This is a genomic window from Chelativorans sp. M5D2P16, from assembly GCF_034427935.1.
GTDB lineage: Bacteria > Pseudomonadota > Alphaproteobacteria > Rhizobiales > Rhizobiaceae > Chelativorans.
The window spans coordinates 1-55,610 of sequence record NZ_JAXQNM010000012.1 but is presented as its reverse complement, the minus strand read 5'-3'; the positions used below and the strand labels follow the sequence as shown (position 1 = coordinate 55,610).

Below are 55,610 nucleotides of genomic sequence, written 5' to 3'. Positions count from 1 at the left end.
AGGTCACCGGGCACATCAGCGCAGCCGACATGGAAAACATGTACGGCCTCCTTGAAGGTGCCTATGAACTGCATGAGCGCATCGACGTGATCGTCCTCATCCACGATTACGAAGGCCTCGACTGGGGTGCGGCGTGGAAGGAACAGACCATTCGCGGCAAGAACCGCGCCATCAAGCACATCCGCAGATACGCGGTCGTCGGCGGCCCGGGCTGGATCAAGCCGTTAATCACCCTGTCCAAGCCCTTCCTTTCCATGAAGATGCGCCATTTCGAACCTGAGGAAATCGAAGCGGCCTGGGAGTGGATCGGTGCCAGGCCGCTGCCGGGACCGGCGTAGGGCGATCCGTTAGCCAGATGCACTCCCCCCGGCATCCCGGCCAAGCGGCGAAGCCGCGCAGCGCCGGGACCCATTGAGCGGCGCGGCCGATCTCCGCAAAAGCAATTCCGGGCACTGACATGCAACCGGGACGACGAGGACCGGGCCGTGCTCGATGATAGTCCGGCCAATAGGCCCTGGATAAGCCGTCGGCTTTCCGGGGTGACGGCAAGGTTGTCGTCGATGCGGCAAGACACTTTGCGATTGCCCTGCCCAGGAGATGGCCTGCCGGTCGAAGACGCGTGAAGAAACACCGATCCGTTCGGTTGCCGAACGCAAAAGCGCAAGCGGTCCGTCGCCTACCGAACCACCGTCAGCCGCTCCGCCGCGCGCGTGATCGCGGTGTAGAGCCAACGCTGGCGCGTGTCGCGGAAGGCGAAGCTCTCGTCGAAGAGCACCACCTCGTCCCATTGCGAGCCCTGCGCCTTGTGCACGGTGAGCGCATAGCCGAAATCGAAATCGTCGAAACGCTTCTTCGTCTGCCAGGGAACCTCCGCCTCCGGGTCCTCGAAAGCCGCCTTCAGGAGCTTGATCTTGGCCACACCCCGGTCCGGATCGTCCTCTTCCGGCGAGACAAGCAGATTGATGCCGGGCTTGGTGGTCTCGCGCGCGGCCGTCATCACCTTCCATAGCGAGCCGTTCAGAAGCCCCTTGGCTGGGTCGTTCCTGAGACAGACCAGCTTGTCGCCGGCCTGCGGGAGGGGCCCGTCGAACCCCTTCAGCTCACGCAGGCGCTGATTGTAGCGCCGGCGCGTGCGGTTGATGCCGACCAGAACCTGGTCCGCCGCGAGCACCATGTCACGGTTCACGTCACCCTTGGAGATCACCCGCGCCGTGCCGTAGTCGCCACACATGTACTCCCGGCCCTCGCGCACATCGAGCGCCAGGCGGATGATCGGGTTGTCGCGCGCCTGGCGGTGGATCTCGGTCAGGAGGTAGTCCGGCTCCTGCTCGGTGAAGAAGCCGCCGCCGGAAATGGGCGGAAGCTGCCCCGGATCCCCCAGCACCAGGATCGGCGTGCCGAAGGACATGAGGTCGCGGCCCAGCTCCTCGTCCACCATGGAGCACTCGTCGATGACGATGAGCTTGGCCCTGGCCACCGGGCTCTGCCGGTTGAGCGAGAAGGTCGGCGACATGGTCGTGCGGCCGGTCGTCTCGTCCTCGATCTGCTCCTCGCCGCGCGGCCGGTAGATCAGCGAATGGATGGTGCGCGCGTTCGTCGCCCCTTTCGAGCGCAGCACCTGCGCCGCCTTGCCTGTGAAGGCGGCGAACTGCACCTCGCCGTCGACATGCTCGGCGAAATAGCGGGCAAGCGTCGTCTTGCCGGTTCCTGCATAGCCGAAAAGGCGGAAGAGCTGTGACTGCCCGTCCTTCAGCCAGCGGGAGACCGCCTTCAGCGCCTCGTCCTGTTGCGGCGAAAAATCCATGACCGCCAGAAACCAGATTCTGCCACCGATGAACAGGGCTTTGAAGCAGGCAGGTCTTTGCGGGAAACTAAGGCCCTCGGGCTAATGTCCAGAGGTCAAAGGGGGCGAATGGGATGGCGGGCGGAAGAGCCAGGAGCACGATGGCAGGCGCGTTCGCCGGGCTCATGCTGGCTGCAGGCGCCCAATATCTCGCGACACCGGCGAGAGCGGACGAACATCCTCGCCTCGGGGTCAATCAGCTCGGCTATCTTCCCGACGGACCGAAGCGCGCGACGTTCCTGACCGGGGCGGAGCGGCCGCTTCCCTGGCGCATCGTCGACGATCAGGGCAACGAGGTCGCATCCGGCCAGAGTGTGCCCGCGGGCATCGATCCCACGGCGCGGGCCAACACCCATGTGCTCGATTTCACGGATCTATCGGAGCCCGGCACCTACCGGATCGAAGCCGGCGGCAGCCGCAGCCATCCCTTCTCAATCGAAGCCGGGCTCTACCGGGACCTCGCACGCGATGCCGTCAACTACTTCTATCCCGTACGCTCGGGGATTGCGATCGATGGCGCGATCGCAGGTGCGGCCTATGCCCGCCCCGCCGGCCATGTCGCCGCGCCGGCGGACGGTCTGCCCAACAAGGGCGACCGCGCCGTGCCCTGCCTTTCGCCCGAGGAGGCCGACGCCGCCTACGGCGCGCCGTGGACCTGCGCCTATACGCTCGACGTCACGGGCGGCTGGTACGACGCGGGCGACCACGGCAAATACGTCGTCAATGGCGGCATCTCCGTCGCCCAGCTCATGGGTGCCTACGAGCGTACGCTCTACGTGGACGGCGCCTCCGCGGCCCTATTCGCCGACGACACGCTTGCCATCCCCGAAGGGGGAAACGGCGTGCCCGACATCCTGGACGAGGCGCGCTGGGAGCTGGAGTTCCTCTTGAAGATGCAGGTGCCGGAAGGCGAGCCGCTTGCCGGCATGGCGCATCACAAGCTCCACGACACCGCGTGGACCGGCCTGCCGATGCTCCCGCACGAGGATCCGATGCCGCGCAAGCTGCACCGCCCATCGACGGCCGCCACGCTCAATCTGGCGGCCGCCGCGGCACAGGGTGCGCGGCTGTTCAAGACGTTCGATCCCGCTTTTGCCGGACGCCTGCTTGCTGCAGCCGAGCGGGCCTGGCAGGCCGCCCGGGACCACCCGTCTCTCCATGCACCGGCATCGGACGACACCGGCGGCGGGGCCTATGGCGATGCGGACGTGAGCGACGAGTTCTACTGGGCGGCGGCCGAGCTTTTCATCACCACCGCGGACGCGCGCTACCGCGGCCACCTCGCCGCCTCCCCCTATTTCCAGGGTGAAGTCTTCCGCGACACGGGCTTCGACTGGGCGAACGTGGCCGCGCTCGGCCGCCTGTCGCTGGCGACCGTGCCCAACACGCTGCCGGTCGAGGATATAGCCGCCTTTCGCGGTTCCGTCATCGCGGCGGCGCGGCGCTACGTCACCCTTCAGGATGCGCGCGCCTTCGGCCAGATCTACGCGCCGCATGACGGCAAGTACGGCTGGGGCTCGAACCACTCGATGGCCCAGATCGGCATCATCGTCGCACGCGCCTATGACTTCTCCCGCGATCCGCGCTTCCGCCGCGCTGCGCTGGAAGCCGCCGACTACCTTCTGGGCCGCAATGCGCTCGCCAATTCCTTCATCACCGGCTACGGCAGCGCCTATTCTGAAAACCAGCATTCGCGCTGGTTCGCCCACCAGCTCGATGCAACCCTTCCGCACCCGCCCAAAGGTGCGCTCGCCGGCGGCCCCAACGTCTGGCTCCAGGACGCCGTGGCGGCCGGAAGACGCGCCGGCTGCGCACCGCAGCTTTGCTATGTCGACGACATCGAGAGCTGGTCGACCAACGAGATCACCATCAACTGGAACGCCGCCCTTGCCCAGTTCGCCGCCTTCCTGGCCGAGCAGTGATCACGCGCTCAGCATGGGCCAGAGGGTCGAGGCAAGCGCCAGTCCCATTGTGATGTTGAACCATTTCAGCCGCACCGGATCGGCCAGGAATCCGCGCATCGCCGTGCCGAAACCGGCCCATATGGACACGCTCGGGAAATTGACCAGCGTGAAGGCCAGCGCCACCAAGAGGATCGAGAACACGGGCGCTTGCGGATTGGTGTAGATCGCCATCGCCGTGACGGCCATCATCCACGCCTTGGGATTGACCCACTGGAAGGCCGCCGCCTCGACAGGGCGCATCGGCCGCGAACACCCCTTCCCGCGCGTGGCGAGCGAACGCGAGAAAGCGATCCGCCAGGCAATATAGAGAAGATAGGCGCCGCCGGCCGCTTTCAGCACGACATGCAGCTGCGGATAGGCGGTCAGCAGCGCGCCCAGCCCGAACCCCACCGCCAGAAGCAGCGAGGCAAAGCCGCCGGCGATGCCGAACATGTGCGGAACCGTGCGACGGAACCCGAAATTCACACCGGAGGCCAGCAGCATGAAATTGTTCGGCCCCGGTGTCACCGACGAAACGAAGGAGAATACCAGCAGGGCGAGGAAAACATCGAGTGACATGCAATTCCAACGCTTGGTGGGATTAGGAACGCGGCGAGGCGCCGCTCGGTTTCCCGCCGGCAAGCGTCGCGGGGAGCTCACATGCCCTGCGGCCCGCGGTTCATCGCCGCCACGCCCGTGCGGCAGACTTCGACCAGCCCGAGCGGCTTCATGATGGCGATGAACTGCTCGATCTTCGAGACACGCCCGGTGATCTCGAAGATGAAGTGCTCCGTATTGGCGTCGATCACCTGGGCACGGAAGGCGTCCGCAAGGCGCAGGGCTTCCACGCGATGGTCGCCCTTCCCGCTCACCTTCACCAGCGCCAGCTCGCGCTCCAACGGACGCTCCTGCCCGCGCTCATGGGCGACGATCGTCAGGTCCACCACCCGGTGCACCGGCACCACGCGCTCGAGCTGGTGCTTGATCTGCTCTATGGTGTGGGGGGTTCCGCGGGTGACGATGGTGATGCGCGAAACGTGCCGCTCGTGCTCGGTTTCCGATACGGTGAGGCTGTCGATGTTGTAACCACGGCCGGAGAACAGCCCGATGACGCGGGCGAGCACCCCCGGCTCGTTGTCGACGAGCACGGCGAGCGTGCGCTTTTCTTCCTGCTCGGTCTCGGCGGCGATGAAATACGCGGAGCCGGTGGGCTTCAACTGGGCGTTCATTCGCTTGTTCTCTATCCTTGCTACCGGAATGTAGTTCTACACAAGTGCCCGGCCCTCGGCATCGATGGCGTTCGCCACCGCCTCGTCCGTCGCCTCGTCGGGAAGCAGCATCTCGTTATGCGCCTTGCCGGACGGGATCATCGGGAAGCAGTTGGCGAGGTTGGCCACCCGGCAATCGAAGATCACCGGCGCGTCGGTCTCGATCATCTCGGTGATCGCATCGTCGAGATCGCCCGGCTTCTCGCAGCGTATGCCCTTGCAGCCATAGGCTTCCGCGAGCTTGACGAAATCCGGCAGCGCCTCCGTGTAGGAATGCGACAAACGGTTTCCGTGCAGCAGCTGCTGCCACTGGCGCACCATACCCATATACTGGTTGTTCAGGATGAAGATCTTGATCGGTGCGTTGTGCTGCACCGCCGCGCTCATCTCCTGCATCGTCATCAGCACCGAGGCGTCGCCGGCGATATCGATCACCAGTGCATCCGGATGGGCGACCTGCACGCCGAGCGCGGCCGGCAGGCCGTAGCCCATCGTGCCGAGCCCGCCGGACGTCATCCACCGGTTGGGCTGTTCGAAGCCGAAGTGCTGCGCCGCCCACATCTGATGCTGGCCGACCTCGGTGGTGATGTAGACGTCGTGATCCTTCGTCAGCGCGTAGAGGCGCTGGACGGCATATTGCGGCATGATGACATCGTCGTTCGGCTTGTAGGCGAGCGAATTGCGCGCCCGCCACTTCTCGATCTGCGTCCACCAGGGCGAAAGCGCCTTCTTGTCGGCCTTGGCGCTCGCCCGCCACAGGCGCACCAGATCCTCCAGGACGCGCCCCGCATCGCCGATGATGGGAACGTCGACATGCACGTTCTTGTTGATCGACGAGGGATCGATGTCGATATGGATCTTCTTCGACCCCGGCGAAAACGCATCGATGCGCCCGGTGATCCGGTCGTCGAAGCGCGCGCCGATGCACAGCATCACGTCGCAGTCGTGCATGGCCATGTTGGCCTCGTAGGTGCCGTGCATGCCTAGCATACCGAGCCAGTTCCTGCCCGATGCCGGATAGGCGCCGAGGCCCATCAGGGTCGAGGTGATGGGAAAGCCCGTGAGGTCCACCAGCTCGCGCAGGAACTGGCTGGCCTGCGGACCGGCGTTCACCACACCGCCGCCGCTATAGATGACCGGCCGCTCGGCCTGGGCCATCAGCGCGATCGCATGCTTGATCAGGTCCTGGTCGCCTTCTTCCCGCGGGTGGTAGCTGGTGCGCGGCGCCGTCTGCGGCGGCGTATATGTGCCCTTGGCGAACTGCACGTCCTTCGGGATGTCGACGACGACCGGCCCGGGCCGTCCCGTCTGGGCGACGTGAAAGGCCTCGTGCAGAACCGCCGCCAGCCGGTTGACGTCGCGCACCAGCCAGTTGTGCTTGGTGCAGGGGCGCGTAATGCCCACCGTGTCACATTCCTGGAACGCATCGGAACCGATCAGCGTGGTCGGCACCTGGCCGGAAATGCACACCAGCGGGATGGAATCCATGAGCGCATCCTGCAGCGCCGTCACCGCATTGGTCGCCCCCGGCCCGGAGGTGACCAGCATCACGCCCGCCTTGCCGGTCGAACGCGCATAGCCCTCGGCCGCGTGTCCCGCGCCCTGCTCGTGGCGCACCAGGATATGCTCGACATCCTCCTGCTGGAAAAGCTCGTCATAGATGGGAAGCACGGCCCCGCCCGGATAGCCGAAAATATGCTCGACGCCGTTGTCCCTCAGCGCCTGCACCACGATCTCCGCGCCCGTCATTTCCTGCATGCCCAACTCCTGCCCTTCCGGCGCCGGCGCTTGTGCGTTCATCGTTTGCTGTCCCGTCTTTTCACATTCGCTTTGATCGGCCAATAAAAAAGGCTCCCGGAGGAGCCCTGTCTTCGCACATGAGTGGCTGTCGCCCGACGGCTACGCCGCCTTGCCCATGTGCGTTCCTACTACGAGAATACCTGTCGTCATCATGGCGCGGACAATAAGGCGCAACGGTGGAAAAAGTCAACGCATAAAGCGGCCCCTCGGCGTGATTACGACCGCACGAGCCGAACGCCCGGCCACAGCGGTTCGCCGCACCTGACGGGCCGCAACGAGTCCGGGCCAAATAAACTCCGGCATTTTGCCCCGCGGGAGCCGGATGAACCGGCCGTTCGGCCCTTTCAGGAACGATGGTGAGGGTAAACCCTCCAAGCCTCCCACTCCTCACGTTTTCGCAAAGACAAGGAGTTCCAGCGGCCGCCGTGACGAATAAAATTGACATTCGATCTCCGGAAGCCTCAAGGTTTGTTACCATATGTAATCTTTTGGGAGAAACGACATGGGTATCACGGACAGGTGGAAGGACTACAGGCCCCAGAAATCAGTTCTGGCTTGGACCGCCGTCGGAGCCAGCATCCTGACAATGGTTGTTGGCTTCACATGGGGTGGTTGGGTTACCGGCGGCACGGCGCGTTCAATGGCAGAAGAAGCGGCACAGGCACGACACGCCGAGCTTGCCGCCACGATCTGCGTTGAAAACTTCTCTTCACTAAGTGAGGCGCGTCTAGAACAGCAGGAACTGGTCGCGTTGAGCAGTTATCGCCAGAGGCAGTTCGTGGAGAACGCCGAGTGGGCGATGCTGCCCGGCGGCCAGAAAATAAGCCGTGATGCGGCAAGCCTTTGCGCCGAGCAAGTCGCGGCGATCGACCCCGAGGAACTGCCTGCTCCGATAACGGCGGAAACCGAACTGAACGCCATCGAACCGGATTCGGAAATCCAGTAACGCCGCCCCGACGGCAAGGCCTAACCCGTCGCCTTTGGCGGCGGGTTTTGTTCGTCAGCCGGTCGGATAGCAGGACGAAATTCCAAACGCCCGCCCACCGGTAACGATGCTCGGGTTGATGCGCGCAGCCGCCAACAACGGGTGCCGCACGAATTCTACGGAATGAAAGTGGCTCCCCGGGCCGGATTCGAACCAGCGACCAACCGGTTAACAGCCGGTTGCTCTACCGCTGAGCTACCGGGGAATACCTGTGCTCTGGCAAGTGAGCGTGCCTATAGCAAAGTGCTTTCGCATTTGCAAAGCGGCTTCTGCGAATTTTTTCTCGGATTTCAGTATGGCGCCTCGCATCCGCCAATTCGTCACTCCATATGGGAAAGCGCGCCGCGTACCGCAAGGCGCGGCTTTAAGCAGCGCGGGACCATGGACACGGACGCCGGAAAAGGGACTATGCAAAAGCAAACCCCACGCCAAGACCACGACCGCGCGGCGCGGGACCGTCCGCACGTCAAGGTGGCCGGGCGCCGTATTCCCGTTCCCCGCTCGCGCATCGCACGCCTCGGGATCGGTGGCGCGCTGGCCGTTCTCGGCATCTTCGGCTTTCTGCCCGTACTCGGCTTCTGGATGGTGCCGGTGGGACTGCTCATCCTTTCATACGATGTCGCAGCCGTGCGGCGCTTTCGCCGCCGGATCGAAGTGTGGTGGCATCGCAGGAAAGAAGGCCGGCGCGGCGGCCATGCCTGAGGAAGCGGGCGGCAAGTCGCCGCCCCCTCCACCGGCGTTACGTCAGCCTTTCAGCCTCGCGGCAATTCCGGCCAGACGCTTGCCCTGGAACCGCGCCCCTTCCAGTTCCTGATCCGAGGGAAAGCGCGAGCCGTCGCTGTTGGTGGTGGTGGTCATGCCGTAGGGCGCGCCGCCGCGCACGGTGTCGTTACCCGTCTGGCCGTCATAGGCGTAGGAGAGCGGCACGATGAGCATGCCGTGGTGCTGCAGGGCGTGCTGCATAGAGGTCAGCGCCATTTCCGCCCCGCCGTGCTGCGTGGCGGTGGAGGCCATCACGGTGGCGGGTTTGTCGATCAGCTTGCCCTCGGCCCAAAGCGGCCCCGTCTGGTCGAGGAAATTCTTCATCTGCGCGGCCATCATGCCGTAGCGCGTCGACAGGCCGAAGACGAAGCCGTCATAATCGGCAAGCTCCAGTGGCTCGGCGATGGGCGCTTCCTGGTCGAGCTTATAGCCGGCCTGCTTCGCCACCTCCTCGGGCACCAGTTCCGGTACGCGCTTGACCGTCACATCGGCACCAGCCTCCTTGGCGCCCTCTGCCGCGGCCCTGGCCATCTGCTCCATGTGGCCCCAGCTCGAATAATAAAGAACCAGTATCTTCGTCATTGTGTCTTCCGCTCCTTGCCAATCATTGGGGCGATTGCTGCGCCATCCGAGATTTAGGGATCGTGCCGGAGGATGGAACATCCCTCTTTGCCGACACAGTGTTCACCCTTTCCCATCCATTGCCGCTGCGCGGCGATCCGGTTATCTGACGGGTCTCGCAACGGGGAAACACGCGATGAGCGAAATTGTTACGGCGGCGATGGTGGTGATCGGCGACGAGATCCTTTCAGGCCGCACCAAGGACAGGAATATCGGCCATCTCGCCGATATGCTGACGGCCGTCGGCATCGACCTCAAGGAAGTGCGTATCGTCGCCGACGACGAGGCGGCCATCGTCGAAGCCGTGAACACGCTGCGCGCGCGCAATACCTATGTTTTCACCACCGGCGGCATCGGCCCGACCCACGACGACATCACCGCCGACGCCGTTTCCGCCGCCTTCGGCGTGCCCTGCGATTATGAACCGAAGGCGCTGAAACTGCTCGAAGAGCACTTTGCCCGGCGCGGCATCGCCTTCACCGAGGCGCGCAAGCGCATGGCACGCATGCCGAAGGGCGCCGTCCACATCGCCAATCCCATCTCCGTCGCGCCGGGTTTCAACATTGGAAATGTCTATGTCATGGCCGGCGTGCCCGCCATCTTCCAGGCCATGCTCGACGCCGTGGTGCCGACGCTCAAGACGGGCGCCAAGCTGCTCTCGGTCGCCATCCCCTCGCCGCTTCCCGAAGGAACGATCGGCGGTCCGCTCGGAGAGATCCAGAAAGCACACGCCGAAGCGATCATCGGCTCCTATCCGAAATACCAGGACGGCAGCTTCTGGACCGAGATCGTCGTCCGGGCACGATCCGAAGATGTCCTGAAGGCGGCGAAGACGGCTATCGAGGCGATGCTCGACGACCTTTTGAAACGGAATTGAGCCTGTACCGTTGTACTACATCATTCCCGCGGCTCGCGGAAATGGTCGAGCTGTCTTATATTGCGCAGTTTCGAACGGAAAAACGGGATCCACCTTTCCCGGAGTTGCTCTGGCGGGCATAGACTCCCGCCCTTGCCGTTCAAGGAGGCTTCTATGACCTACCGCACATTGCTCGCGATCCTGCAGAGTGAGGCCGATGCGCCGCGCGTCCTCGATTTCGCCCTGCCCTTCGCCGCACGACACGAAAGCCACCTGATCGGCCTCCACGCCGAGGCGCTGCCCGTCGCAATGATCACGCCCATGGGCGCTCCGGCGATGAACTTGACCCACGAGGCGCAAGGCGAGGCCGACAGCCGCCAGGCAGAGCTGCGCGCGCTCTTCGACGAGCGCGCCCAGAGCGAAGGCGTCTCCGCCGAATGGCGCGGCTACGAAAACGTCTCCGGCGATTCCGCCGTCTCCGGCATCGAAAGCGCGCGCGCGGCCGATCTGGCCATCGCGCAGCAGAACGACCCGGATGCCGACGCCCGCATGGTCGCCGACGTCGAGGCGCTGATCTTTGAGAGCGGCCGGCCGGTCCTGCTTATCCCCTACACGTGGTCGGGCCGCAGTGCCCCCTTCAAGAAGGTGATCCTGGCCTGGAACGGCAGCCGCGAGGCGGCCCGCGCCGTCTTCGACGCGCTGCCGCTGATGAAGGAAGCCGGCGATGTCGAGGTGCTGACCGTCGATCCGAGCGACACGCTGCAGCAGGACGCCGGCATGGCCGGCGCGGCGATCGCCGCCACGCTCGCCCGTCACGGCATCGACGTCACCGTGCGCACCGAGCAGTCGGCAGGCCTTAGCCACGGCGACGTGATCGCCAACCGTCTCGCCGACACCGGCGCCGACCTTCTGGTCATGGGCGCCTACGGCCGCTCGCGCGCCTCGGAGTTCATCTTCGGCGGCGTCACGCGAAGCATGCTGCAGTCGATGACCGCCCCTGTCCTAATGTCGCGGTAGAACATGCTGGCATAGTGGTATAGAAACGCGGCCGTATTCTCATTCGCGGATTTCGATCATGGATCTCGATATCGAGGAGGCGGAAGGTGCCTGTCACTGCGGGACGGTGCGCTTTCGTGTCCGGCTGAAGGGCGGGCTGCGTACGGCCCGCCGCTGCACCTGCTCCTACTGCCGCATGCGCGGAGCCGTGGCTGTGACGGCCGAACGCGGCGGCATCGACATACTTGCCGGTGAGGACGCACTCAGCCTTTACCAGTTCAATACGATGACGGCGAAACACTACTTCTGCTCGCGCTGCGGGATCTACACGCATCACCAGCGCCGCTCCGATCCGAATGAATACGGCGTCAACGTCGCCTGTATCGAGGGGATAAGTCCGTTCGATTTCGACGAAGTGCTGGTCTCGGACGGCGTGAACCACCCCTCCGACAGGGCAAGACCTGCCGGTTCGGATACGGTCGGCGTGCTCCGTTTCATCCCCCACAAGTAAGGCCACGCCGGCGTTTACCGCTGCAGGAGCCACGGGCATCTGCACACGCCCCTTGCGCCTTCGACCCGTTTCCGGCTAATTCCCCGCGCATTCCCGGCACGGCTGACGTGCCCACGCGGAGTGTTGAGAGCATGGCCCTTCCAGACAAAGCCTTCCCCGTCTCGTGGGACCAGTTTCATCGTGATGCACGGGCACTGGCCTGGCGCCTGGCGGGAGCCAACGGACAATGGAACGCCATCGTCTGCATCACCCGCGGCGGCCTCGTGCCGGCGGCGGTGATCGCCCGGGAACTCGGCATCCGCCTGATCGAGACCGTCTGCGTGGCCTCCTATCACGACTATACCGAGCAGGGCGAGTTGCAGGTCCTGAAGGAGATAACACCTGGCCTGCTCGAGAACGACGGTGAAGGGGTCCTGATCGTCGACGACCTTACGGACACTGGCAAGACAGCAGCGATCGTGCGGGCGATGATGCCCAAGGCTCACTTCGCCACCGTCTACGCCAAGCCGAAGGGCCGGCCGCTGGTGGACACCTTCATCACGGAAGTCTCGCAGGACACCTGGATCTATTTCCCGTGGGACATGGGCTTTTCCTACCAGAAACCCATTGCCGAGAACGAGCGCGGCTGAGCAGTGCCGGCCGCGGCCCTGCCCCACTTATTTGCCTATTTTCCTGCGCAACCTATCTTCTCGGTACGAAGTTGAATGATGTGACGGTGATTCGTCGCATGGAACCTCGGACGGAGAAGGATGATCGCAAGCCACGTCACGCGCATGGGACTGATCGAGCGGCTACGCCGCCTCATCGGCGGCAACCCGCCCCGTGTGCAGGCGGCGGCCCTTCCCTGGCGGCTGAAAGGCGATCGCATAGAGGTCATGCTGGTTACCAGCCGTGGAACCGGCCGCTGGGTTCTGCCCAAGGGCTGGCCCGAAGGCAGGGAAAGCCTTTCTACGACCGCGGCTCGAGAAGCGGCAGAAGAAGCCGGCGTGGAAGGTGACATCAGCGAGGAGGCGCTGGGCCGCTATCTTTACGGCAAGGCGACGGCGACGGGCCTGCTCTGGCGCTGCGAGGTGGCCGTCTTTCCGCTCAAGGTGGAACGCGAGGCCAAGAAATGGCCGGAGAAGAAGAAGCGCACCCGCCTGTGGGTGACACGCGAGGCGGCCGCCGACATGGTGAAGGAGCCGGATTTGGCCGAACTCATCACCGCTTTCCACGGTAATCCACGGGAAATTGCCGCCTGAACGGCATGATCGACGCCGATCTTCGATCCGGCGCTTGTCTCTGCATGCTCCTTTTCCTACCCGATGGACTGTCACATTGCGCGCAGGCGACAGGCTGCACGCACGCGATCGGCGGGGGTTGCCATGAGCCGGATGAGTCGCTCCGGAAATGCGGACGTGGACGGAACAAATCCGTCATTCGCCCCTTGCCGGAAGACAGCCCGTTGGAAACGAAAGAGAATCTGAGCGAAGACCGGTAATGGCCGACACCACCACCAACCCCAGAAAACAGACCCTCGACAAGGATCTGGACAAGCTCGTCCATGTCGAGGAAGCGGCCAGTCTGCTGGCGCGCGGGCTGGTGGCGCCCGGCCTCGCACTTCTCTTCCTGGCACTGGCGACCGTCTTTGCCTCCGTTTATGTGATCGGCGAGCCCCGTGCCATCATCATCATCGCCGCGGCGGCCATCGGCGCCTATATGGCCCTCAATATCGGCGCCAACGACGTGGCCAACAACGTCGGGCCGGCGGTCGGCTCGAGGGCCATGACGCTGGGCGGCGCCCTCGTCATCGCCGCCGTGTTCGAAAGCGCCGGCGCCCTCATCGCCGGCGGCGACGTGGTCAATACTGTTTCCAAGGGCATCGTGGCGCCTGAAGCGGTGGCGAGCCCCAGCATCTTCATCGGCGTCATGATGGCCGCGCTCATCTCCTCCGCCCTCTGGATCAATCTCGCCACGTGGATCGGCGCCCCCGTCTCGACGACCCACTCGGTCGTCGGCGGCGTCATGGGCGCGGGCATCGCGGCGGCGGGATTTTCAGCCGTCGACTGGACCGTGATGGCGCAGATCGCCGCGAGTTGGGTCGTCTCGCCGGTGATGGGCGGCGTGGTCGCCGCCCTGTTCCTCGCCGTCATCAAGACCTTCATCATCTATCAGGACGACAAGATCACCGCGGCGCGCCGCTGGCTGCCGCTGCTGATCGCCGTGATGGCCGGGGCCTTCGCCGCCTATCTTGCGACCAAGGGGCTGAAGAAGATCGTTCACGTCAGCGCTTTGGGGGTGACGGCCCTGGGCCTGGGCACCTTCGTCCTCATCTGGGTGCTTTCGCATTTCCACGTGCGCCGCCAGTCCGAAGGGATGGAGAACCGCAACCAGTCGCTCCGTAAGCTCTTCAATCTGCCGCTCGTCATCTCCGCCGCGCTCCTGTCCTTCGCCCACGGCGCTAACGATGTCGCCAACGCCGTCGGGCCGCTTGCCGCCATCGTCTTCACCGCCCAGGCGGACACCGTCACGGCCGAGGTGGCAATTCCTATCTGGGTCATGATCATCGGTGCGTTGGGCATTTCGATCGGGCTCGTCCTGTACGGCCCGAAGCTGATCCGCATGGTCGGCGAGCAGATCACCAAGCTCAACCCCATGCGCGCGTTCTGCGTCGCGCTCGCCGCCGCCATTACGGTCATCATTGCCTCCTGGCTGGGCCTGCCCGTCAGTTCCACCCATACAGCTGTCGGCGCCGTCTTCGGTGTCGGCTTCTTCCGCGAGTGGTACACCGCGCGTTCGAAACGCCGCCGCGCCTACCTGGAACGCAAAGGCCTGCAGGTGAAGAACGGAGGGAGCGATGGAAACAACAACACCACCGGTCCGTCCGGCGGGGAAAGCGGCGATGTCGGCATGTCGCGCGAGGAGATCGCCCGGCGCAAGCTGGTGCGCCGGGCCCACGTGCGCACCATCGTCGCCGCCTGGGTGACGACCGTGCCCGCCGCCGGCATTCTCGCCGCCGGGGTCTTCCTCCTGTTCGATGCAGTGCTTTAGCGGCTGCGCCACGCGCACGGCTTCGTTCTTGCAGGAACAAACCGCGGCATAGTTCCGTTACCTCCGCGTTCGACGGATGCAACGTCCATCGGAATGCCTTCGCGCACCCGTGAACGGGTGTCGGGGCGCAGGGCATCCATTCAGGGAGGAAACCATGATCACGATTCCACGCCGTCACTTCCTTGTCGCTCTGGCAGGTACAGCCGGCGCCGCCACGTCGTTGCGCACCCTTGCACCGGGTATCGCGCGGGCACAGGAGCAGAACGCGCAGGAACTGCCTGAGGCCGTCAGCTGGAAGGATCCTGGGGCCACCATCGTGCATTCGGACCTCACGGTGGAGACCGAGCGCGACGCGATCGGCACCAGCGGCATTACCTCCAAGGATGTGCTTTATCTGCGCAACAACCTTCCCTCGCCCGACGAAGAGGCTATCGCCGATCGCGATGCCTGGGAGGTCGCGGTCGAAGGCGTTGCCGAGCCCCGCACCCTCACCGTCGGCGAACTGAAGCGCATGGGCGTGGAGACGGTCGCCACCGTGCTGCAGTGCTCTGGCAACGGGCGCGACTTCTTCGAGCACGAGACCAGCGGCTCGCAATGGCGCACCGGCGCGGCCGGCAACCTGTTGTGGAGCGGTGTGCCCGTGCGCAACGTGATCGAGGCGCTCGGCGGACTGGAGGACGGTCGTAACTTCATGACCAGCACCGGCGGCGAATCCCTGCCCGAGGGCGTCGATCCGAAGGAGGTCGTGGTGGAGCGCTCGGTCCCGGTGGAGTACGCCATGGAGCACGCCATCCTGGCTTGGGAGATGAACGGCGAGCCGGTGCCGCTGGCCCATGGCGGGCCGCTGCGCGTCATCGTCCCCGGCTATTACGGCATCAACAACGTGAAATACGTGCAGCGGGTTGCCTTCACCGAGGATGAGAGCGACGCGGCCATCATGCGCACCGGCTACCGTGTCCGCCCGGTCGGGGTCGACGGCGCTCCCGACCAGCCCTCCATGTGGGAGATGAAGGTGAAGTCATGGGTGACCCGGCCGCTGGCCGACGTGGAGAACGGCCGCGTGCTGATCGAGGGCGTGGCCTTCGGCGGCTATCACGCGCTGGACAAGGTCGAGGTATCGACCGACGACGGCGAAAGCTGGCAGGAGGCGCGTCTGCTCGGGCCGGACCTCGGCCGCTTCGCCTGGCGGCCCTTCGTCCTGGAGGCCGATCTGGAGCCCGGCACCTACACGGTCACCAGCCGCGCCACTGATTCGGAAGGCACCGTTCAGGAGGAAGTCACCGAGCCCAACCACCGCGGCTACGACTATAGCGGCTGGCGCCGCCTGGCGGTGGATGTGACGGTGGTCTGACCCGCGCCATGTCATGCCGTTCCGTCCTCATGCCCATCATCCTCGGCGCGTTCGCCGCCGCCCCGGCGGGCGCCTTCGCCGGGGATGATGCTCCGTCGGGAAAGGAACTCTTTTCCTCCGTGGAGCCGGCCTGCTCCGTCTGCCACGTGCTCCGGGACGCCGGCGCCGTGGGCCGCGTCGGCCCCAATCTCGATGAACTCCAGCCGACGCCCGAGCAGGTGCGCAAGGCCCTGCAAGACGGTCCCGGCGCCATGCCGGCCTATGGCGAACGGCTGAGCGAGGCGGAGATCGATGCGGTGGCCGAATATGTAGCGTCCGCAGCCGGAACATGACGGCCACCGGCCGGCGTTCTGCGCCTTTCCCCGCGCACAAGTGGGGATCTGCGCGTTCCCCGATATCCACACCGATGACACACAACATGTAGCGGTCACAAAACTTACAAGGAACGAGTGCTTGACGGGCGAAAGCGAGTCGCCTTTTAATGATCGCACGCGTTCCGTTGCGGGCGCGGTTGAAAAGTTCAGCAGTCTGTCAGTTTCCAATCGGGTAAGTGTATCTGTTCGTCCGCCTGTTGTCGCCGCAGCGGGATGGAGACGGTTTTGCGTTTGAGAAGGCGACGGGGGCGCTAGGTATCAGGGCTGGTTTTAGCAAGTTGTTAATACTATATTTAGTGTTTGCTGAGAAAACCAGCACCAGATAATGTGAACTTCTCCGTTTGGAGAACCATCACAGGAAGCGTCGGAATGGACTGGCCGGTTTCCCCGGCACGTGCGGCTAGGCGGCGACGCCGCGGCGGCTACGGGCACGGGGAATCAGGAACGATTACCGCCGCGATACGAGGTGCGGCGGGCTGCTGTGGATTGGCCGTCCAGACGGGGAAAATGCGGCGAGCATGTCACCGCGAAGGACGCTATATTTAGGGATCGAACAGAGGGACGAAGATGCGCATCGAACGCCGGTTCACCAAAGAAGGCCAGTCTCCGTACGCGGAGATCGCGTTCCGCAAGGCCTTGAGCGAGATCAAGAACCCGGACGGCTCGACCGTCTTCCGGCTCGACAACATCGACGTGCCGGCCCAGTTCTCGCAGGTCGCGAGCGACATTCTCGCCCAGAAATATTTCCGCAAGGCCGGCGTGCCGGCGCGCCTGAAAAAGGTCGAGGAGAATTCGGTCCCCTCCTTCCTGTGGCGCTCCGTAGCCGACGAAGCGGCACTGAAGGAGCTTCCCGAGGAGGAGCGCTACGGCTCCGAGACGGATGCCCGCCAGGTCTTCACCCGGCTTGCCGGCACCTGGACCTATTGGGGCTGGAAGGGCGGCTATTTCGATTCCGAGGAGGACGCCCGCGCCTTCATGGACGAGCTTTGCTACATGCTCGCCACCCAGCGCGTCGCCCCCAACTCCCCGCAATGGTTCAACACCGGGCTGCACTGGGCCTACGGCATCGACGGCCCCGGCCAAGGCCACTATTACGTTGATCCCTTCACCGGTAAATTGACGAAATCCAAGTCGGCCTACGAGCACCCGCAGCCGCATGCCTGCTTCATCCAGTCCGTCGGCGACGACCTCGTCAACGAGGGCGGCATCATGGATCTTTGGGTGCGCGAGGCGCGCCTCTTCAAATACGGCTCCGGCACCGGCTCAAACTTTTCTCACCTGCGCGGCGAGGGCGAGAGGCTGTCGGGCGGCGGCAAGTCCTCCGGTCTCATGTCCTTCCTCAAGATCGGCGATCGGGCGGCCGGCGCCATCAAGTCCGGCGGCACGACGCGGCGGGCGGCCAAGATGGTCGTCGTCGACATCGACCACCCCGACATTGAGGACTATATCGACTGGAAGGTGAAGGAGGAGCAGAAGGTCGCCTCCCTCGTCACCGGCTCCAAGATCGTCAAGAAGCACCTCGAAGCCATCATGAAGGCCTGCGTCAACTGCCAGGCCGACAATGACGACTGCTTCGATCCCAAAAAGAACCCGGCCTTGAAGCGCGAGGTCAAGGCGGCCAAGAAGAACGCCGTACCGGAAAACTACATCAAGCGCGTCATCCAGTTCGCGCGCCAGGGCTACACGGACATCGCCTTCAAGACCTACGACACGGACTGGGATTCGGAAGCCTATCTCACCGTCTCCGGCCAGAACTCCAACAACTCCGTCTCCCTCAAGGACGATTTCCTGCGCGCCGTCGAGAACGACGGCGACTGGACGCTGATAAACCGCATCGACGGCAAGCCGGCGAAGACGCTGAAGGCTAGCGATCTCTGGGAGAAGATCGGCTACGCCGCCTGGGCCTCGGCCGATCCGGGCCTGCACTTCAACACCACCATGAACGACTGGCACACCGCGCCGGCGGCCGGCCCCATCCGCGCCTCGAACCCGTGCTCGGAATACATGTTCCTGGACGACACGGCCTGCAACCTCGCCTCCATCAACCTGCTGCAATACCGCGGCAAGGACGGCAAGATCGACATCGCGGCCTACGAGCACACGGTCCGCCTCTGGACCATCGTGCTGGAAGTCTCCGTCATGATGGCCCAGTTCCCGTCCAGGGAGATCGCCCAGCTTTCCTACCAGTACCGCACGCTCGGCCTCGGCTACGCCAATATCGGCGGTCTCTTGATGACCTCCGGCATCCCCTACGATTCCGACGAGGGCCGCGCCATCTGCGGCGCGCTGACCGCCATCATGACGGGCATCGCCTACGCCACTTCCGCCGAGATGGCCGGCCAGCTCGGCCCCTTCCCGGACTATGAGCGCAATGCCGAACACATGCTGCGCGTCATCCGCAACCATCGCCGCGCGGCCCATGGGGAAGCGCAAGGCTACGAGGCGCTCGCCGTCAATCCCGTCCCCCTCAAGGCCGCCGAATGCCCGGACGCCGACCTCGTGGAACATGCCAAGGCCGCCTGGGACCGCGCGCTGGAACTCGGTGAGAAGCACGGCTACCGCAACGCCCAGGCCACCGTGATCGCGCCTACAGGCACGATCGGCCTCGTCATGGATTGCGACACGACCGGCATCGAGCCCGACTTCGCGCTGGTGAAGTTCAAGAAGCTCGCCGGCGGCGGCTATTTCAAGATCATCAATCGCGCGGTGCCCGAGGCGCTGCGCACCCTCGGCTATTCCGAAGCCCAGATCGCCGAGATCGAGGCCTATGCCGTCGGCCACGGCAATCTGAACCAGGCTCCGGCCATCAACCCCGGCACACTGAAGGCCAAGGGCTTCACCGACGAGAAGATCGCCGCGCTCAACGAGGCGCTCAAATCCGCCTTCGACATCAAGTTCGCGCTCAACCAATGGACGCTGGGTGCCGACTGGCTGAAGGAGACCTTCGGCTTTGCCCAGGAGCAGCTCGACGACTTCTCCTTCGAGCTCCTGCCGGCGCTCGGCTTCTCGAAAAAGGAGATCGAGGCCGCCAACATCCACATCTGCGGCGCCATGACGCTCGAGGGCGCGCCGCACCTGAAGGCTGAGCACCTGCCCGTCTTCGACTGCGCCAGCCCCTGCGGCAAGGTCGGCAAGCGCTATCTTTCGGTCGAATCCCACATCCGCATGATGGCGGCCGCCCAGCCATTCATCTCGGGCGCCATCTCCAAGACCATCAACATGCCCAACGACGCGACGGTGGACGACTGCAAACAAGCCTACATGCTGTCGTGGAAGCTGGCGCTGAAGGCCAACGCGCTCTACCGCGACGGCTCCAAGCTCTCCCAGCCCCTCAACGCCTCGCTGCTCTCCGACGATGACGAGGAGGCCGACGATCTCGTGGAGGAGCTGGTGGCAAGCCCCGCCGCCGCCCAGGCCACGCAGGTCACCGAAAAGATCGTCGAGCGCGTGGTCGAGCGCCTCTACCGCGATCGCGAGAAGCTGCCCAACCGCCGCAAGGGCTACACCCAGAAGGCCGTGGTCGGCGGCCACAAGGTTTACTTGCGCACCGGCGAGTTCGACGATGGCCGCCTCGGCGAGATCTTCATCGACATGCACAAGGAAGGCGCCGCCTTCCGCGCGATGATGAACAATTTCGCCATCGCCATCTCGCTCGGCCTGCAATATGGCGTGCCGCTCGAGGAATATGTGGAGGCCTTCACCTTCACCAAGTTCGAGCCGGCCGGCATGGTGCAGGGCAACGACGCCATCAAGAACGCCACCTCGATCCTCGACTATGTCTTCCGCGAGCTTGCGGTCTCCTATCTCGGCCGCTCCGACCTCGCCCATGTCGACACGTCCGACTTCGACAAGACCGCGCTCGGCCGCGGCATCAACGAAGGCAAGGCCCTTCCCTTCTCCAAGGGCCTGACCCGCGGCGCCACTCCCTTCAAGCTGGTCTCCGGCAAGTCGGAGCCGAAGGGCGAGGCCAAGGGCGGCGCAGACACCCCTGCCCGCTCCGCCCCCACCGCGAAATCAGGCTCCAACGTCCACACCATCTCCTCCTCCGGCGGCACGGTGACGGCGCTCAAGCCCGCCTATGCCGGCCTCCAGGAAGAAGCCACCGCCTTTCGCCGCGACTACGAGGAGCGCGCCAAGGAACTGGCCGAGGAGGCCCTCGAAGACGAAGGCATGAACGCCCTCTTCTCCGACACGGCGGCCGAGGAAGCGGCCGAGGCCAAAAAGGTCGAAAGCCACCGCCGGGCCCAAGCCATCGCGCAAGGGTATACGGGGAATATGTGCTCGGAGTGCCAGAACTTCACGATGGTGCGGAACGGGACCTGCGAGAAGTGCGATACTTGTGGGGCGACGAGCGGGTGTAGCTGAGGGCGAGACGGACGACCATCATCATTCGGCCCGGTACAAAACCGGGCCGAAACTATGCAGGGGAACAAACAGGAAACAAAATAAATGTGTCTTTATGCAACCCAGCAACTCAACGAGGGACCTGATGCCGATTCGTATCCAGAATCTTACCGCTGCCAACTGCGGTACTGTGATCCAAAATGAAAGCGACAGCCCGATTTCAGTCGATGGTCTCAAAGCTGTAGACTGCAATGTTATCTATAACGGAGGGCCCAATGGCGATTTCAAAAACGTAACAGCGCACCGCGTTCAAACGCCCTTTATAATAAAGGATGTTAGAAGGCACTATCGGCTCGGAGACCACATTACCGATGCTGAAGTTCTCGAAGGACTTCGTGTACTGAGTAGGATCGCTCAAATGCCGGAGGAGAGGCGGAATTCTATTTTTAGGGATACAAAATTAGGCAAAGCGATTGCTAAGTCATCACTCAACATCGGTGGAGCTCTGGCGAGTCTTACTTCGCTAGCAATTCAATTGTTCGGGTCGCAGTAGAACCGCTGACCTAGCCAATTTCGCCTCGTCATCCCAGGGCGGAGCAGCCGCGGAGCAGCGTCGCGCAGACCCTGGGATCCATGCCGTTCCCTCTCCGCTCACGCCCGATGCTTCCGGCACTGGACGCCCCATGCCGGAACGGCCGAACCCATCGTCGCCGTCACGGCATGACGATAGGGGGAGAGTTTGCGCCCCCCGGCAGCAGCAGGCAACAGCAATGGCAACGACGGTGGCGGGCGCATCCCCTCCTTCGTCATCCCAGGGCGGAGCCGAAGGCCGCAGACCCTGGAATCCATGCCATTCCCTCTCCGACCGCGCCCGGCGCTTCAAGCACCGGACCTCATGCCGGAAACGCCGAACCCATCGTCGCCGTCACGGCATGGATCCTCGGGTCGAGCCCGAGGATGACGATAGGGGGAGAGTTCGCGCCCCCGGTAGCAGCAGGCAACAGCAATGGCAACGACAACCGCGGGCCGCCATCCCTCCTTCGTCATCCCAGGGCGGAGCCGAAGGCGCAGCCCCTGGGATCCATGCCGTTCCCTCTCCGCTCACGCCCGATGCTTCCGGCACTGGACGCCCGATACCGGAAAGCCCGCACGCGTCGCTACTGTCACCGCATGGATCCTCGGGTCGAGCCCGAGGATGACGAAGCGGTGATGCTGATCGTCGGTTTCGAGGCCCCTGGGTCGCCAGCGAAGGCCACGGTACGTCGGTCGGATGCGGTTCTCACCACCCCCAGCCGCGCAGCAATTCCTGCCACTCGGGATTGGCCTTCTCGATCAGTTCGATTTTCCACTGCCGCGGCCAGCGTTTCAGCGATTTCTCACGCTGGATCGCATCACGCATATCGAAATGTTCCTCGTACCAGACAAGCCGCGTCACACCGTAGCGGCTGGCGAACCGTGATCCCTTACCGTCCTTGTGCTCGACAACGCGGCGGCCGAGATCGTTCGTCACACCGATGTAAATCGTGCCGCGCTTCTGGCTGGCGACCATGTAGACATAGCCGGTCATGAAGAGAGCCTACCTGAACGGCTCCCGGAGGCAACGCTATTGCCGAAGAAGCAATACGGCACCATGACAGCCGAGTGCCCGACTTCAATTCGAACCAGCAAAGCGTTACAATCCCGTCGTGGGAAAGCCGCTTGAGAGCACCACGCATTGACGAGAAATCCAGATAGAACCGACCGCGCCTCCCGCCTCATCAAGGTTCCGCCGCACGCCGTCCACCGCGCCTTCATGGACCCCGCCGCCCTGGCAAGATGGCTCCCGCCCACCGGCATGGCGGCAGAGATTTCCGCCTTCGAGCCGCGCGCGGGCGGAGCCTTCCGCATGGCGCTCACCTATGAGAACCCCGCCCCTTCCCTGCGCGGCAAGACCACGGAAAGCACCGATGTCGTCGAGGGCCGCTTCCTGGAACTCGTCGAAAACGAGCGCATCGTGCAGGCGGTCACTTTCCGGTCAGACGACCCGGCCTTTGCCGGCGAGATGCGGATGACGTGGAGCCTCGCCCCCGTCCCCGGCGGGACGGAGGTGACGGTTACGGCCGAGAACGTGCCTCCGGGTATCTCCCGGGAAGACCACGAGGCCGGGCTGAATGCCACGCTCGCCAACTTCGCCGCTTTCCTCGCATGACAGGACGCGCTACCCCGCCGCCACGCGGATGGAGGCGTTCAGACGCCAGTAGTAATAGATCACCGGGAGCGTCACGCCCGGAAGGATATACGGATAGCCGGACAAGTCCGTCTCGGGAAGGAAGAACGAAGCGACGACGTAGTATCCGATGATGGGAATGCAAATCAAAAATGTCTGGACGCCGACCGGAAAGCCGATACAGACCATCCTTTCGATGAACTCCCTATCGTCTCCGCGCCTGTTCGTGCTGTAGCAGACCAATACGCCAACCAGTTGCACGACAATGTAGAAGATGTCGAGAACCAGGTCCCATCGGCTGGCGCCCTCCTCTTCCGCCCCCGCGGTGAAGAACGATGAGAACAACACGGTCGTGACCGTCATGACAATTAAATAGTACAGCAGCCTCTCCCGCGAGGAGACGGCACCGTTCCTGAAACGCTGGGCGAGTTCCCGGTCTCTGACAAAATTCATGCGTGCTTCCAATCTTTTTCAATATTCAGCCGATCCCCGCGAAAGGCGCGGGTCCGACGACATGTTCAAAACAAAAAAATATACGCCCGCACCGCCGCTAATGCGGGTGAGCGGCGCGGAATGCGCCCGGTAATGCGCAATGGTGGCAAAAAAGCGAACCGGCCACGCCGGAAACCGATGGCGGCCTCAAATCCACGCGGCGAAGGCGCGCGCGCCGGGCGCGCCCCTCACCCAGCGACGTGCGCGAGCCAGCGCCGCCACTCCGCCTCGTCGCCGTAAAAGACGTTGAGGTCGATGCGCCCGTCCACGCCGCCGCTCAAGCCCGAGCCCGAATATTGCCAGAACACCCAGTCGCGGCCGGGATAGACCTTGGAGGGGTGCTCGGCGACCGCGCGCAGCCAGAACGGATGGTTCGGGAAAGCGCCTTTCAGCACGTGGTCATAGAAATCCGGCGTGGTGTAGATGATGGGACGCTGTCCATAATGCTGTTCGAGCCGCTCCACGAAAACCTCGATTTTCTCCAGGATCTCGGCACGCGACGGGCGCCACTTACAGCTCGACTGGTGGTTCCATTCAAGATCCAGCACCGGCGGCAGCGCATCCTTCTCCTTTGGGACGTTGCGGATGAACCACCTCGCCTGGTCGGACGCCTTCCGGCACCAGTAGAAGAAATGATACGCCCCGCGCATGATGCCCGCAGCACGGGCGCCTTCCCAGTTCTTCCTGAACATCGGGTCGAGATGGTCGATGCCGTCGGTCGCCTTGATGAAGGCGAAGTTGGCCCCGTGGGCGCGCAGACTCGGCCAGTCGATTTCGCCCTGCCAGCGCGAGACGTCGACACCGTGAACGGCGTGGTGCTTGGGCGTCACGCGCCCGAAGTCGATGGGGTGGGCATCGTCGAAGCGGGCAGGAACGACACGCGCGGACGGCGCGGCGTCCGGGCGCAACTGCGGCTTCGGCGGGTTGGCGAAGGCCACCTGCTCGAAGGCCGCCGCCTTCACGTGGTCCGGTTCGGCGATGGCGGTCATGCCGGCCGGGGTGTCGGTCGTCTCGCCACTTCCGCCCGGAACGGCGGCATCGGGCCTGACGATGGAGGCCGTCGTCTCCGCCGACGGTTTCGTGACCTTCAGCGCCGAATCGATGTCGGTGCTGCCCGAACAAGCGGCGAGCCCGAGGCAGGCGGCAAAGAATATGACCAACAAAGAACTGCGCATGCGACCTGCACCCCCCCGGTCCAAAGCGAGGTGGCACCTCGCATGTGGGCGAGCCTGCAGCGTTAGCGCAAAGTTGCCAATAAAGTTTGAATCGTCGCGTTAACCGGTTTTTCGGATGGACCGGCCGCCCCGTCACCCGCCGCCGTCAGGCTCGACGCCCTGCCGGCGAAGGGCGTCCAGGAGACTTGCAGGCTCGAGCGGCTTGCCAAGGATCGGATAGCCGGTCCATTCCACCGGTATGTCGCCGCGTGAACGCGCGGTGGAAAAGACGATGGGGATTTGCCTGGCGCGCAGTTCCTCGGCCAGCGGAAACACCACCTCGCGGCCGAGGTTCACGTCCAGAAAGGCAAGGCCGATCACGTGGTCGCGCAGAACATCCCTGCCCTGCTCCACGCTGTGGGCGACATGGATATCCCAGAAGCCCAGCTGCTGAAACTTGTCCTCGACATCCAGCGCGATAAGAAATTCGTCCTCGACGACGAGCACGCCGACCCGGCGCTGCAATCCTCCCATTTCGTTTCCCTGCCACGAGCGTGGTCCCACCTGTTCGCGTCCCTCGCTGGGCCAACCAGCATAAGGAGCGGAGGTTCCATAGGGTGCTGCATGATTGCGCTCTTCATTGCGGGCGGAACGCGGCCGTCGGCCGGCAACGCGGGGCCCGCTCCCAGTCGTGCGTTCCCCATAGTCGACCTCAGCGCGCCGGATGGGTTTCCGCTCGCAGTCTGGCGAAGCTCATCGCTACATGGGAGCGACGGATATGCCCGATGATCCTCAGGTCGCCCGCCTCGAGGGCCGCCACCGTATCGGCCATCTCGCGCTGGAAGATGCTGATCTCGTTTCGCAGCATGTCCTCGTACTGCGCGAGCCGCGAAGCGGTTTTCAGCCAGACGCGGGTCGTCTGGTAGTAGAGCCGCTCGGAAATCTCCTTGAGCGGCTCGTTGGCCGTCAGCGTCATCAGGAGATGGAAGAACTCCATGTTCAGCCTGGCGAATTCGCGTGCGTCGGGCTTGTCCGCCAGCTCCCGCCCGCGTTCGACGAGGCGGCGAAAGGCCGCCAGCCTTTCCGGATCCGGAGCGACTGGGGCCAGCTTGCCGATCAGTTCGGCCAGTTCGACACGCAGTTGATAGACCTGCTGCAAGTCGTCGATACTGAAATCCGTGACGATCGTGCCGACGCCGTGCACGGATCTGACAAGGCCCTCGTCCTCAAGCCGCGCCAGGACGCGGCGAACGGGCGTACGGCTGGTGCTGAACTCCGCGGCGAGATCCTCTTCGCGCAACCGTCGCCCCGGCGGATAGTCCAGGAGACAGATGCGGCGGCGCAATATCCGGTAGATGCGCTCGAAGCGGACACGCGCCTCGCTGCCGCCCGTCTTTGCCATCTTTGTTCACACCAGTTTCGCCGTGAGCCGCTCGAGCATACCGAGGCAGGCGGAGAGCTGCTCGACGGCAACGAACTCGTCGGGCTTATGCGCCTGCGCGATCGAACCGGGGCCGCAGATGACGGCGGAGACGCCTGCGCTCTGGAAGAGACCCGCCTCGGTGCCGAAGGCCACCACCTCCGCCTCGGTGAGGCCGGTCAGTTCGCAGACGATGCGCCGGGCCTCCGATCGGGTAGCCGGCTCCAGTCCCTCCACCTCGCCGACCACATGGGTGACGATGTCCGCCTCGCGCGAGACCGCCTGCATGGCCGGGCGCAGCACCGCGTCGATATAGGCCTGGATGTTGTCCTTCACGAATGCGGCATCGGCCTCCTGCACGGGGCGCATCTCCCATTCCACGGCGCAATGTCCGGGAATGACGTTGCGGGCCGCTCCCCCTTGCATGAGGCCGACCTGCAGCGTCGTCCAGGGCGGCCGGAAAGGGCTTTCCGCCGGTGCGCGAGCCTTGAGATCCTCCGCCAGCGCCATCAGGCGCGAAACGTAGCGCACGGCATATTCCACCGCATTGACGCCACGGTCGGGGTCGGAGCCGTGGCCCTCGAGGCCGCGGAATTCGGTCGTATACTCGTAGCAGCCCTTGTGCCCCTCGATGATGCGCATCAGGGTCGGCTCGCCGATGATGGCCGCCGCGGGGCGTATCTGCGCGCGCTTCAGATCCTCCATCAGCGCCCGCGCGCCGAAGCAGCCCACCTCCTCATCATAGGTGAAGGCGAAATGCAGGGGCCGCTTGAGCGTCCTTTCGGCGAAGACGGGCGCCATGGCGAGGCAGCAGGCGATGAAGCCCTTCATGTCGCATGTGCCGCGCCCGTAGAGCCGCCCGTCCGCCTCGCGCAGGCGAAAGGGGTCGCCCGTCCAGTCCTGCCCTTCCACGGGCACGACGTCGGTGTGTCCCGAAAGGACGATGCCGCCGTCGCCCTCCGGCCCGAGGGTGGCGAAAAGATTGGCCTTGGTGCCGCTTTCGTCATGGTGGATCGAAAGCCGCGCACCGGCCTCGCTCAGGATCTCGCCGGCATAGGCGATGAGCCCCAGATTGCTGTCGGCCGAAACGGTCGGGAACGCCACCAGATCGGCAAGAATATCTCTCGTTCGTGCGATATCGGCCATGCGTCGGTCCTGCATTCCAGCGCGGGGGCGCCGGCGGTGCGGGGTCGGACGAAACCCGCCGCACCGCCGAAGGCGCAGTCCGCGACATTGATCATGAAACGCCGGCGGCGTCTATTCCTTCACGATAAGCTCGCGCGGCCGCTTGCAAAGGGTCTCCGCCGGGCCTTCCTCCCTGATGAGGATGGTCTCCGTGATCTCCAGGCCCCAGTCGGCCATCCACAGACCCGGCATGAAATGGAACGTCATGCCCGGCTCTAGGATAGTCTCGTCCTCGCGGCGGAAAGAGATGGTGCGCTCGCCCCAGTCCGGCGGATAGGAGATACCGATGGAATAACCGCAGCGCCCGTCGCGGTTGATGCCGGCCTTTTCCAGCGCGCCGTAGAGCGCTTCGGCGACCTGGCCGGCGCGATTGCCGGCACGGGCGATGTCGAGGCCGGCCTCGATCCCCTCCACCAGTGCCTTTTCCGCCTCGAGCATGTATTGCGGGGGCGTGCCGAGGAAGACGGTGCGGCAGAAGGGCGTGTGGTAACGGCGGTAACAGCCGGCGATCTCGAAGAACGTCGCGTGCCCCTGCTCGAAGCGACGCCCGTCCCAGGTCAGGTGCGGGGCGGCGGCGTCCGAACCGGTGGGCAGAAGCGGCACGATCGCCGGATACTCGCCCCAGTCGTCGTCGACGCCGCGGATGGCGTCGGCATAGATCTCGGCCACCAGGTCGTTCTTCTTCATGCCCGGCTCGATGCGCTCGACGATGCCGTCGATCATCTTTTCGGAAATGCGCGCCGCGCGGCGCATGAAGACCAGTTCCTCGTCCGACTTGACGGCGCGCTGCCAGTTCACCAGCCCGGTGGCGTCGACGAATTTGGCGTCCGGGAGCTCTTCCTTGAGGACCAGATACGCCTTCGCGGAGAAATAATAGTTCTCCAGTTCCACGCCGATGCGCTGGTTGCCGTAGCCGTGGGCGCGGATAATCTCCGCAAGATGCTGCATGGGATGCAGCGAATTGGCCTGTACATAGTGATCGGGATAGCGCAGCACCCGCTCGTCATCCATGTAGCAGGTGCGTACGGCGCCATTGCCGTCCATCGACCGCCCCCACCAGATCGGGTCGCTCTCCTTGAAGACCAGGACACCCTGATGGACATAGAAGGACCAGCCGTCATAGCCGGTCAGCCAGGCCATGTTGGACGGATCCTCGACGAACAGGATATCGATTCCCTTGGCTTCCATCGCCTGACGCGTCTTGTCGAGGCGGGTGGCATATTCCTGAAGGGAGAAAGGCAGGACGGATGCGGGCATGAGACCTCCGGAACCACGCAAGGCTTCCCGGCATTCCGACGCGTCCCACGCGCCATGGTTGCCGGGCGATGCTAACCGTTTCTGTTTGAAATAATTGGGAACTCTGTTGAACCTTCCGCGTTGTCGAAGGCCCGTTGACAAGCGCTCGACACGCGTGATGATGTATACAACAGGCTGTGTCGGCCAGCAATTTCATTTTTCACGAAAACGCAGGGGAGACACCATGAGACGGACTGTTCTGAAGGGAATGGTGGCGCTGGGTGCCGTGGCGGCGTCACTGGGTACGTTCGCCACCGCCGCTTCCGCGCAGGACACGCTGGAGCGCGCGCGCGAGCAGGGCTATATCCGCGTCGGATTCGCCAACGAGGCGCCTTATGGCTTCGCCACGCCCGCCGGTGAATTGACCGGTGAATCACCGGAGGTCGCAAAGGAAATCCTTTCCCGCATGGGCATAGATGAAGTCGACGGCGTGCTCACCGAGTTCGGATCGCTGATCCCCGGCCTCCAGGCGGGCCGCTTCGACATCATCGCCGCCGGCATGTTCATCACGCCGGAGCGCTGCGAGCAGGTCGCCTTTTCCGAACCATCCTACGGTATCGGGCAGGCGCTCCTCGTCGCCGAGGGCAATCCCGAAAACATCACCGACTACGGCTCCATCGCGGAAAACGGCGACCTGACCCTCGCCGTCATGGCCGGTGCCGTGGAGGCCGGCTATGCAGAGACAGCGGGAATTCCGGAGGACCAGCTCGTGGTTCTGCCCGACCAGGCCAGCCTGGTGAGCGCCGTGCGGGCCGGTCGCGCCGATGCGGCCGCGCTGACCGCCCTGTCCATCCAGCGCATGGCGGAAAACAACGAGGGCGTGGAATCCACCGAGCCCTTCGCCGAGGTCGCCGGCGAATCCGTGATGGGCCACGGCGGCTTTGCCTTCCGCAAGGAGGACGAAGCGCTGCTGGAGGAGTTCAACAGCCACCTGACGGACTTCATCGGCACCGAGGAGCATATCGAGCTCGTGTCGCAGTTCGGCTTCGGTGAAGGCTATCTGCCCACGCAGACGACCGAGGAACTCTGCTCGGGCGACGGATAAGGCCGGCGAGAGAGAACGGCGGCACCGGCTTCGGCCGGGCCGCCTCGAATCGAGGCTCCCGCAGAAGCGGTGGGGAAAGGACCGCGCCGATCAAGCGGTTGTAATCGGGGGATGTGAGGGTTCGCGATGCAACTTCGCCAGCTCGCGGTTTGCGCAATCGTCTTCTTCACCGCGGGCCTGGCGGTCTCCAGCTTCGCAGGCTTCCGAGAATTCATCCCAGGCCTCCTCCAGGGCGCCTGGGTCACAATCCAGATCACCGTCGGCGGCTCGCTGCTCGCCGTCGTCATGGCGCTGATCGGCGCGATGGCCAAAATGTACGGTCTCGGCCCGATCCGCTGGCTGGCCGTCGCTTACATCGAGATCTTCCGCGGCACCTCGGCGCTGGTCCAGCTTTTCTGGCTTTTTTTCGTGCTGCCCCATTTCGGCGTCGTGCTCGATCCTATGACCGTGGCCATCGCCGCCCTGGGGCTCAATGTGGGCGCCTACGGCGCCGAAGTCGTGCGCGGCGCGGTGAATTCCGTACCGCGCGGCCAGTGGGAAGCGTCCGTCGCGCTCAACATGCCGCGGGCACTGGCATTGCGCCGGATCATTCTGCCGCAGGCTTTCGTGGCGATGATCCCGCCGTGGGGCAATCTCTTCATCGAGCTCCTGAAGGCGACGGCACTCGTCTCGCTCATCACGATTTCCGACCTCACCTTCAAAGCACAGCAGATGAACCAGATCACGTTCCGCACGGTCGAGATCTTCACAATCGTTCTGGTCATGTATCTGGCGATCTCCATCGTCATCACCGTCGGCACGCGCACGCTCGAGACCATCGCTGCACGCGGCATCGCGCGGGGGAGATGAGCGATGTTCTGGGATTGGAGCTACGTCTGGGAAATAATGCCGGCGCTGCTGCGCGCTTCGCTGGTCACCATACAGGCGACGGTACTGGGCTTCATCCTGGCCGCCGTTCTCGGCCTGGTGCTCGCCATCATGCGCATGTCCAAGACGAACTGGATTTCCATTCCCACGGCCGGATTCGTCGAGTTCATTCGCTCGACGCCGGTGCTGATCCAGATCTTCTTCATCTATTTCGTCTTTCCCGAATTCGGCGTCGTCCTGCCGGCCATGGTCGCCGGGGTGATCGCGCTCGGCCTGCACTACGGCTCCTACTGCTCGGAGGTTTACCGCGCCGGGCTCGAAAACATACCCAGCGGACAATGGGAGGCCTCCATCGCGCTCAATCTAAGCCCCTACATCACCTTCCGCGACATCATCATCCCGCAGGCGATTCCGCCCGTGGTGCCGGCGCTCGGCAACTATCTGGTGGCCCTTTTCAAGGAGACGCCGCTGCTTTCGGCCATCGCGGTGCTGGAACTCATGCAGACCGCCAAGATCCTGGGATCCGAAAGCTTCCGATATGTCGAGCCAATCACGATCGTCGGGGCGTTCTTCCTGGTCATGAGCCTGGTCGCGGCGGCATTGATCCGCCGGGTGGAGGCCTATCTCAACCGCACCCTGCGCAATCCCGGAGGCGCGCGATGACGACTCCCATGGTCAAGTTCGACAATGTGACCAAGCGCTACGGCTCCCTGACCGTGCTCGACTCGCTCAATCTGGAAATCGCCCCCAACGAGAAGGTGGCCATCATCGGCCCGTCCGGCTCCGGCAAGACGACGGTGCTGCGCATGCTGATGACGCTGGAGCGCATCAACGAGGGAGTCATCTATGTCGACGGCGAGCCGATGACGCATATGCAGAAGAACGGCAAGCTGGTGCCGGCCGATGAGCGCTACCTACGCCGTGTGCGCGGCAACGTCGGCATGGTCTTCCAGCACTTCAACCTTTTCCCGCACATGTCGGCGCTCAAGAACTGCATGGAAGCGCCGCTCCACGTGCTGGGCCTTTCCAGGAAGGCGGCGGCGGAACGGGCCACGGAACTCCTCGACATGGTGGGGCTCGGCGACAAGAGAGATCAGTATCCCAGCCAGCTTTCCGGCGGCCAGCAGCAGCGCGTGGCCATCGCCCGCGCGCTTGCCATGCGGCCCAAGGTGATGCTCTTCGACGAGGTGACCTCCGCACTCGATCCGGAACTCGTCGGCGAGGTGCTCAACGTCATCCGCAAGCTCGGCACCGAGCACAGCCTGACCATGCTCATGGTCACCCACCAGATGGGCTTCGCCAGAGAGTTCGCCGACCGCGTCTGCTTCTTCTACGGCGGCAGGATCGCCGAATCCGGCAAGCCCGACGAGATCTTCAACGACCCCAAGGAAGAGCGCACGCGCCAGTTCCTGAGCGCCGTTCTGGAGGCAAGCTAGTGGTAACGACGCTTTCGCTGGCCGACATCCTGGCGGCGCGCCGGCGGATTGCCGGCACCGCCACGCTGGACACGCCGCTCGTCCCCTCCCCTTTCCTCGCCCGGATCGCCGGCCACGACGTGCTGCTCAAGCTGGAGATCGCCCAGGCCACCGGCGCCTTCAAGCTGCGTGGCGCGGCCAACGCCGTTCTCGCCCTGCCCGAGGACGCGGCGGGCGTGACCTGCTGCTCCACCGGCAATCACGGCCGCGCCGTCGCCTACGCCGCCGCCGCCCGCGGCCTGCGCGCCGTCATCTGCATGTCGAGCCTCGTCCCGCAGGCGAAAGTAGACGGCATCCGGGCGCTCGGCGCCGAAGCCCGCATCGTCGGCCGCAGCCAGGACGAGGCGCACGTGGAAAGCAGCCGCCTGGCGCGCGAGGAGGGCCTCGCCGAAATCCCGCCCTTCGACGATCTGCGCGTCATCGCCGGCCAGGGCATGATCGGTCTCGAGCTTTTGGAGCAGCGGCCGGATCTGGAGACGGTCCTCATCCCGCTTTCAGGCGGCGGGCTGGCCGCCGGCATCGGTTTCGCGCTGAAACGCATCAAGCCATCCGTCCGCGTGATCGGCATCACCATGGACCGTGGCGCGGCCATGCACGCCGCGCTGGAGGCGGGCAAGCCGGTCCCGGTCACGGAGGTCGAAAGCCTCGCGGATTCGCTCGGCGGCGGCCTCGGCGACGACAACCGCCACTCCTTCGCGCTTTGCCGCGATTGCCTCGACGAAGTGGTCCTGGTCACCGAGGACGAGATTTACCGGGCGATGCAGGTCCACTATTTCGAGGACCGGATCGTCTGCGAGGGTGCAAGTGCCGTGGGCGCGGCCGCGCTGCTCTCGGACAAGCTGGACGGTCTGAACGGCCCGGTGGCGAGCATCATAACCGGACGCAACGTGGATATGGCCGTCTTCACCGATATCGCAAGCGGCCGCGACGTGCGGCTAGGCGAGTATTTGCTTAAAGGCACTCGATATGGCGCATGACATTTTCATCCTGACCGAACCTGAACTGCGCAACGCCGTCCGTCTCGATACGGAGGCGGTGAAAGTGGTCGCGCAGGCCTTTGCCGCACTCGGCACCGGCAAGGTGGTCATGCCGCCGATCCTGTCCATGGCGATCGCAGAAGCCAATGGCGAGGTGGACGTGAAAACCGCCTATATCCCCGGCTTCGACGGCTTCGCCATTAAGGTGAGCCCCGGCTTCTTCGACAATCCCAAGATCGGGCTGCCGAGCCTCAACGGGCTGATGATCCTGTTTTCCGCCAGGACCGGGCTCGTGGAGGCCCTGCTGCTCGACAACGGCTATCTGACCGACATCCGCACGGCGGCGGCCGGTGCGGTGGCGGCGAAGCATCTGGCGCCGCAGAACGTGGAGACGGCCGGCGTGATGGGCACCGGGCTTCAGGCGCGCCTGCAGATCGAGGCCGCACGCCTCGTCCGCCCCTTCAAGCGCGTCCTCGTCTGGGGCCGCGACCGGGAGAGGGCCGAGGCTTGCGCGAAGGACATCGCCGCAGCAACCGGCATCGAGGCGCAGGCGGAAGGCGACCCGGCCCGGCTGGTGGCCGAAAGCCAGCTCGTCGTGACCACCACGCCCGCCGAGGAGCCGATCCTGAAGGCCGACTGGCTGCATCCGGGCCTGCATGTCACAGCCATGGGGTCCGACCAGGAGGGAAAGAACGAAATCGACCCCCGCGCCCTCGTCGCAGCCGGTCTCTACGTTGCGGACCGTGCGAGCCAGTGCGAAAAGCTGGGCGAATTGCGTTCCGCCGTTGCTGCCGGCCTGTGGCGGGGCGGCACGCCGACGGAACTCGGCGAGATCGTCAACGGCAGGACCGGCCGGACGAGCCAGGACCAGGTGACCATCTGCGATCTCACTGGCACCGGTGCCCAGGACACTGCGATCGCCACCTTTGCGCTGAAGCAGGCGAAGGAGGCGGGCGCCGGGAGCATGATAAGGAGCTAGATTGCCCGGTCTGCGCGGCTTCGCTTCGTGCGCAAGCCCTTGTCAACGGTGTTCAGGCATGGATACGGAAGGGGGACGGGAAGGGTCTCGTCTGTATTCGCGCGCCCTCTTCCAGGCAGGAACCCTTGAATGCTGAAACTCGACGACCGCGACCTGAAAATCCTCGCCATCCTCCAGAAGGAAGGCCGGATCTCCAAGACGGCGCTGGCCGAGCGGGTGAACCTCACGCCCGCACCCTGCTGGGAGCGGCTCAAGCGGCTCGAGAACGCCGGCATCATCACCGGCTATCGCGCAGACGTCGCGCTCAACCGCATCGCGCCCCATGTCGTCGTTTTCATGGCCGCGGAACTGGAGGGGCACCGGGCGGAAAACTTCCAGCTCTTCGAGCGCTGGGTGAAGAACATCGACGAGATCGTCGGCTGCTGGGCCGTGGGCGGCGGCTTCGACTACATCCTGCAGGTTGTCGCGCCCGACATCGACGCCTATCAGCGCCTCGTCGACCAGCTTCTGGAGGCGCGACTGGGGCTCGTGCGCTACTTCACCTATATCGTGACCAAGCCCGTCAAGCAGCCGAAAAGCCTTCCTATCGAACTCCTTGCGGCAGGCGAAACCACTCCGCAGAAGAAATAACGCCAAGAACCTGTTCACTTTAGAAAGATCATTGGCGGGAGGCCGCGCTTACAGCGGTTTTTTTGGGTCCTTCGGCCCCATTTCATGGGCAGTATCAGCGCGATCCGATTAGGGAGTGAGCCCATGTCCGCCCTTGCCGCACTCGAAAAGACCGACCTCTCTCACCTGCGCGACCCGCGCCTCTTCCGCGAATATGCCTATGTGAACGGCCGCTGGATCGCCGCCGAAGGCGACCGCGCGCTCGACGTCACCAATCCGGCCGACGGCGCCCGCCTCGGCGCCGTACCCGCGCTCGCCGCCGCCCAGGCCGAGGCTGCCATCGAGGCCGCCCACCGTGCCTTCGCCGGATGGTCGGCGCGCCTGCCCCAGGAGCGCAGCGGACTTTTGAAACGCTGGCACGCCCTGATCGTCGATGCCCGCGAGGACCTTGCCCACCTGATGGTGCTGGAACAGGGCAAGCCGCTTTCGGAGGCCCGTGGCGAGATCGACTATGCGGCATCCTTCATCGAGTTCTACGCCGAAGAGGCAAAGCGGCTGAACGTGGAGAGCGTGACCTCTCACCTGCCCGGCGCCGAGATACGGATCTCCCGCGAGCCGGCCGGCGTGGCGGGGCTCGTCACGCCGTGGAACTTCCCCGCCGCGATGCTGACGCGCAAGGCCGCGGCGGCCCTTGCAGCCGGCTGCACGGTGGTCGCCCACCCCTCCTCCGAAACGCCCTTCTCGGCGCTGGCGCTCGCCGAACTGGCAGAGCGCGCGGGGCTTCCCGCCGGCGTCTTCAACGTGCTCACGGGCAAGGCGTCCGAAGTGGTCGGCGCGATGACGGCTTCGCCGAAGGTACGTGTGCTGTCCTTCACCGGCTCGACGGAGATCGGACGTCTGCTTTACGGCCAGTCCGCCGCAACGGTGAAGAAACTGGTCATGGAGCTCGGCGGCCACGCGCCCTTCATCGCCTTTGCCGATTGCGATCTCGACCGGGCAGTGGACAGCGCAATCACGGCGAAATTCGCCACCTCCGGCCAGGATTGTCTGGCGGCCAACCGCTTCTATATCGAGCGACCGATCTATGATGCCTTCCTCGCCGCCTTCACCAGGAAAGTACAGGCGATGACGGTCGGCACGGGACTTTCCGATCCCGATATCGGCCCGCTCGTCAACGAACGGGCAGTCGCCAAGCAGGAAGAACATGTGGCGGATGCGGTCGAAAGGGGCGCGCGCCTGCTCGCCGGCGGCAAGCGGACCGAGGCGGGTGCGAACTTCTTCCGGCCGACGGTGCTCGCGGATGTGCCGGAGGATGCGCTGGTCCTCCATGAGGAGACCTTCGGCCCCGTTGCGGCCTTCGTGCCCTTCGATGACGAAGACGACGTCCTGGCCCGCGCCAACGACACGGAGACCGGGCTCGTGGCCTATGTCCACACGCAGGACCCCGCCCGCATCGCCCGCTTCTCGCGCGGCCTCGAGTTCGGCATGGTCGCGGTCAACCGCACCAAGATCACCGGCGCACCCATCCCCTTCGGCGGGGTCAAGCAGGCCGGCCTCGGCCGCGAGGGCTCCCGCATGGGAATGGAGGAATTCACCAACGTGAAATATGTGTGCTGCGACACGCCTTGAGGATCGTCGATGTTCGCCAACCCCTTCACAGACGAGGAACTCGGCAACCGGCTTGAAACCGTGCGGGCCGCCATGGCCGAGCGCCGGCTCGACATGGTGCTCCTGTCGACGCCGGAAAACATCTTCTATCTGACCGGCCTCGACCACTGGGGGTATTTCGCGCCGCATCTGCTTGTCGTCCCGCCCGAGGGTGAGATGGTGCTGATCACCCGCCAGATGGAGCGCGTCTCCATCGAGCGGCAGGTGCGCAACGCGCTCTTTCAGGGACATGCCGACAACGAGACGGCCGCCGATCTGGCGGTGCGCTTCCTCAAGGATTCACTGGCAGCCAAGGACCGCTCGCGGGCCGTGCTCAAGGTCGTGGTCGCCGAGATCGAGGAACAGAGTGACGGCGCCATGCGCATCGGCGTGGAAACCTGGTCGTCCGGGCACTCCTACGGCTTTGGCTACGCGCTCCGCGAAAGCCTTTCCGATGTCCACTGGGTGGACATCACCGGCCTCGTCGATGAACTGCGACTCGTCAAATCGCCGGCCGAGCAGGCGTTGATGCGCAAGGCGGCCGCGATATCGGATGCTGCCGCCACGGCCGCCATAGATGCCATAAATGACGGTGTCGCCGAACGCGACGTCGTGGCGGAATGCCACGCGACGATGATCCGCGCCGGCGGCGAGGTGCCCGGTTTCGGCCCGTTCATCCGCCCCGGCCCGCGGCTGGGTGAGGAACACGCCACCTGGGGCAACGACACCTATCGTGCGGGCGAGCCGGTCTTCATCGAACTGTCCGGCTGCGTCAGCCGCTATCATGCGCCGCTCGGGCGCCTCGTCCATGTCGGTTCGATCCGCGAGGAGGACGCGCGAATGGCGGAAGTGGCGGGGCGGGCCTTCGACGCCGTTCTCGGCGCCCTGCGCCACGGCACGCGCGCGTGCGACGTCTATGCTGCCTGGCAGGCTGTCGTGGACGAGGCCGGCCTTGCCCATCACCGCCGCCACCATTGCGGCTATTGCGTGGGCATCGGCTTTCCGCCGTCCTGGACCGGCGGCAACCGGGTCACCGGCCTCAGGCACGATTCCGACCTCGAGATCCGCGAAGGCATGACCTTCCACATCCTTTCCTGGCTCATGGGAACCGGCAAGGGAGACTTCTTCGTCTCCAACGCCGTGCTTCTCGGCCCCGGCGGCGCGGAAGTGCTGACCAAAACCCCTCTCGGTCCGACAGTAAAAGAATAGGAGACGACCATGCTTTTGAAGAACGACCAGCTCGACCAGTGGGACCGGGAGAATTTCTTCCACCCCTCCACGCATCTCGCCCAGCATGCGCGCGGGGAAAGCCCGAGCCGGATCGTCACCGGCGGCAGCGGCGTCTATATCGAGGACCGTGACGGCAAGCGCCTGCTCGATGCCTTCGCCGGCCTTTATTGCGTCAATGTCGGCTACGGGCGCACCGAGATTTCCGAGGCCATCGCCGCCCAGGCGAAGGAACTCGCCTACTACCATGCCTATGTGGGCCACGGCACGGAAGCGTCCATCACACTCGCCAAGATGATCCTCGATCGGGCGCCGAAGGGCATGTCCAAGGTCTATTTCGGCCTCGGCGGCTCGGACGCCAACGAGACGAACGTCAAGCTCATCTGGTACTACAACAACGTTCTGGGCCGCCCGGAGAAGAAGAAGATCATCTCGCGCTGGCGCGGCTATCACGGCTCCGGCCTGATGACCGGTTCGCTGACGGGGCTCGAAGGCTTCCACAAGAAGTTCGACCTGCCGCTGGCGCCGGTCATCCATACCGAAGCCCCCTACTATTACCGCCGGCCGGACCCGGCCATGAGCGAGGAAGCTTTCACCGCCTTCCTGGCCGCGGAACTCGAAGCGCTCATCGAGCGCGAGGGCGCCGACACCATCGCCGCCTTCATCGGCGAGCCGGTGCTGGGGACGGGCGGCATCGTGCCGCCGCCGGCGGGCTACTGGGAGGCGATCCAGAAGATGCTCAAGAAGCACGACATCCTGCTCGTCGCCGACGAGGTGGTGACCGGCTTCGGCCGTCTTGGCTCCATGTTCGGCTCCGACCACTACGGCATCGAGCCGGATCTCATCACCATCGCCAAGGGCCTGACCTCGGCCTATGCGCCGCTTTCCGGCTCCATCGTCGGTGAGAAGATGTGGAAGGTGCTCGAGCGCGGGACGGACGAGAACGGGCCGATCGGCCATGGCTGGACCTACTCCGCCCATCCCATCGGCGCCGCCGCCGGTATCGCCAACCTGAAGCTGGTGGACAGCCTCGGCCTGATAGAGAATGCGGGCGAGACAGGCGCCTATCTGGTGGAAACGATGAAAGAGGCCGTCGGCGATCATCCCAATGTCGGCGAGGTGCGTGGCGAAGGCATGCTGTGCGCCGTCGAGTTCGTCGAGGACAAGGAAACCCGCCGCACCTTCGATCCGGCGGCGAAGGTCGGCCCCCAGGTCGCCGCCGCCCTCCTGTCGGAGAGCGTCATTGGCCGCGCCATGCCCCAGGGCGACATTCTCGGCTTCGCACCGCCTCTATGCCTCACGCGCGAGGAGGCCGACAAGGTCGTCGACGCGACGGCCAAAGCCGTGAAGGCGGTGTTCAAGGGCTGAGTTTCGATAGGCGGCGGCCGGCTGGCCGCCCCTCTTATTGGACCGTTCCGGCATGGATCCCGGGATCACGCCGGAACGTCACCGTGCTGCGGCGATCGAAAGGTCAATGGCCTCAAGCCGAAGGCCGGTGAATGGCGCCGGGATCGGGAAAGATCCCGGCGAGTTCCTCTCCGCCGATCGGTGCCTGCTCAAGTGCAATAACGCCTGTCGCCTCGCCCTCCGCGAAGGACAGGAGCGCATTGAACTTCTGCGCAAGCACGCGCATCGCCCGATTGTTCGGGTGGGTTGTCACGCGCAGATGCATATAGCCAAGCGCCCTGGCGTGGGCGATGAGCCGCTTGAACAGTTCGCTGCCCAGTCCGCGATGCTGCAACGGGCGCTCGACACTGAAGGCGATTTCCGCCGTGGGCGGGTCGAGTTCCGCTTGCTCGTGCAATTCCGCCGCTCCCAGCACCCGGCCGTCCTCCACATAGCCGATCACCGTCGCCCCGTCCCGGAAGCTGCGCGCGGCATATTGAGCGAGAAAAGCGTCATTCGCCGCGCCGTTGAAGCGGTCGCGACGGCTTTCCGCGTCCAGCCGCATGAGATGATCGCGGAAAAGACCGAGTTCGGATGGTCTCAGGCGGCGAACGATACCGCTCGGTATTTGATTCTGTTTCGTTTTTCGGGCCACAAGTCGCACTCCTCGCGGGTTCCTCCCCGAGCCGTTCGACTCCGCTTCCATATGTGGAGAAGGCGCTTGAACCGCAAGGCTCTTCGCCGCCGCGCAATGCAGCGATGCACGATCTGCAGGGCAGAAGGAACACGCCGCGTATAGATGACGAGCAAAATCATGTTTTTTGCAATCGTCTCTGGAATTATTCTAATCTATGGGCCATATTGGGCGCTAACGAGCGAAAGGGATCCTATGCGTCTGACCCGGCAAACCAACTACGCGATCCGCATTCTCATGTACTGCGCGGCCAACGACGGCCGCCTGAGCAGAATTCCGGATATTGCGCGGGCCTATTCGCTTTCCGATCTGTTCCTGTTCAAGATTCTTCAGCCGCTCGTCGAGAACGGCCTCGTGGAGACGGTGCGCGGCCGCAACGGCGGTGTGCGGCTGGCCAAACCGGCCAAGGATATCACCCTGTTCGACGTGGTCCGTGTGACGGAGGAAAACTTCGCCATGGCGGAATGCTTCGAGAACGAAGCCTCCGAATGCCCGCTTGTGGACAGCTGCGGCCTCAATGAGGCCCTGCGCAAGGCGTTGGGTGCCTTCTTCGAGGTGCTGGCATCCTACACGATCCACGATCTTGTGGAGAAGCGACCCCAAATGCGCGGACTGCTCGGCATCGAATTGCCCGAGGCACGTGCGGCCGCCAATTAAGGCGTGCGGGCATCCATCTGCGGACCCTGTCTTGCGATTCCTGAGGGCTTAGCCGAAAGCTAAGTCCGCCGCGTTCGCAAGAATGGAGCACACACACGCTTCAGGCTGGAATATCGTAGTCTGTGCCGAATGTCGAACTTCCCGGGCAAGCCAGGCACCCCTCGACGCCTCGAGGGGACGCCTCATTCACTTGTTCAGGATCAGCTTGCCCTGCCGGGTGATTTTCAGGCGGTAAAGGGAGCCAGCGTGTTCGATGGCGATTTCCCGCCGGCCGCGGAACAGATCGATGCTGGACAGGGTGCGGTCGGGAAGCGTCCCGCCGCCATGGTATTCCCGGTTGATGGTAAGCTGCACGGAATCTTCCCTGCGAACGGACATCTCGCTTCTCATGGTCTTCCCTCTCCTTGAGCGCGTTCGGCATGGCTGCCGGCCCGGCATTTATTGACTATCGCAATCAACTTTTGTAGAGACTGCGATACCTGATTGAAAAAGTCAAGATATCGCCTGGGAGGCCGAACGGGTCGTTTCGCCCCTCCCCGGATGCGTTTGCCAAAAGGACGTGAAACATGATTCCCTTCGAGAGACTCCACCGTTTGGCCGCGCCAAGGGGTGACGGGCTGCACCCCGAACTCGCGGCGTTGCTGCACCGTCGCGCAGCCATTGCCGCGGATCCGACGGTCGTCGAGATCGGCTATAGTGGCCAGTCGGGACCGAACCCTGCAACGCCGGACACTTCGGAGGCTCTCGGCAATGTCGTGCCGTTTCCGAAAACTCCGAAGACGGCACGCGAGAAAAACGCCAGCATCAACAACGCCAGCATCAGATGAGAGGATCAGGCATGTTCATCGCAATGAATCGCTTCAAGGTGGTCGCGGGCTCGGAAAAGGCCTTCGAGGAGGTGTGGAAGGGGCGCGAATCGCGCCTCGAGGACATGCCGGGTTTCGTCGAGTTCCGCCTGTTGCGCGGTCCGCACAATGCCGATGAAGGCTACACCCTCTATGCCTCCCATACCATTTGGCGCAGCCACGACGATTTCGTCGCCTGGACCAAATCCGACAATTTCCGCGAAGCCCACAAGAACGCGGGGCAGAACAAGGACCTCTACAAGGGTCCGCCGATCTTCGAGGGTTTCAGCAGCGTCGAAGGCGCCTGAGCGCCCAGACAAAGCTCCCAGTAAGCGGCCGCCTCAGGCGGCCGCCAACAGCGTCGCATTCCCGCCCGCTGCCGTCGTGTCGACGCACACGGCGCGCTCGTGCACATAAGCGGCCGGGTTGATGCGCTCCGTCACCAGCGGCACGATCGGCCCCTCGCGCGCCGCCAAGGCCCGGCGAAGGGCGCTCAGCCATGCCGCCTCCCCACGCGCCGCCACGAGATCGACGGCAACCGATGCCAGGTCTTCCGGCTCGACCTGCCCGTCCAGCGCAACCAGCGGCAGATCCCGGTCGAGAAGCGGCCGCAGCCATGCCGTGGCAGATTCGCCGACGGCCAGGACCGCGTTGCCCGCGGCAAGGGCCTGCACGACCTGCGCGGCCAGCGTTTCCTCGTCCACGCCCAGACACAGGACGCGTCCTCGCGCAACCAGTTGAAGCGCGTTCGCCTCGCCCGTCGGCCCGGGCAGATCGACCGGCCCCTGGTCGAGCGCGGCGGCCGCCGTCAGCGCATCGCCCCAGCGCCCGCGCAAAAGCCTGCGAAGCACGGCGACGCGGTCTTCCCGCCGCGCCCAATCGCCCGGCCGAAGCGCGTCCATGCTTGCCGTCAGCAAGGACTTCTCGATCACCGCGCCCGGGGCGGCGGCCTGCGTCTCCGCCGCCTCGCGCCGGAAACGACGCAGATAAAGCGGCCCACCGGCCTTGGGCCCCGTGCCCGATAGCCCTTCGCCGCCGAAGGGCTGGGAACCAACGACGGCGCCGATCTGGTTCCGGTTGACGTAGAGATTGCCGACATGGACGCTGTCCACAACCTCCTGCACACGTGCGTCAATGCGCGTGTGAAGCCCGAAGGTCAGCCCGTATCCCTTTGCGTTGACTCGGGAAATCACCTTGCCGAGTTCTTCCGCCTCGAAGGTCGCCACGTGCAGGACGGGCCCGAAGATCTCGCGCTCCATTTCCTCGATTCCAGAAACCTTGAAAGCGCTCGGCGCCACGAAGCGGCCGCCCTCGGGCCGCCCGATCCTGGCGATCAGCCGCCCTTCGTCCTCCATCCGCCGGCTATAATCGGAAATTCCCGACAGTGCCTCCTCGTCGATGACCGGCCCGACATCGGTGTCGATGCTCCACGGATCGCCGACGCAGAGCGCATCCATCGCCCCTTTGAGCATCGTGACGATGCGCTTCTCCACATCCTTTTGCACGTAGAGGATGCGCAAGGCCGAGCAGCGCTGGCCGGCGCTCTGGAAGGCGGAGGCCAGGATGTCGCGCACGGCCTGCTCGGGCAAGGCGGTCGAATCGACGATCATGGCGTTGAGCCCGCCGGTCTCGGCGATCAGCATCGCATCGGGTGCCGCCGTCTCGGCAAGCTGCCGCTCGATCAGACGCGCCACCTCGACCGAGCCGGTGAAGCAGACACCGCCGATTCGCGGATCGGCGGTAAGCGGGGCACCGACACCCGGCCCGTCGCCGGGCAGAAGCTGCAGCACATCCTCCGGCACCCCCGCTTCGTGCATCAAGGCGGCCGCGCGCGCGGCGATCAGGCAGGTCTGCTCCGCGGGCTTGGCGATGACGGCGTTGCCGGTCACCAGCGCGGCGGCGATCTGGCCGGTGAAGATAGCGAGCGGGAAGTTCCAGGGCGAGATGCAGACGATGACGCCCCGCGCCTCGGTGCCTGCTTCCGCGTGCGGCGCCCCGTTGGCGTAGTAGCGCAGGAAATCCACCGCCTCGCGCACCTCGGCGATGCCGTCGGGCAACGACTTTCCGGCCTCGCGCGCGGCAAGCGCGAAGAACTCGCCGGCATGCGCCTCGTAAAGGTCGGCGATGCGCCGCAGTATATCGGCCCTCTCCTCGACCGACTTCGCGGCCCATCCTGGCTGGGCGGCAAGCGCCAGGCCGACGGCCTCGTGCGCCTGCTCGGGCGAAGCGTCGGTGACCGTGCCGACCACCTCGTTGGTGCGTGCCGGATTGACGATCGTGCGCGCCTTCCCCGCGCCCGCCGCCCGCGTCATCGGCCGCGCCTCCCAGCGCCGCGGTGCGTTGAAGGCAAGCCGCGCCGCCTCGATCTCGGCCATGGTCCCCGGGTCGGTAATGTCCCAACCCTTCGAATTGCGCCGCCCCGGACCGAAAAGCATGGTCGGCGCCGGGATCGCGGGATTGCTTGCCGTCTCGTGCGTCTCGACCATGGTGAAGGGATCGCGCGCGATTTCCTCGGCACTCACGTCCTCATCGACGATCTGGTGCACGAAGGAGGAATTGGCGCCGTTCTCCAGCAGGCGGCGCACCAGATAGGCGAGCAGGTCCTCATGCGCCCCGACCGGGGCGTAGATCCGGCAGCGCGTGCCCTCCCGCCGGCGCACGATCTCATGCAGCGCTTCGCCCATCCCGTGCAGGCGCTGGAACTCGAAAGCGTCCTCCTTGTCCTCCGCCATGGACAGCACCGCCGCCACCGTGTGCGCGTTGTGCGTGGCGAATTGCGGGTAGATGCGGTCCGTCATCGACAGGAGCTTGCGCGCACAGGCGATATAGGAGACGTCCGTATTGGCCTTGCGCGTGAAGACGGGGTAGCCTTCCAAACCCATCACCTGGGCGCGCTTGATCTCTGTGTCCCAGTAGGCGCCCTTCACCAGCCGCACCATGATTCTGCGCTCGAGCCTGCCGGCCAGCGCATGGAGCCAGTCAAGCACGTAAGGCGCACGCTGGCCGTAGGCCTGCACGACGACGCCGAACCCGTCCCAACCCGCGAGCGAGGAATCGGAAAGCACACGCTCGATCACGTCGAGCGACAGGTCGAGCCGGTCTGCCTCCTCGGCATCCACGTTCAGCCCCATCTTCGCCTCGCGCGCCGCCTGCGCGAGCATCAAAAGGCGCTCCGCCATGACCGGCAGCACGCGCTCCCTCTGCACCGCCTCGTAGCGCGGGTGAAGCGCCGAAAGCTTCACCGAAATGCCCGGGTTGGCGCGGATATCCGCGCTGCGGGCCTCCCCCGCCAACGCGTTGATCGCCTGCCGATACGCCTCGAAATAGCGCGCGGCATCCGTTTCCGTCCGCGCCGCCTCGCCCAGCATGTCGTAGGAGTAGGTGTACCCCTTCTCGGTGTTGGAACGCCCGCGCCGGATCGCCTCGCCGATGGTGCGGCCGAGTACGAACTGCTCGCCCATCTCGCGCATGGCGGCCGCAACGGCGGTGCGAATGACAGGCTCGCCCAGTCGGCGCACCATGGCGCGCAAAGTGGCCTCCACCCCGCTACCCCGCTCGTCGAGCACGCGGCCCGTCAGCATGAGCGCCCAGGTGGACGCGTTGACGAAGATCGACGCGGACTCTCCCGAATGGGCCGACCAGTCGTGCGGGGTGATCTTGTCGCGGATGAGATCGTCGACCGTCTCGGCGTCCGGCACGCGCAACAGCGCCTCCGCCAGGCACATCAGCGCCACCCCCTCGCTGGTCGAAAGCCCGTATTCGGACAAAAAGGCTTCCATCAGATGCCGGTCCGAATGCGCCCGGACCGCGCGCACCAGTTCCACCGCCTGCGCCGAGATCGCCTCCCGGCGCGCTGCCGACAGGCGTGCCGTTTCAACCAGTTCGTCAAGCGCGGCCTGCTCCCCGGCGAGGTAGTGCGCGCGGATCGTCTCGCGCAGATGATCCAGATCGGATGCGGCCATCGTTCACCTCTCTGTCGGCACAAGGCACCTTCAATATCATATGGTGCTTTGCCTACCGGTCTAAAGTCAAAAGCTTGCCAGCCCTTCCGGACTAATTTATGCGCTCATGACAGGACATACAGGCTGCACAGATCATGAACGCAAATCTCTTAGACCGCATCGACCGTAACATACTCGACACGCTGTCCAAGGACGGCCGGCTCTCCATTGCCGCGCTGGCCAAACGCGTGGGTCTGTCCAAGACCCCGGTTCAGGCCCGCCTTCGCCGGCTGGAGAAGGACGGCTTCATCCGCGGCTATGCGGCGATCATCGACCGCGAGCGCATGGGGGAAGGCCATATCGCCTTTATCCAGGTGACGCTCTCCGACACCCGTTCGACGGCGCTCGAGGCCTTCAACCGCGCCGCGCTGGCGATGCCGGAAATCGACCAGTGCCACATGATCGCTGGAAGCTTCGACTATCTTCTGAAGGTGCGCACGCGGGATATCCGCTCCTATCGCCGGGTGCTGGGCGAGAAGCTCTCGGAGTTGCCGCACGTCTCCCACACCTCCACCTTTGTCGCCATGGAGACGGTGAAGGACCTGTGACGCCTTCGCATTTGCCTGCGCCCCGGAACATGCTATGCGCGAGCCCGTCTCGAACGGGAATATGCGTATGACGGAACTGGGCGTCGCCGCGGTCGGCGAATGCATGCTGGAACTCTCCGGCGGGGAAGGCGGCAACTGGCGCATGGGCCACGCCGGCGACACGTTCAACACGCTGTGGACCTTGCGGGCACTGACGCCGAAAACGATTCCCGCAGACTATGTCAGCGCCTTCGGCGACGACCCCTTCTCGGCCGATCAGAAAGCCTTCTTCGCCCAAAACGGCATCGGCACGGCCGCGAGCCCCGTCATCGCCGACCGGCGCCCGGGCCTTTACGCCATCACGCTCGACGGCGCCGAACGCTCCTTCACCTATTGGCGCACCGATTCGGCCGCGCGATGCCTCGCCGACGACCCGGCCTCCCTTGGAAAAAGCCTGCAGAATCGGCAGCTTGTCTATTTTTCCGGAATCACTTTGGCAATTCTGGAACCCCCTGCCCGCAAAGCGCTGATCGAAGTGCTCCGGCAGGCACGCGAGGCAGACAGCCGCATCGCCTTCGACCCGAATTACCGGCCGCGCCTGTGGGCCTCCTCTCAGGAGGCGCGTGCGGCAAACGACGCGGCACTCGCCGTTACGGACATCGCCCTGCCGACCTTCTCTGACGAACAGCAGCTTTACGGCGATGCCGATCCTCGCGAAACGACCGCCCGCCTCGCCCGGGCCGGGGTGCGCGAATGCGTCGTCAAGAACGGCTCCGAGCCGACGGTACTGGCTGCAGGCGGTGAAATGGCGACCATTTCCGCCTGCCGCGTGACCCATCCCGTCGACACCACCGGTGCCGGCGATTCCTTCAACGGCGCTTATTTAGCGGCGCGGCTTGCCGGCGACGCGCCGCAGGGCGCCGTCCGCCGTGCCCATCGCGTAGCGGCGGCAGTGATCCAGGTTCACGGCGCCCTGGCGCCATTCGCGGTGCTGCACAAGGCCTTCGAAAACGAAGCTGAGGAAAACTGAACGACCCAGCCCTGCTGTGAATCGCCACACTGGGAGGCGTATACCCCCTCTCGTGCGGGCACAGGCGCCTTTTCCCGCAACAGTCGATGCTGGTGACTGGTTGCAAGGCCGACGCAGCCTCTATCTCCCCCTTGGTAGGGGAGAAAGCAAAGTCTTGGGCTTGGCGCAGTTAAGTCCGTAGAATTTGCAAGAGAGGGGGCCTTCGCCGTCGCGTAACAGGCGCCAAGGCGCCGGTCACGCCCGCTTGCCGCGAAGATCGGGCGGCATCGCCTCCTCGGAAAGCTGGCGCACCGCCTCTTCGAGAGTGAGCGCGCTTTGCTCGCGCGAACCCAGCCGGCGGATGTTGACCGACCCTTCCTCCGCCTCGCGCTTGCCGCACACGAGGATCACCGGCACCTTGGCCAGACTGTGCTCGCGCACCTTGTAGTTGATCTTCTCGTTGCGCAGGTCGGTGTCGGCGATCAGGCCCGCGTCCCTGAGACGTTCAGCCACGTCTTGTGCGTAGGAATCGGCGTCGGAGGTGATGGTGGCCACCACCACCTGCACCGGCGCGAACCAGAGCGGGAAATGCCCGGCGAAGTTCTCGATGAGGATGCCGAGGAAGCGTTCCATCGAGCCGCAGATGGCGCGATGGATCATTACCGGCTGCTTCTTCTCCGAATCGGAGTCGATGTAGAAGGCGCCGAAGCGTTCGGGCATGTTGAAATCGAGCTGCGTGGTGCCGCACTGCCACTCGCGGCCGATGGCGTCCTTAAGAACATAGTCGAACTTCGGCCCGTAGAATGCGCCATCGCCGGGATTGACGGCCGTTTTGATCCGCCCGCCGGAGCGCTCTTCGATCTGCTCCAGAACCTTGTGCATGATCTCCTCGGCATGATCCCAGAGCGCCTCGTCACCCACCCGCTTCTCGGGCCGGGTGGAGAGAAACACCGTGACCTCCTCGAAGCCGTAATCCGCATAGGTCGAGAGGATCAGGTCGTTGATCTTCAGGCACTCCTCTGCAAGCTGCTCTTCGGTGCAGAAGATGTGCGCGTCGTCCTGGGTGAAGCCGCGCACGCGCATCAGCCCGTGCAGCGCGCCGGACGGCTCGTAGCGGTGCACCGCGCCGAATTCCGCCATCCGGATCGGCAGATCGCGATAGGACTTCAAGCCGTGCTTGAAAATCTGCACATGGCCCGGACAGTTCATGGGCTTGAGGGCAAAGGTGCGTTTGTCCTCGGCTTCCTCATCGGCGCACTCGACCTTGAACATGTTCTCCTTGTACCAGCCCCAGTGTCCGGAGGTCTGCCAGAGGGAATGGTCGAGCACCTGCGGTGCGTTGACCTCCTCGTAGTCGGCCGCCAGACGCCGGCGCATATAGGAGACGAGGTTCTGGAACATGCGCCAGCCCTTGGAGTGCCAGAAGACGACGCCCGGCCCCTCCTCCTGGAAATGGAACAGGTCCATTTCGCGCCCGAGGCGGCGATGGTCGCGCTTTTCCGCCTCCTCCAGCATCCTGAGATAGGCGTCGAGCTGCTCCTGGTTGGCCCAGGCCGTGCCGTAGATGCGCGTGAGCATGGCGTTGTCGGCATCGCCCCGCCAGTAGGCCCCGGCGACCTTCATGAGCTTGAAGGCCTTGCCGATCTGGCCGGTCGAGACCATGTGCGGCCCGCGGCAGAGATCGAACCATTCGCCCTGCGCATAGATCTTGACGTCCTCCCCGTCAGGGATGGCATCGATCAGTTGGACCTTGTAGTTCTCGCCCTTCTCCGCGAAAACCTTTTTCGCCTTCTCGCGCGACCACACGTCCTTGGTGAACCGCTCATTGCGATCGATGATCTCGCGCATCTTCTTTTCGATGGCCGGGAAATCGTCCGGCGTGAAGGGCTCGTTGCGCGCGAAATCGTAATAGAAGCCGTTCTCGATCACCGGGCCAATGGTCACCTGCGTGCCAGGCCACAATTCCTGCACGGCCTCGGCCAAGACGTGGGCGCAATCATGCCGGATCAGTTCCAGCGCGCGCGGATCGTCGCGGGTGACGATCTCGACGCGCCCGTCGCGGCCCACCGGGTCGGAAAGGTCGCGCACAGTGCCGTCGAGCGCGTAGGCCACGGCCTTCTTGGAAAGCGATTTGGAGATGGAGCCGGCGATCTCCGCGCCGGTCGTCGCGGCGTCGAATTCGCGGACGGAGCCATCGGGAAATGTCAGGGAGACCTTGCCCCCTTGCTGGGCTTGGAAATTCATGGTCGACATAATTTTCTCCGCTATCCAGTCCCGCTTACGAACGCGGGTGGTTGATCATCGGCGGCCAATCGCCGCCGGCGGACATTTAGTCGACCTCCCCGCCAGCGTAAACCCTCGTCCCCGTTCTTTCAGCCCAGACGCCAGTAGTGCCACGGCGCCCACCATCTGTGGCGTGGCTGCAAGCGTTCCGGCACCGGATCGACCCCATGGGTGCCGCCCGGCCCGCAGCGAACAAAACGGAACAGTCCCATCCAGCCGCCCGCCCACAGCCCGTGCCGGGCTATCGCCTCGTAGGCGTATTCCGAGCAGGTGGGAAAATGCCGGCAGGAACTGCCGACAAAGCCGGAAAGCGTCAACTGATAAAGGCGCACGAGCCCCGTGCCGAAGAGTCGGCCAGGCGTTTTCGGCCAGGGACCCTGCCAGTTGCGGGAATGGGCAATCATGTGTCGTCCAGCAGCTTGCGTATGCGGCTCGCCAGGGCCGGAACGTCATCGCAGGCCGTGCGCCATACCAACAGCCAGTTGATCGACCCGTAGCCGTGTGAGAGTCGATTGCGCATCCGATAGGCTTCGATAAGTTCCAGTTCCTGATGCGCCTCGGCAAACTGTGAGTGCTGACTGACAATGCGGCCTGCCGCTTCTCCAATCGCTTCGATGCACTTGGCGACCGCCCAACGCATCATCTCGTCATTGAGGAAGTCTTTTTTCGTGGCCGAACCGCTGAATCGTTCCACACGGTCGGCAAAGTCTAGGATGTCCTGGAGCAACTCCTGAACGCTACCGTTCTGCATCGACATCACAAGCGCCGTTCGTCGCGGGCCACACGCTTTGCCACCGCTGTACTGAAATCGCCGGGTGTACGAATGTCGACCTTCACGCCCAAAAGCGCCTCGAGCTTCAATTCCAGCGCGGCAAGATCGAACAATGAAAGTCTTGAGTCGTCATGGTCCACCAGAATATCCAGATCGCTGCCTTCCCCATCCTCGCCGCGGGCGACGGAACCGAAGACGCGCGGATTGCTCACCGGATAGTGCGAAATGACGGCGAGCACCTCGTCGCGGTGTCGTGCGAGCGCTTCGGATGGACGCATGGCCTCGCCTCCCACTTCAAGCGGCCCTGCCGGCCCGCTTTTTCTCGATCTGGTCGATGCAGTCGACCACCGCGTCGAAGGTGAGCAGCGTGGAAGCGTGGCGCGCCTTGTAGTCGCGCACCGGCTCCAGATATTTCAGATCGGCAAAGCGCCCCTCGGGTGGCGGCCCGTTCTCCTTGAGCATGCGGTACATTTTCTCCCGCACCGCCCGCAGTTCCTCCGCCTCCGCACCCACGACGTTGCGTGCCATGATCGAGGACGCGGCCTGTCCGAGCGCGCACGCCTTCACCTCGTGCGCGAAATCGGTCACCACGCCGTCGGTCATCTTCAGATCGACGTCCACCGTCGACCCGCAAAGCTTCGAATGGGCCCGCGCGCTCGCATCCGGCTCGGCCAGACGGCCGATTCGCTCGATGTTTCCGGCAAAGCCAAGAATTTTCGCGTTGTAGACGTCGTCGATCATGAATTTCCGCCTGACGGCGCGCATCAAGCATTGCTTGTCGCGCAGGTCTCTTTCATTCGCGCTTCCGACAAACTATATAATGATGGCATCCGGTCGAGGGCAAGAAGCGTATAATTATTGCCGCGGCCGGCATCAAAGCCGCCTTACGGGCGGGACTGTAGACAGTTCCTTCAACCCGCGAAAGGCTGTGAACCGTTTAACTCGTCCCTGCTGAGACAGGGACTACGGGAGACGCCTTATTATGGACGCGATTATCAAAAGCTTCCCTCCGCGCAGCGACAAGGGCACGTTGGTGGAGCCGAAGAGCTACCTCGACAAGCCGGTCACCGATCGGCCGAGCATCGAGGAAGCCGAAGCCGCCGTTCGCACGCTCCTGCGCTGGACGGGCGACGACCCGGATCGCGAGGGGTTGAGAGAGACGCCGCAGCGCGTCGTGAAAGCATTCCGCGAGATGTTTGCCGGCTACGACCAGTGCGCCGCCGAAGAACTCGGCCGCACCTTCGAGGAAGTGGCCGGCTATGACGATCTGGTGCTCATCAGGGATATCCCCTTCCACTCCCATTGCGAGCATCACATGGTGCCGATCATCGGCAAGGCGCATGTCGGCTATCTGCCGGCGGGCCGGGTGGTCGGTCTGTCCAAGATCGCCCGGGTGGTCGACATCTTCGCTCGCCGCCTGCAGACGCAGGAAGCCATGACGGCGCAGGTCGCCGGCGTTATCCAGGACGTGTTGCAGCCGCGCGGCGTGGCCGTCATCATCGAGGCTGAGCACATGTGCATGTCCATGCGCGGCATCCAGAAGCAGGGCTCGACCACGCTGACCACCACCTTCACCGGCCTCTTCAAGGAAAAGCCGGAAGAGCAGGTCCGCTTCATGACGCTGGCCCGCGACCCGCGCAACGGCTGACCCCATGTCGCAGATCGCGTTTGCTCCCCCCTCCTCCGACAAGAACGCGCTGGAGGAGGGCCGGGACTTCACGCCGCGTTTCGACGCCAATGGACTTATCACCGCGGTTGTCACCGATGCGGGAGACGGGCGCCTGCTGATGGTCGCCCACATGAATGCGCAGGCGCTCGCCAAGACATTGGAGACGGGAATCGCCCATTACTGGTCGCGTTCCCGCTCCACCCTGTGGATGAAGGGCGAGACCTCCGGCAACGTCCAGCATGTCGTCTCCCTCAGCACCGACTGCGACCAGGATGCGGTGCATCTCAGCGTTCGTGTCGCCGGCGACGGTGCAACCTGCCACACGGGCCGGCGTTCCTGCTTCTACAGGAATGTGGGTCTCGAAGACGGCCGTCCGGTACTCTTGGAGCAGGATTGAGCCTCATCCGATTGTCGGGCTGGCGCCGAATCGCTCTCGCATTCATAAATTGGATACGGTCCCGCATCAGAATTGAACGGGGCGAGGAGACAACCGATGCTCGATTGGGCGTCCATACGCGCAAGACAGGACGGCCGGGAGGACTCCCCGCCCGCACAAGCTGCCACCGGACAATCGACGAGTGCGCCCCCGGGCACCGGCATCGCCCTTGCGCTCGGCGGCGGCGCTGCCCGCGGATGGGCCCATATCGGCGTCCTGAGGGCGCTGGACGAGTCGGGCATTCCCATCGGCATGATCGCCGGCACCTCCATCGGCGCCCTCGTGGGCGGCTGCTATCTCGCCGGCAAGCTGGATGAGCTCGAGGATTTCGCCCGCTCGCTCACCCGCCGCCGCATTTTCGGCCTGCTCGACTTCAATTTCGGCGGCAGCGGCCTTTTCGGCGGCATGAGACTGACGAATCGCATGCGCGAGCACCTCGACGGCATCACCTTTGCCGAATTGTCGCGCCCTTTCGTGTGCGTGGCCGCCGAAATCCGCACCGGCCACGAGGTGTGGCTGTCCAGCGGATCGCTGATCACGGCCATGCGCGCCTCCTATGCGCTGCCAGGCGTATTCGAGCCGGTCGTCTGCAACGGGCGCGTCCTGGTGGACGGTGCGCTGGTGAACCCCGTGCCCGTCTCCATCTGCCGCGCCTACGAGCAGCCGCTCGTGGTGGCCGTGAACCTGCATTACGACCTCTTCGGCCGCGCCGCCGTCATAAAGCATTCCGCCGACCTGCCGGAGATGGAAGACAAGCAGGCTGACGGGCGCAAGACACCGCTCGTCGTGGACAAGGGCCCCCGTCAGCGCAACATGCGGCTGGGCATAACGGGCGTCATGGTGGAGGCCTTCAACATCATCCAGGACCGCATTTCCCGCGCCCGCATGGCGGGCGACCCGCCGGACATGTCGCTGCAGCCCAAGCTCGGCCATATCGGCCTGACGGAGTTCTATCGCGCCGACGAAGCCATCGCGCTCGGCTACGAGGTGGCAAGGGCGCAACTCAAAGAACTGGAACGGCTCCTCACCGTCGTCGCATAGAGCGCTTTCGGTAAAAGCACTTGCCGTCGCACAAATACAGTGAAGCGAGCACACTCCGCTCCAAGCCACCATGGCAGCGCCGGGACAGCCGGATAGCAGATATGCTTCATAACAAAATTGTTCATATATTCTAATGGCTTGTGTCACAATTGCGACATAGTTTTGCCGTGAAAGACGGCTGCGGGGGCATTCATATTTTGAGGATATTATGAAAATCTATAATCCGTACGACAGAAGCACACCCTATCCGGGCAATGTCGAGACTACCCCGATACACAGGGGCGTGCCTGGGAACTGGAACATCGAGAACTATATCAATTCCCTCCTGAATGGCGGCTACACCCGGGGCGTGCGCGGAACGTTCTACGACAAGGACGGCAATGAAATCTTCCCTTACGATTTCCTTGACGACGACCGCGCCGCGAATGAGCCCGCCAGCAACGGGGACGACCGCGCCGCGGACCAGCTAGCCGGCAACGGGGAAGACCGTGCCGCGGACCAGCCCGCCGGCAACGGGGAAGACCGTGCCGCGGACCAGCCCGCCGGCAACGGGGAAGACCGCGCCGCGGACCAGCCCGCCGGTAACGGGGAAGACCGCGCCGCGGACCAGCTCGCCGGCAACGGGGAAGACCGTGCCGCGGACCAGCCCGCCGGCAACGGGGAAGACCGTGCCGCAGACCAGCCCGCCGGCAACGGGGAAGACCGCGCCGCGGACCAGCCCGCCGGCAACGGGGACGACCGCGCCGCGGACCAGCCCGCCGGCAACGGGGACGACCGCGCCGCGGACCAGCCCGCCGGCAACGAGAACGGTGGCTACACCCACGGCGTGCCCGGGAACGGCAACATCGAGGACTATATCTCCTCTCTCAAGAACGGCGGCTATACTCGGGGCGTGGGGCCCCATGACAAGGACGGCAACGAGATCTCCCCCGAGGACTATATTTCCTCTCTCAAGAATGGTGGTTACACCCGGGGCGTGCCGTTCATTGACGAGGATGACAACAAAATCTTCCACGATGATCTTCGTGACGACCGCGCCGCAGACGGCGCCGCGGCTCCCCATGTCGACAGCACACCGATGCCGACACAGGAAATCGACAACGGCACTGCCCACCTGCCGATCGCATAACGGCGAATCGGTTAACGTTCAGAACGAAGGCTCCGGCGGAACACTGCCGGAGCCTTTTCTGGGAATGGCTTGCGGTCGTATCGGCCTGGCGACATTCCCGCGCGCCAATGGGATCGTTGCGTTCGGCCACGAGGCCAAAGGCGCAGCCGGGGGAATGAAAGCGCCACTGCGGCGCTGTTTGCCGCCGCTCCATCAGGCAGCTCCGCGCCCAACGTTTAAAGAAAACACTTATATAGAATAAGCACTTAAGCCTTGACATCGCGCTGTCTTCGCTGCCAAGCACACGAATAGAATGCCTATGAAGGCCACAAGCGTCTCCGGTCGTTCATTGGCATCTGCACCGCTTGAATATAGAATCTGGAGAGGAATGCCATTTGAAATAATGGTTCAATTTATGTCTAATTGTATTAGAGTATATTGTTTCGCATTGAAAAGCATTGTGAAAATATAAAAACAGGTCATGACAGGAGTGATCATAATCATGACATAATCCTGTCGTTTCAGACGCTTCGTTCATTTACGAATTTTTAAAGCATAGAGGTGTTTAAAATGGCAATTCTTTCTACGATTACCGATCAACTCGGAAATTCCACTCCGATCGAGAACGGCGGATCCCTCCCCGCGCAGGACGCTCAGGCGGTGCGCGTCGCCGCAGGCGAGGGCGACGTGACTCTCTGCCGCGAGGGCGACGATCTGCTCGTCGACTTCATCGGCGGGGAGCAACTCCGTCTCGAGGGCTTCTATGCCGAAGACGGCGAGACGCCCCTCTTCTATCTCCAGGGAATCGACGGCAATTACGCGCCGCACGACGTGCCCGAGGCGCAGAATGCCTGTGCCGTCGCTGGGGCCGGTGCAGCAGCGGCCGGCGCAGGCGCCGCCGGCAGCGGCGCGCTGCTGGCGGTCGCCGGACTTGCCGGCCTTGCCAGCATCGTCGGTTCCGTCGCGCTGAGCGACGACGACGACAAGGACAGCAACCACAGCCCGAGCTTCGACGACGGCAAGGACGGCGGCGAGATCTTCGAGCGCGCTGACGGTGCGGCCGACGAGAACAAGACCACCCACGAGGCCGGCGGCGACATTGCCTTCCACGACAAGGACAAGAACGACGTCCACAAGGTGACCGCCAAGCTCCTCTCAGTGAACGATCCGGTGGACGACAAGCTGCAAAGCCATGGCACGTTCACCGCCAAGATCGTCGGCGACAAGGTGGAGTGGGACTATAAGGTCGAGGATTCGGCGATCGACTACCTCGGCGAAGGCGAGAAGCGGACCGAGATCTTCGAGATCACCGTTGATGACGGGCATGGCGGCACGACCACCAAGCGCGTCCCCATCACCATCACCGGCAAGAACGACGCGCCGGAGGCCAAGGACATCTCCGCCGAGGCGGACGAGAACGAGACGATCGTCCTCAAGCCCGACTACTCGGATCCGGACCGGAACGACACCCACACCTTCAAGCTCGACACGACCGGCACCAAGGGCAAGGTGATCCTCAACAAGGACGGCACCTTCTCCTACGACCCGAACGGCGCCTTTGACTATCTTGGCGAGAACGAGGTCGCCTACGACACGTTCAAGTATACCGTGCGCGACGAGCACGGCGCCGAGGTGACGAAGACGGCGAAAGTCAAGATCACCGGCCAGAACGACGCGCCGGTGGCCAAGGACATCACCGCCGAGGCCAAGGAGGACGGCCCGGGCATCACCATCAAGCCCGACGTCTCCGACGCCGATAAGGGCGACACCCACACCTTCAAGCTCGACACCAGCGGCACCAAGGGCAAGGTGACCCTCGAGGGCGACACCTTCTCTTACGACCCGAACGGCGCCTTCGAGCATCTCGGCGAGAACGAGGTCGCCTACGACACGTTCAAGTACACCGTGCGCGACAACCA

The 55,610-nt window shown here is 64.3% G+C and carries 55 protein-coding genes and 1 tRNA gene (1 of these 56 running past the window's edge); 35 read left to right on the top strand and 21 right to left on the bottom strand.

Going from position 1 to position 55,610, the window contains the following annotated elements:
- Positions 1-338 carry the 3' portion of an STAS/SEC14 domain-containing protein gene (locus SIN08_RS06025; RefSeq protein ID WP_322450681.1) on the top strand. It extends 70 nt beyond the left edge of the window, so 338 of the gene's 408 nt are visible here — the last part of the coding sequence; its start codon lies beyond the left edge, outside the window; it ends in the stop codon at positions 336-338.
- A 338-nt stretch (positions 339-676) separates the two neighbouring features.
- On the opposite strand, the gene SIN08_RS06020 is transcribed toward SIN08_RS06025, so the two are convergent.
- Complete coding sequence (locus SIN08_RS06020) at positions 677-1,804, bottom strand: ATP-dependent RecD-like DNA helicase (protein WP_322450680.1); 1,128 nt, start codon at positions 1,802-1,804, stop codon at positions 677-679.
- A 140-nt stretch (positions 1,805-1,944) separates the two neighbouring features.
- Between SIN08_RS06020 and SIN08_RS06015 the strand changes: the two genes are divergently transcribed.
- Positions 1,945-3,765, top strand: coding sequence for a glycoside hydrolase family 9 protein (locus SIN08_RS06015; RefSeq protein WP_322450679.1), 1,821 nt, complete (start codon positions 1,945-1,947; stop codon positions 3,763-3,765).
- Here the strand turns inward: SIN08_RS06015 and SIN08_RS06010 are convergent, their stop codons facing one another.
- The 3 genes from SIN08_RS06010 to SIN08_RS06000 all read right to left on the bottom strand — a co-directional run bounded on the left by SIN08_RS06010 (position 3,766) and on the right by SIN08_RS06000 (position 6,854).
- The gene (locus tag SIN08_RS06010; protein WP_322450678.1) at positions 3,766-4,365 is read right to left on the bottom strand and encodes a LysE family translocator; all 600 of its coding nucleotides are present in this window, start codon (positions 4,363-4,365) and stop codon (positions 3,766-3,768) included. It lies immediately after the preceding gene.
- 77 nt (positions 4,366-4,442) lie between these two features.
- The gene (ilvN, locus tag SIN08_RS06005) at positions 4,443-5,015 is read right to left on the bottom strand and encodes an acetolactate synthase small subunit (RefSeq protein WP_322450677.1); all 573 of its coding nucleotides are present in this window, start codon (positions 5,013-5,015) and stop codon (positions 4,443-4,445) included.
- A gap of 36 nt (positions 5,016-5,051) precedes the next feature.
- Positions 5,052-6,854: an acetolactate synthase 3 large subunit gene (locus tag SIN08_RS06000; protein WP_322450676.1), complete on the bottom strand. Its 1,803-nt coding sequence runs from the start codon at positions 6,852-6,854 to the stop codon at positions 5,052-5,054.
- A gap of 502 nt (positions 6,855-7,356) precedes the next feature.
- Here SIN08_RS06000 and SIN08_RS05995 point away from each other — a divergent pair.
- Positions 7,357-7,800 (top strand): hypothetical protein, encoded by a 444-nt coding sequence (locus SIN08_RS05995; RefSeq protein ID WP_322450675.1) that lies wholly within the window; start codon positions 7,357-7,359, stop codon positions 7,798-7,800.
- A gap of 169 nt (positions 7,801-7,969) precedes the next feature.
- On the opposite strand, the gene SIN08_RS05990 is transcribed toward SIN08_RS05995, so the two are convergent.
- A tRNA-Asn gene (locus SIN08_RS05990) sits at positions 7,970-8,044 on the bottom strand.
- A gap of 203 nt (positions 8,045-8,247) precedes the next feature.
- Here SIN08_RS05990 and SIN08_RS05985 point away from each other — a divergent pair.
- Positions 8,248-8,541 carry a hypothetical protein gene (locus tag SIN08_RS05985; RefSeq protein ID WP_322450674.1) on the top strand — a complete coding sequence of 98 codons (294 nt, stop codon included), beginning with the start codon at positions 8,248-8,250 and terminating at the stop codon, positions 8,539-8,541.
- Between the two features lie 42 nt (positions 8,542-8,583).
- On the opposite strand, the gene wrbA is transcribed toward SIN08_RS05985, so the two are convergent.
- Positions 8,584-9,183, bottom strand: coding sequence for an NAD(P)H:quinone oxidoreductase (gene wrbA / locus SIN08_RS05980; RefSeq protein WP_322450673.1), 600 nt, complete (start codon positions 9,181-9,183; stop codon positions 8,584-8,586).
- Between the two features lie 175 nt (positions 9,184-9,358).
- Between wrbA and SIN08_RS05975 the strand changes: the two genes are divergently transcribed.
- From SIN08_RS05975 to SIN08_RS05930, 10 genes are all read left to right on the top strand, one after another.
- A complete protein-coding gene (locus SIN08_RS05975; protein ID WP_322450672.1) occupies positions 9,359-10,099 on the top strand; it encodes a competence/damage-inducible protein A in 741 nt (246 codons plus the stop codon).
- A gap of 153 nt (positions 10,100-10,252) precedes the next feature.
- Positions 10,253-11,095, top strand: coding sequence for a universal stress protein (locus tag SIN08_RS05970; RefSeq protein ID WP_322450671.1), 843 nt, complete (start codon positions 10,253-10,255; stop codon positions 11,093-11,095).
- A gap of 58 nt (positions 11,096-11,153) precedes the next feature.
- A complete protein-coding gene (locus SIN08_RS05965; protein WP_322450670.1) occupies positions 11,154-11,585 on the top strand; it encodes a GFA family protein in 432 nt (143 codons plus the stop codon).
- Positions 11,586-11,716: 131 nt separating this feature from the next.
- Positions 11,717-12,214, top strand: coding sequence for a xanthine phosphoribosyltransferase (gene gpt / locus SIN08_RS05960; RefSeq protein ID WP_322450669.1), 498 nt, complete (start codon positions 11,717-11,719; stop codon positions 12,212-12,214).
- Positions 12,215-12,334: 120 nt separating this feature from the next.
- Complete coding sequence (locus tag SIN08_RS05955; RefSeq protein ID WP_322450668.1) at positions 12,335-12,826, top strand: NUDIX hydrolase; 492 nt, start codon at positions 12,335-12,337, stop codon at positions 12,824-12,826.
- Positions 12,827-13,064: 238 nt separating this feature from the next.
- The gene (locus SIN08_RS05950; RefSeq protein WP_322450667.1) at positions 13,065-14,615 is read left to right on the top strand and encodes an inorganic phosphate transporter; all 1,551 of its coding nucleotides are present in this window, start codon (positions 13,065-13,067) and stop codon (positions 14,613-14,615) included.
- 154 nt (positions 14,616-14,769) lie between these two features.
- On the top strand, positions 14,770-15,966 hold the full coding sequence (locus SIN08_RS05945; RefSeq protein WP_322450666.1) for a sulfite oxidase: 1,197 nt from the start codon (positions 14,770-14,772) through the stop codon (positions 15,964-15,966).
- Positions 15,967-15,974: 8 nt separating this feature from the next.
- Positions 15,975-16,298, top strand: a complete 324-nt coding sequence (locus SIN08_RS05940) for a cytochrome c (protein WP_322450665.1) — start codon at positions 15,975-15,977, stop codon at positions 16,296-16,298.
- A gap of 609 nt (positions 16,299-16,907) precedes the next feature.
- Positions 16,908-20,705, top strand: coding sequence for a vitamin B12-dependent ribonucleotide reductase (locus SIN08_RS05935; protein WP_322450664.1), 3,798 nt, complete (start codon positions 16,908-16,910; stop codon positions 20,703-20,705).
- Between the two features lie 124 nt (positions 20,706-20,829).
- Complete coding sequence (locus tag SIN08_RS05930) at positions 20,830-21,237, top strand: hypothetical protein (protein WP_322450663.1); 408 nt, start codon at positions 20,830-20,832, stop codon at positions 21,235-21,237.
- Positions 21,238-21,963: 726 nt separating this feature from the next.
- On the opposite strand, the gene SIN08_RS05925 is transcribed toward SIN08_RS05930, so the two are convergent.
- Positions 21,964-22,251, bottom strand: a complete 288-nt coding sequence (locus SIN08_RS05925) for a GIY-YIG nuclease family protein (protein ID WP_322450662.1) — start codon at positions 22,249-22,251, stop codon at positions 21,964-21,966.
- A 147-nt stretch (positions 22,252-22,398) separates the two neighbouring features.
- Between SIN08_RS05925 and SIN08_RS05920 the strand changes: the two genes are divergently transcribed.
- On the top strand, positions 22,399-22,872 hold the full coding sequence (locus SIN08_RS05920; protein WP_322450661.1) for an SRPBCC family protein: 474 nt from the start codon (positions 22,399-22,401) through the stop codon (positions 22,870-22,872).
- Between the two features lie 9 nt (positions 22,873-22,881).
- On the opposite strand, the gene SIN08_RS05915 is transcribed toward SIN08_RS05920, so the two are convergent.
- The 6 genes from SIN08_RS05915 to doeA form a co-directional block, all read right to left on the bottom strand.
- On the bottom strand, positions 22,882-23,343 hold the full coding sequence (locus SIN08_RS05915) for a hypothetical protein (RefSeq protein WP_322450660.1): 462 nt from the start codon (positions 23,341-23,343) through the stop codon (positions 22,882-22,884).
- Positions 23,344-23,570: 227 nt separating this feature from the next.
- A complete protein-coding gene (locus SIN08_RS05910) occupies positions 23,571-24,557 on the bottom strand; it encodes a GH25 family lysozyme (RefSeq protein ID WP_322450659.1) in 987 nt (328 codons plus the stop codon).
- Positions 24,558-24,689: 132 nt separating this feature from the next.
- Entirely contained in the window at positions 24,690-25,070 is a 381-nt protein-coding gene (locus SIN08_RS05905) for a response regulator (protein WP_322450658.1), read from the bottom strand.
- A gap of 178 nt (positions 25,071-25,248) precedes the next feature.
- Positions 25,249-25,938 (bottom strand): GntR family transcriptional regulator, encoded by a 690-nt coding sequence (locus tag SIN08_RS05900; protein ID WP_322450657.1) that lies wholly within the window; start codon positions 25,936-25,938, stop codon positions 25,249-25,251.
- Between the two features lie 6 nt (positions 25,939-25,944).
- Entirely contained in the window at positions 25,945-27,102 is a 1,158-nt protein-coding gene (gene argE / locus SIN08_RS05895; protein WP_322450656.1) for an acetylornithine deacetylase, read from the bottom strand.
- Positions 27,103-27,213: 111 nt separating this feature from the next.
- Positions 27,214-28,398, bottom strand: a complete 1,185-nt coding sequence (gene doeA / locus SIN08_RS05890; RefSeq protein ID WP_322450655.1) for an ectoine hydrolase DoeA — start codon at positions 28,396-28,398, stop codon at positions 27,214-27,216.
- Positions 28,399-28,621: 223 nt separating this feature from the next.
- On the opposite strand from doeA, the gene ehuB reads away from it, so the two are divergent.
- The 10 genes from ehuB (at position 28,622) to SIN08_RS05840 (ending at position 38,631) form a co-directional block, all read left to right on the top strand.
- Positions 28,622-29,482 (top strand): ectoine/hydroxyectoine ABC transporter substrate-binding protein EhuB, encoded by an 861-nt coding sequence (gene ehuB, locus SIN08_RS05885; protein ID WP_322450654.1) that lies wholly within the window; start codon positions 28,622-28,624, stop codon positions 29,480-29,482.
- Positions 29,483-29,608: 126 nt separating this feature from the next.
- Positions 29,609-30,331, top strand: a complete 723-nt coding sequence (gene ehuC, locus SIN08_RS05880) for an ectoine/hydroxyectoine ABC transporter permease subunit EhuC (RefSeq protein ID WP_322450653.1) — start codon at positions 29,609-29,611, stop codon at positions 30,329-30,331.
- A 3-nt stretch (positions 30,332-30,334) separates the two neighbouring features.
- Positions 30,335-31,012 carry an ectoine/hydroxyectoine ABC transporter permease subunit EhuD gene (gene ehuD, locus SIN08_RS05875; protein ID WP_322450652.1) on the top strand — a complete coding sequence of 226 codons (678 nt, stop codon included), beginning with the start codon at positions 30,335-30,337 and terminating at the stop codon, positions 31,010-31,012.
- Positions 31,009-31,785, top strand: coding sequence for an ectoine/hydroxyectoine ABC transporter ATP-binding protein EhuA (gene ehuA / locus SIN08_RS05870; protein ID WP_322450651.1), 777 nt, complete (start codon positions 31,009-31,011; stop codon positions 31,783-31,785). Before ehuD ends, ehuA begins: the two co-directional genes overlap by 4 nt.
- A complete protein-coding gene (eutB, locus tag SIN08_RS05865) occupies positions 31,785-32,801 on the top strand; it encodes a hydroxyectoine utilization dehydratase EutB (protein ID WP_322450650.1) in 1,017 nt (338 codons plus the stop codon). The genes ehuA and eutB overlap by 1 nt, the downstream gene beginning before the upstream one ends.
- Positions 32,791-33,780 carry a cyclodeaminase gene (locus SIN08_RS05860; RefSeq protein WP_322450649.1) on the top strand — a complete coding sequence of 330 codons (990 nt, stop codon included), beginning with the start codon at positions 32,791-32,793 and terminating at the stop codon, positions 33,778-33,780. Before eutB ends, SIN08_RS05860 begins: the two co-directional genes overlap by 11 nt.
- A gap of 129 nt (positions 33,781-33,909) precedes the next feature.
- Positions 33,910-34,410, top strand: coding sequence for an Lrp/AsnC family transcriptional regulator (locus SIN08_RS05855; RefSeq protein WP_322450648.1), 501 nt, complete (start codon positions 33,910-33,912; stop codon positions 34,408-34,410).
- Positions 34,411-34,533: 123 nt separating this feature from the next.
- On the top strand, positions 34,534-36,018 hold the full coding sequence (locus tag SIN08_RS05850) for an NAD-dependent succinate-semialdehyde dehydrogenase (protein ID WP_322450647.1): 1,485 nt from the start codon (positions 34,534-34,536) through the stop codon (positions 36,016-36,018).
- Positions 36,019-36,027: 9 nt separating this feature from the next.
- Entirely contained in the window at positions 36,028-37,245 is a 1,218-nt protein-coding gene (locus SIN08_RS05845) for a Xaa-Pro peptidase family protein (protein WP_322450646.1), read from the top strand.
- 9 nt (positions 37,246-37,254) lie between these two features.
- A complete protein-coding gene (locus SIN08_RS05840; protein WP_322450645.1) occupies positions 37,255-38,631 on the top strand; it encodes an aspartate aminotransferase family protein in 1,377 nt (458 codons plus the stop codon).
- A gap of 112 nt (positions 38,632-38,743) precedes the next feature.
- Here SIN08_RS05840 and SIN08_RS05835 read toward each other — a convergent pair whose 3' ends face one another.
- Positions 38,744-39,304: a GNAT family N-acetyltransferase gene (locus SIN08_RS05835; RefSeq protein WP_322450644.1), complete on the bottom strand. Its 561-nt coding sequence runs from the start codon at positions 39,302-39,304 to the stop codon at positions 38,744-38,746.
- 234 nt (positions 39,305-39,538) lie between these two features.
- Between SIN08_RS05835 and rirA the strand changes: the two genes are divergently transcribed.
- The gene (rirA, locus tag SIN08_RS05830) at positions 39,539-40,000 is read left to right on the top strand and encodes an iron-responsive transcriptional regulator RirA (protein WP_322450643.1); all 462 of its coding nucleotides are present in this window, start codon (positions 39,539-39,541) and stop codon (positions 39,998-40,000) included.
- A 186-nt stretch (positions 40,001-40,186) separates the two neighbouring features.
- Here rirA and hemP read toward each other — a convergent pair whose 3' ends face one another.
- Positions 40,187-40,390 (bottom strand): hemin uptake protein HemP, encoded by a 204-nt coding sequence (hemP, locus tag SIN08_RS05825; protein WP_322450642.1) that lies wholly within the window; start codon positions 40,388-40,390, stop codon positions 40,187-40,189.
- Positions 40,391-40,566: 176 nt separating this feature from the next.
- On the opposite strand from hemP, the gene SIN08_RS05820 reads away from it, so the two are divergent.
- Together SIN08_RS05820 and SIN08_RS05815 are read left to right on the top strand one after the other, a co-directional pair.
- The gene (locus SIN08_RS05820) at positions 40,567-40,827 is read left to right on the top strand and encodes a hypothetical protein (RefSeq protein WP_322450641.1); all 261 of its coding nucleotides are present in this window, start codon (positions 40,567-40,569) and stop codon (positions 40,825-40,827) included.
- A gap of 11 nt (positions 40,828-40,838) precedes the next feature.
- Complete coding sequence (locus tag SIN08_RS05815) at positions 40,839-41,153, top strand: antibiotic biosynthesis monooxygenase (protein WP_322450640.1); 315 nt, start codon at positions 40,839-40,841, stop codon at positions 41,151-41,153.
- Between the two features lie 33 nt (positions 41,154-41,186).
- On the opposite strand, the gene putA is transcribed toward SIN08_RS05815, so the two are convergent.
- Positions 41,187-44,807, bottom strand: a complete 3,621-nt coding sequence (putA, locus tag SIN08_RS05810) for a bifunctional proline dehydrogenase/L-glutamate gamma-semialdehyde dehydrogenase PutA (RefSeq protein WP_322450639.1) — start codon at positions 44,805-44,807, stop codon at positions 41,187-41,189.
- A 134-nt stretch (positions 44,808-44,941) separates the two neighbouring features.
- Here putA and SIN08_RS05805 point away from each other — a divergent pair, with 134 nt between their 5' ends.
- Positions 44,942-45,394: an Lrp/AsnC family transcriptional regulator gene (locus SIN08_RS05805; RefSeq protein ID WP_322450638.1), complete on the top strand. Its 453-nt coding sequence runs from the start codon at positions 44,942-44,944 to the stop codon at positions 45,392-45,394.
- Positions 45,395-45,461: 67 nt separating this feature from the next.
- A complete protein-coding gene (locus tag SIN08_RS05800) occupies positions 45,462-46,403 on the top strand; it encodes a sugar kinase (protein ID WP_322450637.1) in 942 nt (313 codons plus the stop codon).
- A gap of 234 nt (positions 46,404-46,637) precedes the next feature.
- Here SIN08_RS05800 and thrS read toward each other — a convergent pair whose 3' ends face one another.
- The 5 genes from thrS to SIN08_RS05775 all read right to left on the bottom strand — a co-directional run bounded on the left by thrS (position 46,638) and on the right by SIN08_RS05775 (position 50,178).
- Positions 46,638-48,635 carry a threonine--tRNA ligase gene (gene thrS, locus SIN08_RS05795; protein ID WP_322450636.1) on the bottom strand — a complete coding sequence of 666 codons (1,998 nt, stop codon included), beginning with the start codon at positions 48,633-48,635 and terminating at the stop codon, positions 46,638-46,640.
- Between the two features lie 119 nt (positions 48,636-48,754).
- Positions 48,755-49,069, bottom strand: coding sequence for a membrane protein insertion efficiency factor YidD (gene yidD / locus SIN08_RS05790; protein ID WP_322450635.1), 315 nt, complete (start codon positions 49,067-49,069; stop codon positions 48,755-48,757).
- Positions 49,066-49,422, bottom strand: coding sequence for a DUF86 domain-containing protein (locus SIN08_RS05785; protein ID WP_322450634.1), 357 nt, complete (start codon positions 49,420-49,422; stop codon positions 49,066-49,068). The genes yidD and SIN08_RS05785 overlap by 4 nt, the downstream gene beginning before the upstream one ends.
- Positions 49,422-49,715 carry a nucleotidyltransferase family protein gene (locus tag SIN08_RS05780; protein ID WP_322450633.1) on the bottom strand — a complete coding sequence of 98 codons (294 nt, stop codon included), beginning with the start codon at positions 49,713-49,715 and terminating at the stop codon, positions 49,422-49,424. Before SIN08_RS05780 ends, SIN08_RS05785 begins: the two co-directional genes overlap by 1 nt.
- A 16-nt stretch (positions 49,716-49,731) precedes the next feature.
- The gene (locus SIN08_RS05775; RefSeq protein ID WP_322450632.1) at positions 49,732-50,178 is read right to left on the bottom strand and encodes an iron-sulfur cluster assembly scaffold protein; all 447 of its coding nucleotides are present in this window, start codon (positions 50,176-50,178) and stop codon (positions 49,732-49,734) included.
- A 241-nt stretch (positions 50,179-50,419) separates the two neighbouring features.
- Here SIN08_RS05775 and folE point away from each other — a divergent pair, with 241 nt between their 5' ends.
- From folE to SIN08_RS05750, 5 genes are all read left to right on the top strand, one after another.
- On the top strand, positions 50,420-51,085 hold the full coding sequence (gene folE, locus SIN08_RS05770) for a GTP cyclohydrolase I FolE (RefSeq protein ID WP_322450631.1): 666 nt from the start codon (positions 50,420-50,422) through the stop codon (positions 51,083-51,085).
- A 4-nt stretch (positions 51,086-51,089) separates the two neighbouring features.
- Positions 51,090-51,503 (top strand): phosphoribosyl-AMP cyclohydrolase, encoded by a 414-nt coding sequence (hisI, locus tag SIN08_RS05765; protein WP_322450630.1) that lies wholly within the window; start codon positions 51,090-51,092, stop codon positions 51,501-51,503.
- Positions 51,504-51,599: 96 nt separating this feature from the next.
- The gene (locus SIN08_RS05760; protein WP_322450629.1) at positions 51,600-52,583 is read left to right on the top strand and encodes a patatin family protein; all 984 of its coding nucleotides are present in this window, start codon (positions 51,600-51,602) and stop codon (positions 52,581-52,583) included.
- A 208-nt stretch (positions 52,584-52,791) separates the two neighbouring features.
- On the top strand, positions 52,792-53,712 hold the full coding sequence (locus SIN08_RS05755; protein ID WP_322450628.1) for a hypothetical protein: 921 nt from the start codon (positions 52,792-52,794) through the stop codon (positions 53,710-53,712).
- A gap of 549 nt (positions 53,713-54,261) precedes the next feature.
- Positions 54,262-55,610 (top strand): Ig-like domain-containing protein (locus SIN08_RS05750; protein WP_322450627.1); only part of this gene is annotated, 1,349 nt, incomplete at its 3' end.

Bases quoted from the DNA above. Each gene is read 5' to 3' on its own strand.
- SIN08_RS05905 (WP_322450658.1), bottom strand. From the start codon at position 25,070: ATGGGAGGATTGCAGCGCCGGGTCGGCGTGCTCGTCGTCGAGGACGAA.
- SIN08_RS05935 (WP_322450664.1), top strand. From the start codon at position 16,908: ATGCGCATCGAACGCCGGTTCACCAAAGAAGGCCAGTCTCCGTACGCG.
- doeA (WP_322450655.1), bottom strand. From the start codon at position 28,398: ATGCCCGCATCCGTCCTGCCTTTCTCCCTTCAGGAATATGCCACCCGC.
- SIN08_RS05970 (WP_322450671.1), top strand. From the start codon at position 10,253: ATGACCTACCGCACATTGCTCGCGATCCTGCAGAGTGAGGCCGATGCG.
- gpt (WP_322450669.1), top strand. From the start codon at position 11,717: ATGGCCCTTCCAGACAAAGCCTTCCCCGTCTCGTGGGACCAGTTTCAT.
- SIN08_RS05805 (WP_322450638.1), top strand. From the start codon at position 44,942: ATGAACGCAAATCTCTTAGACCGCATCGACCGTAACATACTCGACACG.
- argE (WP_322450656.1), bottom strand. From the start codon at position 27,102: ATGGCCGATATCGCACGAACGAGAGATATTCTTGCCGATCTGGTGGCG.
- SIN08_RS05860 (WP_322450649.1), top strand. From the start codon at position 32,791: ATGGCGCATGACATTTTCATCCTGACCGAACCTGAACTGCGCAACGCC.
- SIN08_RS05995 (WP_322450675.1), top strand. From the start codon at position 7,357: ATGGGTATCACGGACAGGTGGAAGGACTACAGGCCCCAGAAATCAGTT.
- SIN08_RS05760 (WP_322450629.1), top strand. From the start codon at position 51,600: ATGCTCGATTGGGCGTCCATACGCGCAAGACAGGACGGCCGGGAGGAC.
- SIN08_RS05930 (WP_322450663.1), top strand. From the start codon at position 20,830: ATGCCGATTCGTATCCAGAATCTTACCGCTGCCAACTGCGGTACTGTG.
- SIN08_RS05910 (WP_322450659.1), bottom strand. From the start codon at position 24,557: ATGCGCAGTTCTTTGTTGGTCATATTCTTTGCCGCCTGCCTCGGGCTC.
- folE (WP_322450631.1), top strand. From the start codon at position 50,420: ATGGACGCGATTATCAAAAGCTTCCCTCCGCGCAGCGACAAGGGCACG.
- SIN08_RS05950 (WP_322450667.1), top strand. From the start codon at position 13,065: ATGGCCGACACCACCACCAACCCCAGAAAACAGACCCTCGACAAGGAT.
- ehuB (WP_322450654.1), top strand. From the start codon at position 28,622: ATGAGACGGACTGTTCTGAAGGGAATGGTGGCGCTGGGTGCCGTGGCG.
- SIN08_RS05940 (WP_322450665.1), top strand. From the start codon at position 15,975: ATGTCATGCCGTTCCGTCCTCATGCCCATCATCCTCGGCGCGTTCGCC.
- SIN08_RS05840 (WP_322450645.1), top strand. From the start codon at position 37,255: ATGCTTTTGAAGAACGACCAGCTCGACCAGTGGGACCGGGAGAATTTC.
- SIN08_RS05815 (WP_322450640.1), top strand. From the start codon at position 40,839: ATGTTCATCGCAATGAATCGCTTCAAGGTGGTCGCGGGCTCGGAAAAG.
- SIN08_RS05820 (WP_322450641.1), top strand. From the start codon at position 40,567: ATGATTCCCTTCGAGAGACTCCACCGTTTGGCCGCGCCAAGGGGTGAC.
- hemP (WP_322450642.1), bottom strand. From the start codon at position 40,390: ATGAGAAGCGAGATGTCCGTTCGCAGGGAAGATTCCGTGCAGCTTACC.
- ilvN (WP_322450677.1), bottom strand. From the start codon at position 5,015: ATGAACGCCCAGTTGAAGCCCACCGGCTCCGCGTATTTCATCGCCGCC.
- SIN08_RS05945 (WP_322450666.1), top strand. From the start codon at position 14,770: ATGATCACGATTCCACGCCGTCACTTCCTTGTCGCTCTGGCAGGTACA.
- SIN08_RS05985 (WP_322450674.1), top strand. From the start codon at position 8,248: ATGCAAAAGCAAACCCCACGCCAAGACCACGACCGCGCGGCGCGGGAC.
- SIN08_RS06020 (WP_322450680.1), bottom strand. From the start codon at position 1,804: ATGGATTTTTCGCCGCAACAGGACGAGGCGCTGAAGGCGGTCTCCCGC.
- SIN08_RS05900 (WP_322450657.1), bottom strand. From the start codon at position 25,938: ATGGCAAAGACGGGCGGCAGCGAGGCGCGTGTCCGCTTCGAGCGCATC.
- SIN08_RS06010 (WP_322450678.1), bottom strand. From the start codon at position 4,365: ATGTCACTCGATGTTTTCCTCGCCCTGCTGGTATTCTCCTTCGTTTCG.
- putA (WP_322450639.1), bottom strand. From the start codon at position 44,807: ATGGCCGCATCCGATCTGGATCATCTGCGCGAGACGATCCGCGCGCAC.
- yidD (WP_322450635.1), bottom strand. From the start codon at position 49,069: ATGATTGCCCATTCCCGCAACTGGCAGGGTCCCTGGCCGAAAACGCCT.
- SIN08_RS06015 (WP_322450679.1), top strand. From the start codon at position 1,945: ATGGCAGGCGCGTTCGCCGGGCTCATGCTGGCTGCAGGCGCCCAATAT.
- wrbA (WP_322450673.1), bottom strand. From the start codon at position 9,183: ATGACGAAGATACTGGTTCTTTATTATTCGAGCTGGGGCCACATGGAG.
- SIN08_RS05915 (WP_322450660.1), bottom strand. From the start codon at position 23,343: ATGAATTTTGTCAGAGACCGGGAACTCGCCCAGCGTTTCAGGAACGGT.
- rirA (WP_322450643.1), top strand. From the start codon at position 39,539: ATGCGTCTGACCCGGCAAACCAACTACGCGATCCGCATTCTCATGTAC.
- SIN08_RS05855 (WP_322450648.1), top strand. From the start codon at position 33,910: ATGCTGAAACTCGACGACCGCGACCTGAAAATCCTCGCCATCCTCCAG.
- SIN08_RS05780 (WP_322450633.1), bottom strand. From the start codon at position 49,715: ATGCGTCCATCCGAAGCGCTCGCACGACACCGCGACGAGGTGCTCGCC.
- thrS (WP_322450636.1), bottom strand. From the start codon at position 48,635: ATGTCGACCATGAATTTCCAAGCCCAGCAAGGGGGCAAGGTCTCCCTG.
- SIN08_RS05800 (WP_322450637.1), top strand. From the start codon at position 45,462: ATGACGGAACTGGGCGTCGCCGCGGTCGGCGAATGCATGCTGGAACTC.
- SIN08_RS05755 (WP_322450628.1), top strand. From the start codon at position 52,792: ATGAAAATCTATAATCCGTACGACAGAAGCACACCCTATCCGGGCAAT.
- ehuD (WP_322450652.1), top strand. From the start codon at position 30,335: ATGTTCTGGGATTGGAGCTACGTCTGGGAAATAATGCCGGCGCTGCTG.
- SIN08_RS05925 (WP_322450662.1), bottom strand. From the start codon at position 22,251: ATGACCGGCTATGTCTACATGGTCGCCAGCCAGAAGCGCGGCACGATT.
- ehuC (WP_322450653.1), top strand. From the start codon at position 29,609: ATGCAACTTCGCCAGCTCGCGGTTTGCGCAATCGTCTTCTTCACCGCG.
- SIN08_RS05975 (WP_322450672.1), top strand. From the start codon at position 9,359: ATGAGCGAAATTGTTACGGCGGCGATGGTGGTGATCGGCGACGAGATC.
- SIN08_RS05785 (WP_322450634.1), bottom strand. From the start codon at position 49,422: ATGTCGATGCAGAACGGTAGCGTTCAGGAGTTGCTCCAGGACATCCTA.
- SIN08_RS05955 (WP_322450668.1), top strand. From the start codon at position 12,335: ATGATCGCAAGCCACGTCACGCGCATGGGACTGATCGAGCGGCTACGC.
- SIN08_RS05850 (WP_322450647.1), top strand. From the start codon at position 34,534: ATGTCCGCCCTTGCCGCACTCGAAAAGACCGACCTCTCTCACCTGCGC.
- SIN08_RS05845 (WP_322450646.1), top strand. From the start codon at position 36,028: ATGTTCGCCAACCCCTTCACAGACGAGGAACTCGGCAACCGGCTTGAA.
- hisI (WP_322450630.1), top strand. From the start codon at position 51,090: ATGTCGCAGATCGCGTTTGCTCCCCCCTCCTCCGACAAGAACGCGCTG.
- SIN08_RS05775 (WP_322450632.1), bottom strand. From the start codon at position 50,178: ATGATCGACGACGTCTACAACGCGAAAATTCTTGGCTTTGCCGGAAAC.
- SIN08_RS05965 (WP_322450670.1), top strand. From the start codon at position 11,154: ATGGATCTCGATATCGAGGAGGCGGAAGGTGCCTGTCACTGCGGGACG.
- SIN08_RS06000 (WP_322450676.1), bottom strand. From the start codon at position 6,854: ATGAACGCACAAGCGCCGGCGCCGGAAGGGCAGGAGTTGGGCATGCAG.
- ehuA (WP_322450651.1), top strand. From the start codon at position 31,009: ATGACGACTCCCATGGTCAAGTTCGACAATGTGACCAAGCGCTACGGC.